Genomic DNA, 56,313 nt, shown 5'->3' on the forward strand with positions numbered 1-56,313 from the left:
GGATCCCCCGGTCGGTGCGCCGAAGCCACCAGGCGGATACGCCCACGGCCCCCACGACCACCGCGCCGAGGAGGTAGGGCCGGAGCGCGGACCAGAACACGATCAGCACCAGCACCCCGGCCGCCCCGCCCCGGGCCGTCCGCCGCAGCCGGGCCTCCCGTCGCCTCCGCGCGGCCGCCCCTCGTCCCCGCCGAGCCGCCATCCCCGCCGCCCCTTCCCGCACCGCACCCGTTCCGGCCCGCGAACGGGCCGGACCAGTCTGGGGCGCGCGCGGTCCGCGCGAGTAGAACGCGAAGTCGGCCACTGGCGCGAACCGGTCGCGCGGAGCGGGCCGGGACGCGTCCTCGCGGTGCCGATTCAGCCCTCGGGCGCGGGGTGCGGGCGCGCGTGCGCGGCGTCGCGCACCAGCCGCAGCAGCCGCCGGGCGGGCTCCTCGTCGCTGTCCCGGACCGTGGCGAGCGCGATTCCGGTGACCAGCCGGATCAGGTCCTCGGCGGTCAGATCGGGACGGGCGGTCCCCTCCCGTTGGGCGCGGACGAGCACCCGGCCCGCCGCCTCCAGGATCAGCCGGTGGCAGTCGAGGTCCGGCTCCCCGGCCCCGTCGACCAGCAGCGCGCCGCCGATGCCCTGGTTGGCGCGGGCGTGGGCCAGGAAGGCGTCCAGCCACCGGGCCAGGGCCTCGTCGGGTCCGTACAACGTCGAGAACGCCTCGGCCCGCTCGCAGAGGATGCGGATCCGGTCGGCGAGGACCGCCGTCAGCAGGGCGCGGCGGTTCGGGAAGTGCCGGTACAGCGTGCCGGGGCCCACTCCGGCACGGCGGGCGATCGCGTTGAGGGACGCGTCAGGACCCGCCTCGGTGAACTCCTCGTGCGCGGCGGCCACCAGACGTTCCCGGTTGAGACGCGCGTCGGTGCGCCGCGGTGGCCGTACGTCCTGACCGGGTCCGGTCGTCATCGTCCTGCCCTTCGACGGTCTCCGGTACTAGCCAAGCGGAGAAGGTCTCCGTATCGTAGCGAACCCAAACCGGAGAACCTCTCCGGTTAGTGGAATCCGGGGAGAACCATGACGGACAGCCCATCACCCGCACTCGGCCGGGTCGGAATCTGGACCTTCGCCCACGAGGGGCAGCCCGCCGCGCGCGTGAGGGAGTCCGCGGCGGAGATCGAGGAACTGGGGTACGGCGCCCTCTGGTACGGCGAGGCGTTCGGGCGGGACGCCGTGGGACAGGCGTGGCTGCTGCTCTCGGCGACCCGCCGGATGACCGTGGCGTCCGGCATCGCCAACATCGCGCTGCGCGAGCCGCGCACGACGGCGGCGGCGGAACGGACACTCGGCGAGGCCTTCCCCGGGCGCTTCGTGCTCGGCCTGGGCGGCCACCGTGTCGACGACACCGTGCACGTCGTCGACGGCTACCCGGTTCCGGGCCTCGGCCGGGCGGTGCCCACCATGCGGGCGTACCTCGCCTCGATGGACGCCTCACCCGCCCACGGCCCGCGCCCCGACCCCGCGCCGCGCCGCCTGCTCGCCGCCCTCGGCCCGAAGATGCTGGGCCTGGCCGCCGAACGCACCTGGGGCGCGCACACCTACTTCGTTCCCGTGGCACACACGGAACGGGCGCGCCGGCTCATGGGCCCCGCCGCGTTCCTCGCGGTCGAGCAGGCCGTCGTGCTCGACCGCGACGCCGGGCGGGCGCGCGAGGTGGCCACGGCCCATGTCGCCGGATATCTGCAGGCGCCGCACCAGGTCGCCAGTCTGCGCCGGCTCGGTTTCGGGGACGAGGACATCGTCGGCGGCCCGAGCCGCAGGCTGGTGGACGCGATCGTCGCGTACGGGGACCCGGAGGCGATCCGCCGACGGGTGGACCGGCACCTGGCAGCGGGCGCCGACCACGTCTGCGTGCAGGTGCTGACGGCGGATCCCTCCGCCCTGCCGCTCCAGGAGTGGCGCACCCTCGCACCCGCGCTCGTCCCGCGCCCCGGCACGCCGGACGGCACCCGGTGACCCCCGCCGGCCGCCGCTGACCGGCGCGGCTCCGGAGGGGGCGACGCCGCCTGTGCGAGCGTGGCTGTCCGAGATCCGGAACGGGGAGTTCCGGAGCAGGGACGGACAAGCGCTCCGGCCGCGGGCGAGGGCCGCGGTCCGGGGACGGTGAGGAGCGGGATGCCGGTCGGTGACGGGGTGGCCGGTTCGGGGCCGAGGGCCGGACGGGCCACCAGGATCGCGGCGCTGGGCACGGCCCTGGTGCTGTACGCCCTGGTCGTGATCCTCCAGGTGAGCACCCCGCCGTCCTCGCACATCGCCTCGGTGCTGGTCGCCATTCCCGCCGTCATCTCCTTCGGCTTCGGCCCCCGGATGATCATCGGCTCGGCGGTGGTCGCGGCCTGCACGCGCTGGCTGCTCCTGCCCGCGGAGCCCGAGCGGATCGGTTCGGTGGTCGGGACGACGGTGGTCATCTGTGTGATCGCCGCGCTCGGCTGCTTCGTCGTCCGCCGCCGGGAACGGGAGTCCGCCCGGCTTCGCCAGGTCGCCTCGGTGGCGGAGGCCGCGCAGCGGGCGGTGCTGCGTCCGCCGCCCCGGGCGCTGCGCGGATTCCGCACGGCCGCGACCTACCGCGCCGCGGCCGAGTACGCCCGCATCGGCGGTGATCTGTACGCGGTGGCGGACACCGATTTCGGAGTACGCGCCCTGATCGGCGATGTGCGCGGCAAGGGACTCGACGCGGTGTCGACCGCTGCCGCCGTGCTCGGCTCCTTCTACGAGGCCGCGTACGACCAGCCGACCCTGGGACTCCTGGCCGGCCGCCTGGACACCGGCCTGAACCGGTTCCTCCGCGACGAGGAGGCCTTCGTCACCGCCTTCCTCATCCAGATCGGCCCCGACGGCCACACCCACGCGCACTCATGCGGGCATCCCGCCTCACTCGTTCTGCACGCCGGCACCGTCCGCGAACTCCCCGCCGCACACGGCCTCCCCCTGGGCCTGCGCGGCATCGAGACCGCCCCCGCCCCGCCCGAGCCCGCTCCCCTCCCGGGCACCCGCCTCCACCCCGGCGACACCCTTCTCCTCTACACCGACGGCATCGCCGAGACCCGCGACGCCACCGGCGCGTTCTACCCCCTCACCCAGCGCCTGACGGCCCGTCTGCGCACCCACCCGCACCCCGTCGACCCGCACGACCTCCTCGACTGGCTGCTCCGCGACGCCCAGGAGTACGGCGACGACGCCGCACACGACGACGCCGCACTCCTGGCCCTCACGTGGGAAGGGGGGCCGGGCGGGGCGGGGGGACCGGCCCCGGAAGGACAACGCGGTCCCCGCCCCGCATAGGCTTCGGCCCAGGGGGTGGCCATGAACGGTCGGGACTGGGACGACGACAGCGACTACGAGGACGCGCTCCGCCGCAGTGAGCGGGCGGCGCGGTCCGGGTGGGTCGCCATCACGGGGACGCTGGGGGTTCTGGGGTGTGCGCTGGTCGTGCTCGGAGTGCTCTGCGTCGCGGCCGTGGTGGCGGGGCTGTACGTGGTGATGGCGGCGGACTCGTAGGGGGCGGCACGCGGGGGCGTGTCGGTCAGACCCAGTCGGGGACGCTTCCCTCGGTGTAGCGGGCGCCGAAGCCGCCGGTCGGGAGGACGGCGTGGATCGCGGCGAGGTCGGCCTCGGTGAGGGTGATGTCCGTGGCGGCGGCGTTCTCCTCCATGCGGGCCGCGCTGCGGGTGCCGGGGATCGGGACGATGTGCTCGCCCTGGGCCAGCAGCCAGGCGAGGGCCAGCTGGGGGACGGTGACGCCCTTGTCGGCGGCGAGGCGGGTGAGGCGGGTGACGGCCTCGGTGTTCTTCTCGAAGTTGCCGGGCTGCCAGCGGGGGTCGGTGTTGCGCATGTCGGTGGGGTCGTACGCGCCGGCGGGCTTCGCGGTGCCGGTGATGAAACCGCGGCCGAGGGGCGAGTAGGCGACGAGGCCGATGCCGAGTTCGTCCAGGGTGGGGAAGAGCTGCTCGACGTCGCGCTCGAAGAGGGAGTACTCGGTCTGGAGGACGGAGACCGGCTGGACGGCGTGGGCGCGGCGGATGGTCTGCGGGCCCGCCTCGCTGAGTCCGAAGTACTTCACCTTCCCGGCGTCGATCAGCTCCTTGACCGTGCCGGCGACGTCCTCGATCGGCACGGCGGGGTCGACGCGGTGCTGGTAGAGGACGTCGATGTGGTCGACGCCGAGGTAGCGCAGGCTGTTGTCGGCGACCCGCCGGATGTTGTCCGGGGTGCTGTCCAGGCCGAAGCCCTTCTCCTCGAAGGTGAAGCCGAACTTGGTGGCGAGGACGACCTCGTCGCGGAAGTCCTTGACGGCCTTGCCGACCAGGATCTCGTTGGAGCCGGTGCCCCAGCCGTACAGCTCGGCCGTGTCGAAGAAGGTGACGCCCAGATCGTGGGCGCGGCGGAGGGCGGCCACTCCGGCCGCCTCGTCGCCGGGGCCGTAGGCCATGGTCAGCCCCATGGCTCCGTAACCGATCGCGGAGACGGTCAGGCCCTGTGCGCCGAGTGTCCTGTGCTGCATGAGGAGCTCCCAAGGGTGTCAAACCGAACTGTTTGGTTTGACACCCTACGCGGCCCGGGGACCCGCACCAAACCGAACGGTTCGGTCGGGTAGCGTGGAACATATGTCTCCCCCGACCCGCGCGGACTCCGCCCGCGACCGCATCGTGACGGCCGCGAAAGCCGAGTTCTCCCTGCACGGGATCGCCGGAGCACGTATCGACCGGATCGCGAAGGCGGCCCGGACCAGCAAGGAACGCGTCTACGCCTACTTCCCCGGGAAGGCCGCTCTCTACCGGTTCGTCTCGGCGCAGGAGCTGGTGGCCGTCGCGGAGGCGACCCGGCTGGACCCCACCGATCTGCCCGGGTACGCCGGCCGCGTCCACGACTACTTCACCGCCCACCCCGAGCGGCACCGGCTGATGTCCTGGGGGCAATTGGAGCCGGCGGCCTCCGGCCCCCCCGCCGACGACCCGGTCCGCGACACCATGGCCCGCAAGACCGAGCGCGTGCGCGACGCCCAGGCGGCGGGTCTGCTGGACGCGGACTGGGACCCCGTCGACGTTCTCGTCCTGGTCAACCGGATCGCCACGGCCTGGGCCGACCGGCCCGACCTGCTGCCCCCGCCCGGCGAGGAACGCGACACGTTCCTCGCCGCACGCCGGGCCGCCGTCGTCAGGGCCGTCGGACGCCTCTTCCCCGCGGCCGCGAAGGACACGGCCTAGGCCGGGGCCCGTCTCAGCGGCTCGCCGCCAGGCCGAGGGCGATGTCGACGATCATGTCCTCCTGGCCGCCGACCAGGCGGCGTCGGCCGCACTCCATCAGAATGTCGCGCACATCGACCTCGTAGCGCTGCGCCGCGGCCTCCGCGTGGCGCAGGAAGCTGGAGTAGACCCCGGCATAGCCCAGCGTGAGGGTTTCGCGGTCGACGCGGACCGGGCGGTCCTGGAGCGGGCGGACGATGTCGTCGGCCGCGTCCTGGAGCTTGAACAGGTCGCAGCCGTGCTCGAAGTCCGCGAGGTTGGCGACGGCGATGAACGCCTCGATGGGGCAGTTGCCCGCACCGGCCCCGTGGCCGGCGAGCGAGGCGTCGACGCGTCGGACGCCGTTCTCGACCGCGACGACGGAGTTGGCGACGGAGAGCGAGAGGTTCTCGTGGGCGTGGATGCCGATCTCGGTCTCCGGGTCGAGCACGTCGCGGTAGGCGCGCACCCGGGCGGCGACGTCCTTCATCGTCAGCCGGCCGCCGGAGTCGGTGACGTAGACGCAGTGGGCGCCGTACGACTCCATCAGCGCGGCCTGCTTCGCGAGTTCCGCGGGCTCGGCCATGTGGGAGAGCATCAGGAAGCCGGAGACGTCCATGCCCAGCTCGCGGGCGGCGGCGATGTGCTGCGCGGAGATGTCGGCCTCGGTGCAGTGGGTGGCCACGCGCACGGAGCGGACCCCGAGGTCGTAGGCGTGCTTCAGCTCGTCGATGGTGCCGACGCCCGGCAGGAGCAGCGTGGTGAGGCGGGCGCGCTCCAGCACGGAGGCGGCGGCCTCGATCCACTCCCAGTCGGTGTGCGAACCGGGGCCGTAGTTGAGGGAGCCGCCGGCGAGTCCGTCGCCGTGCGCGACCTCGATCGCGTCGACGCCGGCCTCCTCCAGGGCCACGACGATGCGCTTGACGTCGTCGGGGGTGATGCGGTGCCGGACTGCGTGCATGCCGTCGCGGAGGGTGACGTCCTGGACAAAGATCGGGGTGCTCACTTCGTGGCCTCCTTCGCGGCGGCGATCTTCTCGGCCATCTGCACCGCGGCCGAGGTCATGATGTCGAGGTTCCCGGCGTACGCCGGGAGGTACATGCCCGCGCCCTCGACCCTGAGGAAGACCGACACCTGGTGCGTCGGCCGCGCGGTCGCGCCTTCGGCCAGCAGGGTCTCCACGGGCTGGTCGGCCGGGATCGCGGTGATCTGGACGTCCTGGACCATCCGGTAGCCCGGGACGTACCCCGAGACCTCGGCGACCATCGCGAGGACCGATTCGGTGATCCGCGCCTTGGCGCTCTCGCCCTCCTCGCCCTCGGGGAGGGTGACCAGGGCGAGGACCGTGTCGCGCATCATCAGCGGCGGTTCGGCCGGGTTGAGGATGATGATCGCCTTGCCCCGCTCGGCGCCCCCGACCCGCACGATCGCCTCGGAGGTCGTCTCGGTGAACTCGTCGATGTTGGCCCGGGTGCCGGGGCCGGCCGACTTGGAGGCGATGGAGGCGACGATCTCGGCGTACGCCACCGGCACCACCCGGCTGATCGCGGCGACGACCGGGATCGTCGCCTGGCCGCCGCAGGTCACCATGTTGACGTTCGGCGCGTCGAGGTGCTCCTCCAGGTTGACCGCCGGGATGACGTACGGGCCGATCGCGGCCGGCGTCAGGTCGATCATGCGGATGCCGAGCGGGCGCAGCTTCTCGTCGTTGGCGCGGTGCGCACCGGCCGAGGTGGCGTCGAAGACGATGCCGATCTCGTCGATCTGCGGCGACTTCAGCAGTCCGTCCACGCCTTCGTGGGTGGTCTCGAAGCCGAAACGGGCGGCGCGGGCCAGACCGTCGGAGGCCGGGTCGATGCCGACCATGACCCCCATGTCGAGGTGGTGCGCGTTGCGCATGATCTTGATCATGAGGTCGGTGCCGATGTTGCCCGACCCGATGATGGCGACCTTCGTCTTGCTCATCGTGGTTCCTTACGCGGAGAAGGTGACCGACACCGTGCCGAGGCCGGTGACGGTGGCGTGGACGGCGGCGCCCGGCGTCACGGGGCGCATCGGGCCGAGGGCGCCGGAGAGGACGATCTGGCCGGCCCGGAGCGGATCGCCCAGCTCGCGGGCCCGGCGGGCGAGCCAGACGACCGCGTTGACCGGGTCGCCGAGGCAGGCGGCGCCGCTGCCGGTGGAGACGGTCTCGCCGTCGACGGTCATGGTCATCGCGGCGGCGACGGGGTCGAAGTCCGTGAGCGGGACGCGGTGCGTGCCGAGGACGTAGCCGCCGGCCGAGGCGTTGTCGGCGACCGTGTCGCCGAAGCTGATGTCCCAGTCGGCCACCCGGCTGCCGCAGATCTCGATGGCGGCGACGGCGTGGTCGACGGCGGCGCGGACCTGGGCGTCGTCGAGCGGTCCCTCGGCGAGGTCGGCGCCGAGGACGAAGGCGATCTCTGCCTCGACGCGCGGCTGGAGGACCGCGCCGGCCGGTACGGCCGAGCCGTCGGCGTACTCCATGTCGTCGAAGAGGACGCCGAAGTCGGGCTGGCCGACGCCGAGCTGCCGCTGCACGGCCTCGGAGGTGAGACCGATCTTCCGGCCGACGACGGCGGCACCGGACTCGATCCGCTCGGCGGTGAGCAGCCGCTGCACGGCGTACGCGGCGGCGACGTCGTCGCGGCCGATCAGGTCGCGCACGGGGGCGGCGGGGGTGCCGGTGGCGGCGGCGTCACGGAGCCGGGCCGCGGCGGCGGCGATGCTGTCGGTCCCGACAGTGGGGTGGTTCTGGGGCATGTCGTCCAATCTGCGGTACGGGACGAGGGGAACTCCACGCCGACGTTCCACTCAGCGGTACGCTCTTTTCATGGAGGACAGCGACACCGTCCTGGGCAAGGCACTGGGCATCCTGCGGGCGTTCGGCCCGGCCGACTCCGTGCTGCCGCTCGCCGAGCTGGTGCGGCGCACGGGCCTGGCGAAGGGCACCGTCCACCGCGTCGCGGGTGATCTGGTCCACCACCGGCTGCTCGACAAGACCGACCACGGCTACCGGCTCTCCGGGGGCCTGTTCGAGCTGGGCCTGCGGGCCGCCACCGAACGGACCCTGCTGGAGGTGGCCATGCCCTTCCTCCAGGATCTCTACGAACGCACCCATGAGACGGTGCATCTGGGTGTGCGCGAGGGCCACGAGGTCGTGTACGTCGCGAAGATCGGCGGGCACCGCCAGGCCAAGGCGCCCTCCCGCACCGGCGGACGGATGCCGATGCACTGCACGGCCATCGGCAAGGTGCTGCTGGCGTACGCCGGGGAGGACGAGCGGACCGCCGTGCTGACGGCCCCGCTCGAACGCCGCACCCCGCACACGGTGATCGCGCCGGGCCTGCTGCGCCGGCAGCTCGTGAAGGCGGTGGAGACCGGGGTCGCCTACGAGCACGAGGAGTCGACGCCCGGTCTGCTCTGCGTCGCCGCGCCGGTCCTCGCGCCGGACGGGCAGACGGCGGTCGCCGCGATCAGCGTGACCGGCCCGGTCGGCCGTTTCCGCCCCGAGTCCCACGCCAACGCCGTACGGGCGGCGGCCACCGCCCTGGGCTCCACCCTCGCCCGCAGACGTCCCTGAAACGGGCACCGGCCGGGTGCGACGCGCAGCGCGTCGCACCCGGCCGGCGGACCGGGGCGGGGGTGCTCAGGCCGCCTGCTCCTCGGCGGGCGCCGAGGCGAGCGGGATCGGCGTGAACATCTCGGGCTCCTCGTCCGGGGTCAGCGCGGTCGGACCGTACACCCAGTCGGTGAAGGAGTAGTCGTCGACGGCCCGCGCCCGCATGATCGCGTTGCGCCGGAGCCGGGACTCCCCGTCCAGGTGCCACAGCTCGCCCCAGGCGCGCGCCGTCGTCTGCACCCGGCGGCAGTGCTCGACGCGGACCGCCTCGTACGCGGCCAGCGCGCCGTCCCAGTCCGGGGCGGTGCCCTCCGGGGCGGCCCCGGCCATCCGCGCGTAGTGCCGGGCGAGCACCCAGCCGTCCTCGATGGCCATGATCGCGCCCTGCGCCATGTACTGGAGCGGCGGATGCGCGGCGTCGCCGAGCAGGGCGATCCGGCCGTGCACCCAGGTCTCGATCGGCTCCCGGTCGAACATCCGCCACCAGCGGTCCCGCCACATCAGCGGAATGCCCTTGGTCACGGGCCCGCAGCTGCCCTCGAAGGCGCCGTCGAGCTCGTCGGGGGTGCCCCAGTCCTCCTCGCCGGCCAGGGCCTTGGGCGACTCGAACACGGCGACCTGGTTGAACATCTCGCCGCCGCGCAGCGCGTACTGCACGAAGTGACGGCGCGGGCCGACGTACACGGTGACGTCGTTCTCCGCGATGTCGTTGTCCCTGACCTGCTCGATCGGTACGGCCGCGCGGTAGGCGACGTACGAGGAGTTGACCACGTCGTCGCCGATGAGCCCGCGCCGGGCCACGGAGTGCAGCCCGTCGGCGGCGACGACCAGCGGGGCGGACTCGACGCGGCCGTCCTTCAGCAGGACGCGGGCGCCGTTCTCCGTGTTCTCGTAGCCGACGACGACCTGGTCGTTCAGCAGTTCCACACCGGCGCGGCGGCAGGCCCGCAGGAAGATGCCGTGCAGGTCGCTGCGGTGGATGACCATGTACGGGAAGCCGTAGCGGCGCTCCAGGTCGCGCAGGTCGAGCCGGGTCAGCTCCCGGGAGTCGACGGCGTCCCGCATGACCATGTTCTCCGGGACGACGCCCAGGTCCTTGGCCTCGTCCAGCAGGCCGTACTCGGCGAGGATGCGGGTGCAGTTGGGGGCGATCTGCAGGCCGGCGCCGACCTCGCCGTACTCCGGGGCCTGTTCGAGGACGCGGACCCGCAGCCCCTGGCGGGACAGGGCGAAGGCGGTGGAGAGGCCGCCGATGCCACCGCCGACCACGAGGACGTCGGGCTGTCCGGCAGGCGTGGGTTCAGGGTTCATGAGCTGTTCCTTGCGTGTACGGGGCGGGCCCCGGGTTCAGAGCCAGGCACCCAGCGCGGGGGCGGGGGTCCCGTCCTCGGCGCGGAGGCCGGTGTCGCGTCCGGTGAGGTAGGCCGCGATGTCGTGCAGCGCGCCGGTGACCGGGACGGGGTCGCCGTCACCGGGCAGGTCCCAGGCGGCACCGGCCGGGGTCCGCAGGGCCACGGCCGGGCCGGGGGCGGCGGCGCGCTTGGCGGTGACGTCGTCGCACAGGGCGGCGAGGAAGTCGGCCGGGAGTCCGTCGAACGAGACGCCGTTCGCCAGGTCGACGGCGTGGACGCACACCTCGCGGGAGCGCATCCAGGGCAGTTCGGTGGCGGGGACCGTGCGGCCCTGGGCGGTGACGACCTCGTGGAGCCACTGCTCCTCGGTGAGCCGGTCCATGCCCGCCTCCAGCGCGTCCGCGGAGCGGCGCAGCCAGGCGGTGAGCCGGCCGGCCGGGAGGGCGCGGCCGCGTTCGATGCCGGCGGCGCGGTCCTCGGGCGAGGCGTACATCGGGGTGGGTTCGCCGGTGGCGGCCCAGTGGACCAGGTTGGACAGGGCCTCGGCGTTGGCGGCGACGTGCGCGGCGACGTGGGCGCGGCTCCAGCCGGGCAGGGCGCTCGGCGCGGCGTATCCGGCGTCGTCGAGACCGGCGACGGCGTCGAAGGTCAGCTCGGCGCCGATCAGGGCCCAGCGGCGGGCGTCGTCGAAGGTGCGGGCGGTGCGTGTCACGACGCGACGACCTCGTTGGCGCAGGCGCCGAGGCCGGTGATCTCGGTGACCACGTGCTGGCCGGGGAGCAGGAAGACCTTGGGGTCACGGGCGTTGCCGACGCCGGCCGGGGTGCCGGTGGCGATGATGTCGCCCGGCCGCAGGGTGATGACGGTGGAGATGTACTGCACGAGGAAGACCGGGTCGAAGAGCAGCGTGCCGGTGTCGTCCTGCTGCATGACCTGGCCGTCGACGACCGTCCTGACCTCCAGGGCGGGGCGGACGCCGCCGACCTCGTCGGGGGTGACGACGTAGGGGCCGACCGGGGTGGTCGCCTCCCAGATCTTGCCCTGGGTCCACTCGATGGTGCGGAACTGCCAGTCGCGCACCGAGATGTCGTTCATGACGGTGAAGCCGGCGATGGCGTCGGCGGCCTGCTGCTCGTCGGCGCGGCGGACCTCCTTGCCGATCACGACGGCCAGCTCGACCTCCCAGTCGAAGGCGTCGGTCTCGGCCGGCTTGACGATGGGGTCGTTGGCACCGATCAGGGTCTCGGCGAACTTCGGGAAGAGCGTGGGGTAGGAGGGCAGTTCCCGGCCCATCTCCTTGATGTGGTTGGTGTAGTTGTGGCCGACGCAGACGACCTTGGAGGGGTTCGGGACGACCGGGGCGAAGTCCGCGCCCTCGACCGGGTAGGTGGGGCCGGTCGCGGCGGCGGCCCTGGTCTGCCAGTCGCTCTCGGCGAACAGCGCGCCCAGGTCGGTGCGGCCGAGGTCGACGTGGACGTCGCCGTCGAGGCGGACCGCCCGGGTGCCGTCGGGGGTGCGGAGGGTGGCGAGCTTCATGGTCAGGCGTCCTTCTGGGTGCGGTTGAGCCGGAGCGCCTCGAAGACGGGCGCGTCGGAGAAGCGGAAGAGGTCGAGGGCGCCGGAGTCCGAGTCGGTCCCGCCGGCCTCGGACCGGGCGGAGAACGGCTCCCACGACGGGACGACGAACAGGTCGCCGCGGCTGACCGTCCAGGACTTCTCTCCGACGGTCACGACTCCGGAGCCGTCGAAGACCTGGTAGACGGAGGAGCCGGTCTCGCGCACGGGCGCGGTCTCGGCGCCGCGGGCGACCCGGTGGAACTCCGCGCGGAGGGTGGGCAGCACGTCGGTGCCGTCGTGCGGGTTGGAGTAGCGCACGGCCGCGTGGCCGGGCTCGACGGTGCCGCCGTAGCCCTCCTTCTCCAGCAGCAGCTGGTCGTTCAGGGCGGCGTCGGTGTACTCCCACTTGTAGGAGAGCAGCGGGCTGCCCGGGGTGGCGGGGGCGGCCGACAGCGGGCGCAGTCCCGGGTGGCCCCACAGGCGCTCGGAGCGCGAGCGCTCCGGGGTGATCCGTTCGGCGTCACCGATCTCGTCGCGGCCGAACTCGAAGAACTGCGCCTCGGTGACGTACTGGAAGGGGATGTCCAGGCCGTCGATCCAGGCCATCGGCTCGGAGGTGGCGTTGTGGTGGGCGTGCCAGTTCCAGCCGGCCTGCGGGAGGAAGTCGCCGCGGTTCATCGGGACCGGGTCGCCGCCGACGACCGTCCAGACGCCGGAGCCCTCGACGACGAAGCGGAAGGCGTGCTGGGTGTGGCGGTGCTCGGGGGCGTCCTCCCCCGGCATCAGGTACTGGATGGCCGCCCACAGGGTGGGGGTGGCGAAGGGCCGGCCGCCGAGGGAGGGGTTGGCCAGCGCGATCGCACGGCGTTCGCCGCCGCGGCCGACCGGGACGATGTCGCCGGCCTGTGCGGCCAGCTCGCGCAGCCGCTGCCAGCGCCACAGGTGCGGGACGGCGCGGGAGCGCGGGTGGGCCGGCATGAGGTCGCCGATCTCGGTCCACAGCGGGACGAGCAGCTCGTTCTCGAAACCCCGGTACAGCTCTTCGAGGGCCGGGGTGACCTCGGGCTGCCCCTCCGCGGCGACGGCCTGCAGCCGCACCGGGGAGCCCGAGGCGATGTCATGGGCGAGGGAGGAGTGAGTCACAGCCACAGCGTGCGTCGTTTCTCTTTGAAGAACACGTGGATTCTGTAGAGCAGAACCGTGGGGGAAGAAGGGCCGTGGAACGGGCGGGGGGCCCGTACGGCACCGCCGGGACAGCGGTGTCGTACGGGCCCCCCGCCCGGTCGGCCGGTGGTTCAGTTGTGGGCGACGAAGTCGGTGACCAGCCGGTTGAACTCGTCGGCGTGCTCGATCATGGCCCAGTGGCCGCAGTGGTTGAGGACCACCAGACGGCTGTGGGGGATGCTCGCCAGCAGGAACAGCGAGTTCTCGTACGAGACGACGCGGTCGTCGCGGCCGTGGATGAGCAGGGTCGGCACCGTGATGCCGGACAGCAGCTCCGGCTTGACCCATATCGGCAGCGGGGCGCCCTGGGGCAGGCCGTCGACGTAGTTGCGCAGGTGCTCGGGGCGGGCGAGCGCGGCGTCGGAGCGGGCCCGGCACAGCTCGGGGGTCGCGAACCGGGCCTTGTCGAAGACCATGATCTCGACGAGCCGGCGCATGTTCTCCGGGCTGGCGTCGCGGTAGGCCTCGATGAGGACCTTGAGGCCTTCGGAGGGGCCGTCGCCGGCGCCGAAGAGCGTGGGCAGCCGCATGCCGACCGGCGGGCCCATGGTGACCAGGTGGGTGATGCGCTCGGGGTGCTCGGTGGCCAGGCGGAGCGAGGTCTGGCCGCCCATGGAGTTGCCGACGAAGGCGGCCTTGTCGATGCCGAGGGTGTCCATGAACTGGATCGCGGCGTCGACGTGGTCGAGCCGGTCGACCGTGGCGGCGTCCGACTCGCCCCAGCCGGGCATGTCGACGGCGTACACGTGGAAGTGCTCGGCCAGGGCCTCGATGTTGCCGGCGAAGTTGCTCCAGCCGGTGGCGCCGGGGCCGCTGCCGTGGAGCAGGACGAGGGGGTGGCCGGAGCCCGCCTCGTAGTAGCGGAGCGTCCAGTCGGCGGTCCGGACGGTGCGGGCGATGTCTCGCGGGTCGAGCGCCATCAGTGGTTCTCCTCCATCGGGTTCGGTGCGGCGGCGAGGAGTCCGGCGACGACGCCCGGTGCGCGGTGGCCCCAGCTGTGCAGCCGGTCGAGCGTCTTCACCTCCCAGGTCGCGTCGTCGATGATCAGTCCGCCCCAGCCGTACTCGATGCTGAAACCGGACGGCGTGAAGACGTAGAAGCTGAACATCTGGTCGTTCGGGTGCATGCCGAGCGTCATCTCGAAGGGCTGCTCGGCATCCATGCACCGGTCGTAGGCCAGTCCGACGTCGCGGATGTCGGTGACCTCGACCATGAAGTGGTGGGTCTTCTTCGGCGACGGGAGGTCCCCGAAGGCGACGGTGTGGTGGCGGCCGTTGCAGTGGAGGAAGATCAGGTCGGCGAAGACGCCCGGGGCGAGCTCCTCGACGATCATGTCGCTGATCCGGAAGCCGAGCAGGTCCATGTAGAAACCCAGGTAGGTCTCCCGGGAGACGCCGTGGGCCAGCAGGACCTGGTGGCCGGCGCCGCCGGCGCCGGTCACGAAGTCGCCGAGCAGCGAGGCGGACGCGAACGGGGTGGCGGCGTCGGCCAGGCCGTTGACCAGCTCGATCCGGTTGCCCATCGGATCGGTGGTGAGGAAGATCCGGTCCACCTTGCGGGCGGCGGCGAGTGCCGCGTCGCCCTCGGTGACCTCGACGCCGGCCGCGCGGACCTTCTCGACCAGGGCGTCGAGCGCGTCCGCGCCCTCCACCTCGTAGCCGGTGGCCACCAGATCGTCGGCCGGACCCTCGGTGACGACCCAGCGGTGGGCCTTCTCGTCGGTACGCAGCGTGAATCCGTCCGCCGTCCGCTCACCGAGCTGCATGCCGAGCAGGCCGACACCGAAGTGCTCCCAGTCGGCGAGGCCGCTCACCTCGTAGACGACGTATCCGAGTTCCTTGACACCGGACAATGTCTTGCTCCTTCTTCGGGTACGGGATCAGACGGTGGGCACGGCGAGGCCGTGGGTGTCGGCGGCGGCGACGAACCGGTCGGGCCGGACCGCGATGACCCGGGCGCCGTACCGGCGCATCCAGGGCAGGAGGACCTCGTCCAGGTCGACCAGCTCGTCCGGTCCCTCGGTGTGGGAGGTCTTCGGGCGCACCGCGCGGTAGTGGGCGCCGAGCGCGTCCCAGCCGGCCTTCTCCTCGGCGGACAGCACGTCGGCCGGGTCGACCTCGTCGCCGAGCAGCACGAAGTGGTGGCCGAGGTGGTGGTCCAGGCGGGCCATGCGGCCGGCGGTGTCGCCGGTGACCGGCTGCGGGACCATGCGGCCGATGACGCTGGCGTCACCGGTCTCGCCGCGGATCCAGCCGACGGCCAGGACGGGCGGGGCGGTGAGCGGCGGCTCGAAGGGGGTGACCGTGCCCTCGGGCACGGCGTTCATCTCGGCCTGCTCCTCCTCGGTGGCCTCCTGCTTGATGACCCGGCCGAGGCCGACCGCGAGGCCGGTGCAGAAGGCGGCGCTGGGGCGCCGCTCCGCCTCGTAGGTGTCGAGCCAGCTCTCGGGCAGCTCGCCCTTGAGCACACCGGCGATCTTCCAGCCGAGGTCGTGGGCGTCGCGCATGCCGGTCTGCATCCCCGCACCGGCCCACGGCGGCATCAGGTGCGCGGCGTCGCCGGCCAGGAACACGCGTCCCTGGCGGAAGGTGTCGGCCATCCGGACGTGGTGCTGGTAGAAGGCGTGCTGATGGATCTCGACGTCGTCCTCGGAGACGCCGAGGGCCTTGAGCAGCGGCCAGATCTCGGCGCTCGTCGGATAGTCCGCGGGGGTCTCGTCGGGCTTGAGCGGGATCTCCCAGCGGTGGTTGCCGGCCGACAGCGCGATGTCGACGACGGGGCGCTCCCTGTCGGACCAGAAGGTCAGGAAGTCGCGGTCGGGCCACCAGCGCTTGACGTGGCAGTCGACGACGACCCAGGTGACGTTGTCGGTGTCGCCCAGCAGCGTGCAGCCGATCCGGCCGCGGGTGGCGCTGCTGCCGCCGTCGGCGCCGATCGCGTAGCGGGTGCGCGTGGTGCGGGTCTCCCCGTCGTGGGTGGAGGTGAGCGTGACGCCGTCGGCGTCCTGCTCGATGCCGGTGACCTCGGAGCCGTAGTGGACGGTGACGAGGTCGTCGTACCCGTCCCGGACGGCCGCGCGGAGTTCGGCCTCCATCGTCGGCTGGTAGATGTTGTAGAAGCGCGGGGTGCGGCCGAGGGTCGACGGCGGGTGCTCGATCCGCTGGTAGATGTTGTAGAAGCGCGGGGTGCGGCCGAGGGTCGACGGCGGGTGCTCGATCCGCATGATCTCGGTGCGGTCGTACGTCATCCAGCGCAGGGCGCGCTGCGGATCGATCACCTTCTCGACCCGCTCGTCGATGCCGAGGTCCTGGAAGATCCGCATCGTCCAGTCGTTCACGGTCACGGCACGCGCCCGGGAAAAGATGTCCCGGTCCCGTTCGAAGGCGACGGCGGAGATGCCGTACCGGGCGAGGGCGAGAGCGGCGATCACACCGGTCGGCCCATAGCCGACAATCGCGACATCAGCGTCAAATCTTTTGGTCATGCGCTGACTCCGTTGTGCACGCAAAGACGGGAAGGTTTTGGACCGAGCGGTCGGTACATTCCGAAGGTAACAGCGCCCCCGCGCAGCCCGTCAAGGGGCTCTGGCCAGGGATTTTCCACACATACGGAACGGAGACCCCGCCGGGGAGCCCCTCGGGATCGCATAGAATCCGGCGAGTGGAGAAGATCGAGCAGCCCGCGCCGGAAGCACGTACCAACCGCCGCGGCCGCCGGTCACGGCAGGAGATCCTTGACGCGGCGGCCCGCGTGATGGCCGTGCGCGGCTACGCGGGAACACCCATGTCGGTGCTGGTCAAGGAGACCGGGCTGCCCAAGAGCGCCTTCTACCACCACTTCGAGTCCAAGGCCGGACTGCTCGCCGCCGTCATGGAACAGGGTGCCCAGGGCTTCTTCGACGCCATGCGCACGGCCCACCGCAACCCCCCGGAGGGCGGGACCCCCAGCGAGCGCCTCCACTGGTACCTGCGCCGGACCGGCAACGTCCTGGAGGACGGCGAGGACTTCCTGCGCCTCCTGCTCGTCCTGGTGATGAGCCGCGAGGCCGCCGAGGCACCCGAGGCGCTGCGCACCGTCGTCGCGGTCCGCGACGAGGGGCGCGCCTACATGGCGCACATGATCAGCTCGTCCTTCCGGAGCGCCGGCGAGGAGACCGCCGCCCGGATCGGTGAGGCCCTCGCCCCCTTCGGCATGGCCGGCTACGACGGCGCGTTCGTCGCCCTGCAGTCCGACAACGGCCGGCCCATGTCGGCGTGGATGGACGAACTCGCCGACTCCCTGGCGGCGTTGGGCTCGGCCCTCATCGCCGCCGGCTGACGGATCCCGGGTCCGCCCGCCTCACATCGGCCGCCACCAGATCGTGGTCCGAGTACGGGGTGAGGTGCACACGCTGCCCGGCCGGGGCGAAGCCGCGCAGGAAGATGTAGTCGAACTTGCTGCGCCAGTCGGTCGTCGGCGTGCACCCGCCCGCCCCCGAGGGTCCGCACTCCGCGTCGGCGTCCGCGAACAGCCGCCACATCGGGGCGAGTTCAGAAGCCTCCGGCACCGCGTTGAAGTCACCGAGCACGATCGTACGGTCGTAGCGCCCGACCACCTTCGCCAGGGCCTCGGCCTGCTTCGCGCGGACGGGCTCCTGACGCCGTTCGGCGAAGTGGGTGTTGAAGACGCGGACGGGCCGGCCGTCCACGAGCGTGGTGACGGCGAGGAACCCCCGGTCCTCCGAACCGCCGTCCGGGTACTCGGTGTTCACCGCATCGGTCATCGGGGCGGCCGAGAGGATCGCCTGTCCGAAACCCCCCGGCTTCCACGGCACTCCCCCGCAGCGGCTCCAACTCCGCAGCACCGACCCGTACGTCACGTGGTACGCCAGCCCGTACCGGTACCGCAACTGCTCGACGATCCGCTCGACGTCCCCCACGCACGCCTCCTGCAGGCCGATCACCTGGGGCGCGTACGTGGCGATCTCCTTCGCGCGCCCCGCGTTGGGGTCGCCGTCCTTGCAGGGATTGCAGATGTTCCACGTCATCACCCGGTTCGGCACCGCCTTCGCGGGCGCACCGGCCGGCAGCGGATCGGCGACGCGCTCCCCGTTCGTCGCCCCCGGTCCGGCGACCAGCACACAGACCACGATCAGCGCACCCACGAGCCACCGCGCGCCCGTTCCGGTCACCTTCGCCTCCTCGGAGTCGGGGACACACGCCCGCACGGGAGGTCCCGGGTCCGCCGCGGGGGCGGGGGAGCCGGTCCGCGGATGGGATCATGATGGGTCCGGTACGCGACCGGGGTCAATCGTGCCCGAGGGGCCGGAGGCGGGCCGGGCGGCGGACAGGCGGGCGCCGGGCGGCACCGGTCCGTCAGGTCCCGGCACCGCCCGGCGGGGTGCTCCTCTCCGTGCGGGGTCAGTCGGTTCCGGAGAAGAGCGGCTCCAGCGCCGGCCAGCGCGCGGCCGTCGCGAAGACCGGAATGGTGCCGAGGGGTGCCTCGCGGACGAGTTCCCGGCCGCCCGTGAACGTCTCGCCGGTCCAGACGTCGACCCAGTCCGTGCCCTCGGGCAGGTAGACCGTGCGGTGCGCGGCACCGGGTTCGGTGACCGGGGCGACGAGCAGCCCCGAGCCGAGCCGGAAGTGGTCCTGGTGCTCCCAGATCCTCGCGTCGTCGGCGTGGTCGAAGAACAGGCCGCGCATCAGGGGCTTGTTCTCGGCCAGACCGGTCCTCGTCTCCTCCGCCAGGTAGGGGACGAGGCGTTCCCTCAGCGCGGCGTAGCGGCGGAAGGTGTCGAGGACGGTCGGGTCGCCCGAGCGGTCCGCGATGTTCCACGGGGTGCGGTCGCGCAGCGGCAGACGGTGGTGGTTGTACTCGGAGTGGTACTGCATGATCGGCACGAAGGCCGAGAACTCCGTGGCCCGGATGTACAGTTCGGCGTCCGGTACGTCACCGGAGAAGCCCGCGAGGTCCCAGCCCCAGTAGACGATGCCGCAGGCGGAGGCCGTGATGCCGGCGTGGACGGAGTGGCGGTAGGCGTCCCAGGTGGAGTCCTCGTCGCCCGCCCAGAAGGCACCGGCGTTCTGCGATCCGGTGAACCCGGCCCGGCTGAAGGTGACCGGTGCCTTGCCGCACCGGCGCAGCAGATCGCCGTAGGCCCGGGGGTACGCGACCGGGAAGAGGTTGTTGGTGACGTCGCCGGAGGTGCCGTCGGCGTAGTGCAGGTCGGCTCCCCAGGCGTGTTCGCCGCCGTCGGTCTTGAAGCCGTCGATGCCGACCTCGTCCACCAGGTAGCGGCGCTTGGACAGCCACCAGTCACGGGCCTCGGGGTTCGTCAGGTCGGGCATCAGGGCGAGCGGGAACCACCAGCCGCGGTTGCGGTAGGGCCGCTTGCCGTCCTCCTCCAGGACCGCGTAACCGCGGTCGGCCATCGCCCTGGCGTCGGCGGCGGCCTGCCCGGACGGGTTCGGCCGCATCTTCATCAGCGGGATCTGCCAGAGGAGCACCTTGATGCCGCGCGCGTGCAGTTCGTCGACCATGGCCTTGGGGTCGGGCCAGGCACCGTCGGCGGGAAACGTGAAGTCGCCGAGGCGGTGCGCGGAACCGTCCTCGTTGACCTCGTACCGCGCGTCGCGGAACGCGGTGAACGTGGACTCGTCGCTCCAGGCCTCGATGACCAGGGCCCTTACGGGGATGTCCGTGTCCCGGTGGCGGTCCATCTCGGCCATGACCCGGGCCTGGGTGTTCCATTCGTTGCCGCTGGCCCACAGGCCGAACACCCACTCGGGGAGTTCCTCGGGGCGGCCCGCCTCGTCGAGGAAGGCGCCGAGGACGTCGGCGGGGGTGCCCCGGTAGCAGTGGGTGTCGAGAACGCCGTCGGTGCCGACCTCGGCCTCGATCCGGAGCAGGCCGGTGTCCGTGGCGCCGACGTCGTACCAGGTGCGGCGGGAGGTGCGGACGTGGAAGCCCCAGCCGTCGCCGCCGATGACGAGGGCGAAGGGCATCGGGAGATAGGTGCGGGTGGTGAAGCCCTGGCCCTTGTACTGCTCGAAGACCTGGGCGTCGAGGGCGAGGCCCCGCTGGTCGACGGCGTTGTGGCGCTCGCCGAAGCCGACGACGTGCTCGCCCTCGGCCAGCCGCAGGGCGAAGCGGACGCGCAGGGGGGTGCCGTCGGCGGCCCGGAGGGTGCGTGCGGTGCCGGGCACGAGGCGGCCGGCCGGGCCCGTCACCGTCAGGGCGTCGGCGCCGTCGTGCCAGGCGGCGGGGGCCACGGTGTGCCAGCGGGTGGACCGGGTACGGCCGTCGGCGTGCGTGGCGGTGAACCGGTAGCGGGCGCTCGTGCGCTCGGCCAGCGGCCGCGGCCGGACCACCCACCGCGTGCGCCCGTGGCGGGCGGCGCCCGACGCGGCGGCGGCCAGGTGGCTGTCGCCGTCGCCCCCGGAGTCGCCGGCCGGGGGCTGGTCCGTCTCCGCCTCGGCGGTCAGCGTCGTGACCGTTCCGCCGGTGTCCCAGGCGCACACCACGGAGGTGATGCCGGGTCCGGTGGAGGCGCGCACCTCGAAGGCCTCGCCGGCGAGCGGCGTGGCGGGCACGATCTGGTCGTCGGTCGGTTCGTAGGCGTGGCCCGAGCCGTGCGGGCGGTGGCGGATCACAGGGAGACTCCGAGTTCGTCGGCGAGGATGAGGTACATGGCGTGGGACCAGAGCAGCGGGGTGGCGTTGTGTCCCCAGCGCTCCTCCCACTCGGTGAGGCGGCGCGGTGCCTGGAGGCGTACGTCCGGGGCCTGCTCGGGCAGCAGGTGGTCCTTCGTGGCCTGCGCGGCGATCCAGTCGAGCGCGCGGCGGGCCTCGGCGGTGCGGCCGATGCGGGCGTAGTGCCAGCCGAGGAAGCCCGCGAGGACGGGCCACTGGCCGCCGCCGTAGAACGTGTCGCCGAGGTAGCGGTACACGCCGCCGCCGGGCTGCACGATGTCGAGTTCCGCGGCGTGCAGGGTCGCGGCGGCCACCGGGCCGTCCGGCTGCACGCTGCCGAACGGGGTGAGGCAGGCCAGCAGGCTGCCGTCGACCTGCTTGCTGCCCAGCCACTTCGCCAGGTGTCCGTCGTACATGCCGCGTTCGCGCACGAGCGCGTCGATGGCGTCGACGGTGCGCGCGCAGAGGCCGCGGTCGGCGAGGCCGGCCTCGGCTACCGCGTGCAGTCCGCCGCGGATCGCTCCGAGCGTGGCGCCGTGCACCCGGTCGTTGTACTCCTCCCACCAGTCGTAGCAGGGGGTGGACCAGGTGGCGGCGAGGTAGTCGACGGTCAGCCGGACGGCTTCGCGATAGGGCGCGGGGTCGCGGTCGTGCCGGGCGAGGTGGGTGGCCAGGGACCACAGCCACGTCCCGTAGCCGTCGAGCTGGAAGTCCCACCAGCCGACCTCGCCGGTGTCCTCGCCGTCGAGGGTGTAGCGGGTGGGCAGATAGGCGACCTCGTCGGGCCGTTCGCCCCGGCGCAGCGCGTCGAGCAGCGATGCGATGCGCCCGGCGCGGTCGGTGACGACGGAGGCGCACCAGCGGTGGAAGGCGTCCGCGCTCTCCGGTGCGCCCGACCGGGAAGCCGCCTCGGCGACGAAGGCACCGTCACGGAACCACGAGTAGCGGTAGACCTCGAAGGACGGGCAGGCCGGGTAGGCGCCGGACGGGGCCTGGTTCTCGGTGATCACCTCGATGCTGCGGCGCAGCAGGGCGGCGTGGCCGGGGGCGGCCTGGATGGGCACGTTCATGTCTCCTGCGGGGTGTTCACATGGCGAAGGCATCGGGATCGGTCAGTCGTGGGAGGCGTCCAGCAGCGGCTGGACCTCGGAGGCTGCCCGGTGGAGGGCCTTCTCCACGGTGGTGGAGCCGATCACGACGGCTTCGAGCTGGTGGGTGACGATGTCGGCGATCTTCGCCTGGTCGACGAGCTGCGGGCTGGGGGCCACGTCGTCGAGGGCGTCGAAGACGGCTTTCCGGTTGCCGGGGGGTGTCTGGGCGACGTAGCTCCTCTTCAGGTCGTCGCCGGTGGCCGGGGAGAGTTCCCAGGAGGTCCTGATGCGCAGTTCCGCCGCCTCCCGGGACGTGGTCAGGTAGCGCATCCACTCCCAGGAGGCGTCCGCCGCCCTCGACTGGCCGGACAGGGCGAGGGTGTTCTGGAAGACCGAGTTGGCCTTGCGGTCCGGGGTGGCGGCGGGTTCAAGCGCGACGTCCCAGCGCTTCGGGCCGGTCTCGGCGACCGCGGGGAAGAACCATGAACCGCTGTGCCACATCCCGAGTTTCCCCTCGGTGAACAGCTTGGTGTCGTAGTCCGTGGCCCCGCCCATCTGCGCCTGGGTCGGCATGGTGGTGCCGACCTTGCCGGTCAGCCATGCGGCCGCGGCGACGCCCTGCGGGCTGTCGAAGGCGACCTTTCTGCCGTCCTTCGACAGGACGCTGCCGCCGTTCTGGGCGAGCGCCTTGGTGAACTCCAGATAGGAGGGGTGCTGGAAGTCGCCGAAGACGCCGTCGCCGAGCGCCCTGATCCTTTCGGCCGCCTTCCGCTCGTCCTCCCACGTCCAGTCGGCGGTGGGGTAGGCGACGCCCGCCCGGTCGAACAGGTCCTTGTTGTAGAAGAGCAGCTCGGTGGAGAAGCTGGACGGCAGGCCGTACTGCGTACCGCGGTAGGCGAAGGCCGAGAGGGAGGACGCGGTGAAATGGTCCTTCACCCCGGTGTCCTCGATACGGTCGTCGAGGCCGGCGAGCGCGCCGGAGTCGGCGTAGGCGGCGAAGTTGTCCTGGTTGAGTTCGAAGACGTCGGGCGCGGTGCCGCCCGCGACCGAGGTCTGCAGCTGTGTGAAGTACTGGTCGAACGGGAAGGCCTGGACGCGGATGTCGATGTCCGGATGCGCCTTCTCGAAGGACGCCTCCAGCCGCGCCAGGTCCTTGAGGTGGTCGGGTGCCGCCGTGAACGTCGTGTAGTGCACGATCGTGCGTCCGTCGCCCGAGGTGGAACGGGTCGCCGACCCCTGGGTGCAGCCGGCGGCCAGCAGCGCCCCGGCCACGGCGAGGGCCGTCAGGGCGCGGCGCCTGGTGGGATGGTTCATCGGGGGCCTACTTCAGTCCGGTGGTGGCGATGGAGCGGACGATGTGCTTCTGCGCGAAGAGGTACAGGAGCAGCATCGGTACGACGCTGATGACCGAACCCGCCATGACGACGTTCCACTGGGTCGTGAACTGGCCCTGGAGGGAAGAGAGTCCGAGCGGCAGGGTGTACAACTCGGGCGAGCGGGTCACGACGAGCGGCCACAGGAAGTTGTTCCAGGAGGCCATGAAGCCGAAGACGGTGAACGTGGCCAGCGCGGGACGTACCAGCGGCAGCACGACGGTCCACAGGATCCGCAGGTATCCGGCGCCGTCGACGAGGGCCGCCTCCTCCAGTTCGCGCGGCACGGACAGCATGGCCTGGCGGATGAGGAACGTGCCGAAGGCGGAGGCCAGTCCGGGCAGCATGATCCCGGCGTAGGTGTCGATGAGGCCGATCTGCTTCATCTCGACGAACAGCGGTACGAGCAGCACCTGCTGGGGGATCATCATCGTCGCCAGGTACACCATGAACAGGGTGTCGCGGCCGCGGAAGGCGAAGCGCGCGAAGGCGTACGCGGCGAGGGTGCTGGTCACCAGCTGGACACCGGTGGAGACGACCGAGATCCACAGCGAGTTGCCGAGGATCCGCCAGAACGGCATCGCGTCGCCGAGCCTGCCGAAGTTCTCACCGGTGAGGCCGGACAGACGCGGCGCGGAGCCGAGCGAGCCGTCCGGCTGGAACGCGGTGAGCACCATCCACGCGAAGGGGAAGAGCATGCACAGCGCGCCGAGGACGAGCCCCGTGGTGACGAGGGCGCCGCGCAGCGGACGGCGGGGCCCGGGGAGGGGAGTCGTGGCGGTCACTGGGCATCCACCACCTTGCGCTGTACGCGCGACTGGAGAACGGAGACGATGAGGATGACCACGAAGAGCACCCAGCTGAGCGCGCTCGCGTAGCCGATCCTCCCGTAGCGGAAGGAGTTGTCGTAGACGGCAGAGACCACGGTCGTGGTGGCGCCGGCCGGGCCGCCGCCGGTCATCACGAAGACCTGGTCGAAGACCTGGAAGCCGTTGATGAGCGAGATCATGACGACGAAGAGGCTGGACGGTGCGAGCAGCGGGAACGTCACGTGCCGGAAGCGCTGCCAGGCGCCGACGCCGTCGACCTTCGCCGCCTCGTACACGCTCTCCGGGATCGCCTGGAGCCCGGCGAGCAGGATCACCATGACGAAGCCGAGGTCCTTCCACGCGGAGGCGAGGACGACGGACGGCATCGCCCAGGACGGGTCGGTCCACCAGCCGGGTCCGTCGATCCCGAACCAGCCGAGGGCCGTGTTGAGCGCGCCGGAGCTCGGGTTGAGGATCCACTTCCATACGAGGGCAACGACGACCCAGCTGGTGACCACGGGCAGGAAGTAGACCCCGCGCAGCAGATTGCGGCCGCGCATCGCGCGGTTGAGGCCGAGGGCGATGAGCAGTCCGCCGGCGTAGACGAGCGGCAGGTATCCGACCACGTAGGCGAGGGTGTTGCGGAACGCCTTCCAGGTGTCGGCGCTGGTGAGGACCTCGCGGTAGTTGTCCAGCCCCGTCCAGGTCATGGGCTTGAGCAGGTTCCAGTCGTGGAAGCTGATCCACAGCGATCCGAGCATGGGACCGAGGACGAACGCGAGGACGAGGACGAAGCTCGGCGCGAGGAGCAGGGCGAGCAGGGCCGCCTTGCGGGGGCCGGTGAGCGTGTTCACGAGGATCCGCTCCGCCCGGTGCTCCTGCCGATCCGCGCCCGGACGGCGTCGGCGGGGCCGATGCCGTGGTCGGTGGCGTTGAAGGGGGCGGACAGAACGACAGCGGCAGCGCCCTGCGCCCAGGCCCGGTCGCTCCAGCTGTCGATGATGACGTCGAGGTTCTGGATGGGCCGGAACAGGTGGCCGTGCAGGGCGGGTTCGAACCCGTCGCGCAGATACGGCCACCAGGCGACGCCCTCGCCCGTGACGACGACGGCGCCGGGATCGAGCACATTGGCGACGCCCGCGAGCGTACGGCCGAGCAGCCGGCCCGCGCCGCGCAGCACTTCGAGGGCGGCGCTCTCCCCCGCCTCCGCGAGGGCCGTCAGGGACTCCGGGCGGTCGCCCTCCCGCAGCAGGCCGTGCTCGACGGCGGTGCGTACGAGACCGGCGAATCCGGTGTAGGCCTCCAGGCAGCCCCGGTTGCCGCACTGGCACGGGCGCCCGTTGTCCATGACGGGCACATGGCCGATCTCGCCCGCCGCTCCCCGCGCGCCCCGGCGCACCGCGCCGCCGTCGACGACCGCGAGGCCGACGCCGTAGCCGAGGGTGAGGACGAGGAAGTCGTCCCGGCCGCGGCCGTGCCCGTACAGCAGCTGGGCGGCTCCGACCGTGTTCACGTCGTTGTCCACCAGGACGGGGACGGCCAGGGCCTGGGCGAGCACCTTGCCCAGCGGGACCCGGCGCCAGCCGAGTACGGGCGAGTCGACGCTGCCGTCCGTGTCGACCCGGCCGGGCACCCCGACCCCGACCCCCATCAGCGGCGCCGCGCCCCGTACCGAGGCGACCTCGGGGGCCAACAGCGCGACGAGGCGGTCCAGGGCGCCGGTGTCCAGGGCGTCGAACGGGTGCGTCACGGAGCCGGTGACCGAACCGTCCAGCGTGACGTGCACGACGGTCACATGGTCGGGCGCCACCTTGACGCCGATCGCCCGTCCCGCATCGGCCACGACGGCGAGCCGGATCGCCGGACGGCCCCCGGCCGAGGGCACGGACTCCGCCTCGACGATCAGCCCCTCGGCGAGCAGGCGCTTCGTGATCTGCGTGACGGTGGCCGGACTGAGGTCCAGCTGCCGGGCGATCTCGGTCCTGCTCAGCGGACCACTGCGCCCGAGCACGGCGAGAACCGCCGTACGGGACAGACCGCGGGGCGAGGCGTGGGCACCTGGTGACACGTGCCACACCTCCTTTCCTGGGCGTACATGGAGCGGCCCGATATGCGGCCACTAACTTTCGTCACTAAATTTAGTGACGAACATAAGTCCCCCGGGCGAGGGTGTCAACGCCCGTCATCGGTCGGCGAAGGGGCAGCAGAAGCCGCCGGAGCATGCGCCCGCTACGCGACGCCCCGGTGCCGCCCGCTCCGGAAGGGACCTCTGCGGCAACGGGCTCGGGTCGAGGGAATCGGGATCAGGCCGGACCGCCGGGCCGGGCCGCCCCCACCCCGGGGCCCACCACCGTGAGGAGGTCCACGACGAAGACCAGGGTCGAACCCGCCGGGATCAGGACCGACGGCGACTGCTGGCCGTAACCGAGCCGCGGGGGCACGACGATCTCCCGCCGGCCGCCGGCCCTCATGCCCCGCACTCCCCGGTCCAGGCCCTTGATGACCTTGCCGCCGCCCACGGCGAACTTGAGCGGAGTCCCCTGCTCCCAGGAGGAGTCGAACTCCCGCCCGGAGGCACACGTGACCCCGACGTAGTGGATCCGCACCACCCGGCCGGGCCGCGCCGCCGGCCCGTCCCCGACCACCAGGTCCCGGACCGTCAGCTCCGTGGCCTCGACCTCCTCGGGCACCTGGACCACGGGCTTCGTCGGTTCACTCATCACGCTCTCCTCGCTCACCACCGGCGGCCCGGGAGCGGTCCGCCGCATGGATGGTCCCGCAGTGACGGTGCCGTCGCGGCCACGGACCAGGTCGTGTCCGACGCGCGGCGCAACGATCCGGGGCTCGGCCACCGCCCTGATCTGTCCCGCGAGACGGTCCCGGTGCGCGGCGAAGGTGTGGTGCGGTGCCCTTCGCGGCCCGAGGGGTGGGGGAATCCGTGAGCGATCCGGCGCGGGTCCGCCCGTGGGCAGGGCTCGTCCGGGCGGGTCAGCGGTTCTTGTCGTCGGCCAAGACCCGGTCGGCCATGTGACGGTCGAGGCCCACCCGGACCAGGGCGTCCGCCAGCGCGTCCAGCCGCTCGGGCGGCACCGTCCTCGCCAGTGTCTCGGTGCGCGTGGGCAGATGGACCCGCTCCGCGCCCGACAGCACACGTTGGTCCATGGCCGGCCGGAGGAACGGCCAGACGGACTGGGCGTCGCGGCAGAACGCCCAGGCGCCGGCCGGGCCGATGCCGGGGAACTGCTGGAGGATGGTGCGGACCCGGGCGGGCTGCTCGTCCGCCTCCCGCGCCAGCTTGCGCAGGTCCCCGGCGTACCTGTCGCGGACGATGTCGGCGCACTCGCCCAGGCGGGTCGCGGTGCCGTCGGCGTAGTGGTGGTACCGGCCCTTGACGAGCGCCGATGTGCGCTGGTCCCACGTCAGCTCGGCCATGCCCTGTGGCGTGCGGCCGCCCGCCGCGAACAGGGAGGCGGCCCCGGTGACCGCGATCGACGCCTGGATCCGTGCCGAGATCAGATTGGCGAGCACGAGCAGCTGCCACAGCGGTGCGGGCTTGTCGGCCAGCCGGATTCCCGCCTGCTGGGCGTAGGTCCGGCCCGCGTCGGCCAGCAGCGCCGAGACGCGTGCACGGTCCCGGCTCGTCGGGGCGGCACGGCCGGCCGTCCCGCGCTTCTTTCCCGTGGTGTCCATCAGGGCCTCCGATGATGTCGCCGGGTTCCTGTCGGATGGGCCACACCGGGCATCGCGGCGAGGTGTCGCGCGCCGCCGTGGGGGCCGCACGGCACGCGTCCGGCTTCGGCAGGGCCCTCGACGCGTCCGGGCGGTCGCCGGCCGGGACGGGCCCCGCGCATCGGTGTCCGGCCACCGGACGTGGACCCGGTGTTCCGCGTCCTCATCGTCACTCGCGGCGCGTCATCGTGCATGTCCGTGGCTCCGGAGGGCGCCCGTGGCCGCCCCGGCGGACGGTTCTCCGCGCTGCCACGTGTGCGGGGCACGGCGGCCGGCCGCCTGCCGTGTCTCGGCCCGGCGCTGCACGGCGGGGCTCCCGCCGGCGGAGTCCCGGGCGGGGACCACGGCAGCGGGAGCCCTGGTGGTGAAAGGCCCCGGTCAGCCGATGGCGATCTCGTCGACCAGGAAGACGGTCGACAGGTAGGTGTCTTCGGTGCCGGCGAACTCCAGCTTCACCGTCTGACCCTTGAAGGCGGACAGGTCAACGGTTCTCTGGACGTAACCCGCGCTCGCGTTCGCGTTGGAGTAGGTGGCCAGCGCGGTGCCGTTGACCTTGACCTTGAGCGTGTCGTAGGCGACGAAGCCGGACTCCTGGGTGGAGACCTTCAGCCAGAACGTGAGCTTGGGACTCCCGGCGGAGGGCACCGCGATGTTCGACTGGGAAAGGGACTCGATGGCATTGGTGCCGTAGCCCATCATCCAGGCGTAGCCGGAACCGCTCCGGGCGGGCTGCAGCGTCGAGGTCGTGATGATGTCGTCGCTCTGGCTCCAGCCGCTGGTGCCCTGCTCGAAGCCCCCGTTGGTCAGCGCCGTGCCACCCGGAGGCGTCGGGGTCGGGGTCGGGGTGGGCGTGCCGGTCCCGGGGGCGGGCAGCGCGGTGCCGACGCTGACGGCCGCCCACGCCTTGGAGACGAGGTAGCGCTCCTGGGAGTCGGTGCCGTACAGGTCGGCGGCGGCCTGCAAGGTGGCGGTGCGGGCGCCCGCATAGGTGGTGGTGGACGTCATGTACGTGGACAGCGCGCGGTACCAGACCGCGGCGGCCTTCTCCTTGCCGATGCCCGTGAAGGTGTCGTTGTTGCAGGTGGTGCCGTTGTGCGCGCGTCCACCGATGGTCTTCGCCCCGGTACCCTCGGCGGCCAGGTAGAAGAAGTGGTTGCCGATGCCCGAGGAGTAGTGGACGTCGGCCGAGCCGGCGCCGGAGGTCCAGCAGGACAGGGAGCTGCCGTCGGCGGCGGGGTTGTCCATGCGGCGCATGTACCCGCCCGACATGTTGAGCTTCTCGCCGATGTAGTAGTCGCCCGGGTCGCCGGCGTTGTCGGCGGAGAACTCCACCATGGTGCCGAAGATGTCGCTGGTGGCCTCGTTGAGGCCGCCTGATTCGCCGGAGTAGGTGAGGTTGGCCGTGGCGGCGGTCACGCCGTGGCTCATCTCGTGGCCGGCCACGTCGAGCGCGGTGACGGGGGTGTTGCCGTTCTGTGAGGAGCCGTCACCGAAGAACATGCAGAAGCAGTCGTCGTCGTAGAAGGCGTTCAGCAGACCGGTGTCCACGTGCACGTAGGCGGGGGCCCCGCGGCCGTCGTTGCGGATGCCGGAGCGGTTGAAGGAGTTCTTGTAGTAGTCCCAGGTCTTCGCCAGGCCGTAGGAGGCGTCCACGGCGGCGCTCTCGCGGCTGGAGGTCGTGCCGTTGCCCCAGGAGTTGGTGGTCTTGGAGAAGGTGCGGGCGTACTGCTTCGGGTTCGACTGCGGGCTGTTGTACGAGTCGTAGACGACCGTGCCGCCGTGCGCGGGATCGGTGAGGGTGTACGCGCTGCCGGACTGAGTGGTCTCCAGGGAGACCTGGCCGACGGTGACGCCGTTGCCGGTGCCCGTGGTGCTCTGGTGCAGCTCGTACTGGGCCAGGGGCGCGCCGCTGGTGGCGTCGACGATCACCGCCTCCCGTGAGGAGGGCCCGCTCTCGCCCGCGCCCGTGACCGTGGACCGGTAGGCGAGGACCGGTACCTTGCCCACCGCGTACACCACGAGGGTGCTGGTGTCCGAGCCCTTGGACTTCGGGTTCTTCACGTGCTTGGCGTGCTTCACGGCAGCGGCGGAGGCGGCGGCCGGCGTCAGCTTCGGTGAGGTGCCGGCGACCCGGACCGGGCCCGGATGCGCCAGGTTCGAGCCGGTGATCCTGCCGTCCTGGGTGAGGTGCACGACCAGGTCGCCGCCGATCACGGACAGACCCTTGTAGGTGCGGTCGTAGCGAACGTGCCGGGTGCCGTCGGTGTCGAGCAGCACGTCCTTGGCCACCAGGCGCTCGGCGGAGCCCATGCCGAGTTCGCGGGCGGTAGCGGCCGCGTTCCGGTCGGCCGTGCGTATCGCCTCGCCGCGCGTGTCGGGCGACATCGCCCGGAATCCGGCCCCGGGCCGGACGGCGGAGCTGTCGGTGGCGGCGGTGGACCGGGTGGCCACCAGGTTGACCGAACCCAGGGCGAGGGCGGCCGCGACTCCGGCCGCCAGCGCGTTCTTGCGGTTCATCGTGATCCTTCCGCGGGGCCGTGTCGGGGATATGCCGCAGGACGTCATCTGGGGTGCGGGGGATGTTCGGCGGCTGTTGGCCCTGCTGTGGCCATGAGGCTAGGGACGGGGGTGGTGGCCGACATCAGGGAAACCCCTTGACCTGGACCGGAGGGTCCCGGCGGGCGCACCATGGCCCGGTGCGCGACTCTGCGATATGGATGAACACGCTCCAGGACCCGGCTGGTTCGGCGCTGCCGGAGGTGCCGGAGGCCATGGACGGAACCCGGCGGGTGGTGTTGTTCGGGCCGCCGGGAATCGGCAAGACGACAGCGGCCGCGATCGTGGGACGCCGACTCGGACCGCCTGTTCTGCGACTGGCCCCGCGTCCGCAGGACGCCGCGGTTCCGTACTCCGGTCTCCTCGAACTCGCCCTGGCCCTCCCGTCGCCGCCGGCCGGGGAACTGGCGGCGGAACTGGCCGAGTCCGCCGATGAGCCCGGCTCCTCGGATCCCGCCGGGACGGGCCTGCGGCTACGCCGGCTGGCCGCCGCCCTGTTGCGGAACGCCTCGCCCATGACGCTGGTGGTGGACAACGCCCAATGGCTGGACCCGGCCAGTGCGGCGGTCCTGGGCTGGGCTCTGCGTCTGACCCCCGAACTCCCCGCCGTCGTCGCCGATCGTGCCTGGCGGCCGGAGTCCGGAGTCCACTGGTGCGGGGAGGACGCACGCGCGGTGCGCGTCGCCGCCCTGACATTCAGTCAGGTCACGGCCCTGCTGGCGCCTCTGCCGCTGTCCACCGGCGAGGTCGCCCGGATCCATGCGTGCAGCGGCGGCAATCCCGCCGTGGTCCTGGCGCTCGCCGACGCCGCGCCTCCTCCCGCGGACCGAGCCGGTGGAAGCGAGCCGTTCCTGCCACCGACGGCCCGGCGGCTGATGGACGAGTGGCTGAACGAGATGCCCGCCCCGGTGCAGGAACTGCTGACGTTCGCCGCGCTGGACGACCGGCTCGACCTACGACTGGCCGTCGCGCTCGCCGGTCCATCGGCGGGGACGCTCCTGGCCCGGGCCGCGACGGCGGGACTGGTGGAAATCGGACGGCAGGACGGAAGGGTGCGCCTCACCGCCTCCGCGATCGGCGCGGAGCTCCTGACCCGGTTGCCGGCCGCTGCCCGCCGTCTCCTGCACACGCGCCTGGCCGAAGCCTGCGATGAACCGCTCCGCCGTGACCTGCACACCGCACGGGCGGCCGCGGGCACCGTCGACTCCCGTACGGCCCGGCACACCGCCCGCGCCGCCGGCCGCGCGAGGCTGCGCGGAGAACATGCGCTCGCCGCGGAACTCGCCCTGCTGGCCGCCGACCTCACCCCGCGTGAGGACACCGGCCTGGTCACCGAGCGAGCCCTGACCGCCATCCGGGACGCCGCGCACTTCGGCGACCTCACCCGCAGCCGGGCCGCGACCCGTCTCCTTCTGGAGCACGAGGACCGGCCCGCCCCACGTGTCCAGGCCCTGCTGGCCGTGCTCGACGCCAGCGGACAGCGCCTCAACGGCGCGGACGAACTGTTCGCCGGGGCGGTCCACGAGGCCGCCGGACAACCGGAGCTGATCGCCCAGATCCTGCTCCGCCAGGCCGTCCGCGCCAACCTCAACGAGGGCACTCCCGAACAGGCTGCCGCTCTGGCCGCCCAGGCCGCCGCTCTCGCCGGAGCCGCCGGCGACACCACCACCACCGCCCTCGCCCTGACCATGCAGGCCCGCGTCCAGCGCATTCTCGGCACGCCCGGAGCCGATTCCGTACTCGACCGCGCCCTGCGCACGCACCGCACCGCGCACGTCGCCGTCAATGCCACCCCCGAACACCTCGCCGCCCGTCACGCCCTCTTCGACGACCGGCTGTCCGACGCGCGGACGCTCCTGCTGCCCCTGCTCTTCCAGGCCCAGCGGGCCGGGGACGCCGAAGGGACCGTGGACGTCCTGCGCAGTCTCGCCGAGGTGGAGATCCGGGCCGGACGCTGCGCCCAGGCCCTCGACTACGCCGCCCGCGCCCAGGCGCTGACCGACAGTTCCGGCCTGCCCTCCGGGCCCGCCTGTTACACCTCCGCCCTCGTCGAGGGCACCGCCTCACGGACCGATCCCGCCCTTGCCCTCGCCCGGCGCGGTGTCGAGGCGTCCCGGCAGGAGGACAACCGGGTGTTCCTCTCCCGCAACACCTTCGCCCTCGGCCATCTCCTCCTGGTCACGGGCCGTGCGAAGCAAGCCCTGGAGGCACTGGAGGAGGTACGTGATCTGGAGGCGCTCCAGCAGGTCCACGACCCCTCCGTCCTGCGCTGGCACGCCGACATGGCCGAGGCCCTCATCACCCTGGGGCACCTCGAACAGGCTCACGAGCTGCTGAGCGCCACACGCCGGAGCGCGACCGACCTCGGCAGACACTCCGTCCTCCCGTCCCTCGATCGCGCCCAGGCCCTCCTGGACGCCGCGCACGGCCACTACGACATGGCCGCCCGCAGACTCACGGACGCAGCCGGCCTTCTGAGCCACCTCCCGATCGAACGCGGCCGCACCCTGCTGGCGCTCAGCCACACCGAACGACGCGGACGCCGGCGCGCCAACGCCCGCGCGGCCGCACAGAGCGCCGCCGCCCTCTTCACCGCCCACGCGGCACATCCCTGGGCCCAGGCCGCCGCGGACAGCCTCAACCGCCTGGAGCACACCACTCCGCACACCAGCGACCGCCCCGGCCTGACCCAGGCCGAACAGCGCTGCGCCCAGCTCGCTGCCACCGGCGCGAGCAACCGCGACATCGCCGCGGCCCTCACCGTCAGCGTCAAGACGGTCGAAGCCACCCTCACGCGCGTCTACCGGAAACTCGGCGTGCACTCACGCGTCCAGCTCGCGCGCACCGTGAGCCCCGCGGGCTGATCCGACAGGCCCCCTCGCACCGTTACTCCAGCGGTACGACCGTTTCGCCGGGGGAAGCGCGCGATCCTAGCCACGAAGGCCGGAACGAGGGAATCCCCCGCTGCCTCCGAGGGCCCTCGGTGGCGAGCATGAGCACATGACGATCAGCCGGAGGCCCGAAACCCCCTGTCCCGTTCGGCCGGACACCGTGACCGCGGTCGGAAACGGACGCTTCGGCGCCGTACTGGACCGCATCGCGAAGGAGACGGCCGCCCTCGCCGAACGGGGCCGCCCGGCCGGCTCCATCCCGCTGCTCGCCGACGCCGACCCCGGCCGCTTCGGCATGGCCGTCGCCGAACCGGACGGAACGGTCCACGGCGTCGGCGACTGGCGCACGCCCTTCTCGGCGCCGCTCCTCGACCAGCGGCGTGTGGCGGACCTCGCGCAGCCCTTCCGCCGTCTCGGCGCCGACCGGACCGGCACCGGCCGGGGCAGTGGCCTCGGCCTCTCCATCGTCGCGGCCATCACCCGGGCCCACCACGGCACCCCGGACCTGCGCGCCCGCCCCGACGGCGGCCTGCGCGTCACCGTCACCCTCCCCCGCACGGACGGCAGGACGACGACGGAAGCCCACGGCACCGAGACAGGGGTGAGGTGTTGAGAGTCCTGGTGGTCGAGGACGCCCGCCCCCTCGCCGAAGTCATCGCCGAGGGGCTGCGCGACCAGGGCATGGCCGTGGACGTGGCCCACGACGGGCTCGACGCCGCGGTCAAGCTGGACGCCAACGCGTACCACGTCGTCGTCCTCGACCGCGACCTGCCGGGCATCCACGGCGACACCCTCTGCCACATGATCACCGAGCGGAACAGCCGAGTCATGGTGCTGATGCTGACCGCCGCCGGCTCACCCGGTGACCGCGTCAGCGGCCTGACCCTGGGCGCCGACGACTACCTCGCCAAGCCCTTCCACTTTCCCGAACTCGTCCTGCGCATCCGCGCCCTGGCCCGCCGCCGTCCCGCCGCCCGGTCCCGCACCCTGAGCACGGCAGGCATCGAACTCGACCCGATGCGCCGGACCGCCACCCGCGACGGCCACCCACTCGACCTCTCCGTCAAGGAGTTCGCGGTACTCGAGGCCCTCCTCAACGCGAGCCCCGCCTTTCTCAGTGCCGAGAACCTCCTCGAACAGGTCTGGGACGAAAACGCCGACCCGTTCACCAACACCGTCACGGTGACCATCAGCCGCCTGCGCCGCAAACTCGGCGACCCCCCGGTCACCAAGGGTGGCCGTTACACTCTCCACCAGGCCGGACGCCGGTCACGACCGTGGGGCCAAAGCCTCAGAAGGTCAGGCTCCAGCGCTGGAGATGACCTGGGTCCAGGTCGAATATGCCCGGAGTGCCGTCGGTGACGCGCAGCTTCCAGATGCCGATCGCGGTGACCGCTGAGGCGTCGACCGTGTACGTCTCGTGCAGCTCGGACGTGAGTACCCAGGGCCCCCAGGGCTTGACGTGGATGACGGTTCCATCGGGGGCTATCAGGTCGATCACCATCGCGTTGCTGAACTCGTGGTCGAGATCGACCGTGACTTCGAGGTCACTCGGTGCCTTGCCCGGCCTTCCCCGGACAACCAGCGGGGACTCGACAACGCCCCACTTGCGGATCACATACGTGGTCGGGTTGACGAAGAAGTGTCCGCCGGATTCAAGAACTGTCCAGGTGAACGAGAACGTCCGGATGTCCCTGGCCGCGTCCCTGATGACGACGACCGAGTGGTAGTCACCGGCCCTGCCGGGCGTGCCGGTGATCAGACCGGTGGTGTGGTTGATCGACAGGCCCCGAGGCAGCGACTTGGCGGAGTAGGTCAGCGGGCCGGGACGGCTGCTGAATGCGGTGATCTGACGGCTGACCGGCTGGCCGACCGCCACCGGCTCGGTCGGCAGCGGTTCCGCAGCGATGTGGTTGACGTAGCGGACCCCGACGTTGACGGCCGCCCAGGAGTTGGCAACGGACTCGTAGGCCCGGCTCCTTCCGCCGTAGAGGTCGGCGGCGGCCTGGAGCGTCGCGGTCCGGGCGCCGGCGTAGTCGGTGGTGCTGGTCATGTAGACAGTGAGCGCGCGGTACACCACGGCCGCGGCGTCGGTCAGCCCGATGCCCGCCACCGGGAGCCCGTCGTACGTGGGGCTGTCGTAGTCCACGCCGCTGATGGTCTTACGTCCGCTGCCCTCGGCGAGCAGGTAGAAGAAGTGGTCGCCCACCCCGGCCACCATGTGCGGCTCCTGCCCCTTCGCCTGCGGCGTCCAGTAGTCCAGGGGTGCGTAGCCGACGGAACTGATGCCGGCCTTGGAGGGACGGTCCATGTAGCGGATGGGCTTGCCGTCGCCGTGCAGGTCGTCCGACTCGGCCATCGTGTAGTCGGGTACGTCGTCGGGGTTGTCGGCGTAGAACTCGACAGCGGCGGCCATCATGTCGCTGATCGCCTCGTTGAGGCCCGGCGACTCACCGTTGTTGCCCAACCCCGCCGTGGCGGAGGTGACTCCGTGCGTCATCTCGTGCGCGGCGATGTCGAGGGACGTCACTGGGTGCTGTCCGTCCGCGCCGTCGCCGTAGCTCATGCAGAAGCAGCCGTCCTGCCAGTTGGCGTTGGCGAGGGGAACCCCTCGCACGGATTCGTAGTGGACCCGGGAGGAACTGCCGCGGCCGTCGTCGGCTATGCCGTTGCGGCCGAAATTGTCATGGTAGAAGTCCCACGTGGTCTGCGCGCCGTAGGCCGCGTCCACCGCCGCGGTTCCGGGGTTCGTCGCCGTTCCGTCGCCCCACACGTCGTCGCTGTTGGTGAACAGGACCCCGTTGGCGTTGTCGCGCGAGTCGAGCGTCCGGTGGTTGCCGTGCGCGGGGTCGATCAGGGCGTACGTACCGTCGTCCTGGCGGGTGGAACCGATCGTGACCTGCCCGCTGTAGAGGCTGTTGCCCTCGGCGGACTCCACGTGTTCGGAGTTCTCCAGGGTGGCGCCGCTCGCGGCGTCGGTCACGACATGGCGTTCGCTGGGGGACCCGTCCTGCTGGAGGCCCGTGACGACCGTCTCCCAGGCCAGCCGGGGCTTGTCGTTCATCATCCAGACGACCTGCTGGGGGGCGGTGCGTGCCGCCCCCTCGCGGGTGCCCTTGGCCGCGGCCTTGCTCAGGGCAGACTTCTTCGCGGTGCCGGCCGACACCTTGGCCTTGGCCGTCGGCAGGGTCAGTTTCGCCTTGGAGGCGTAGGTGACGGTGTGGGACCCCTCGTGCTGATGGTCCACCAGGTCTCCGCCGAGCACTGGCAGTCCGGCGTAGGTCCGGTCGTAGCGGGTGTGGACGGTTCCGTCGGCGTCTTTGATGACGTCCTTGGGGATCAGCTTCTCCTGCGGGCCCAGCCCCAGCAAACGGGCGGTGTCCGGAGCCGTGTTGGCCGCCTGGTCGAGCAGCTTCCGGCGCTGCCCGGGCGACAACTGCACGGTGGCGGCACCTGGTCTTGCCGGGGCCTCGACCTGTGGGAGCGCTCGTACCGTGCGAGTGCTCCCGGATGCGTCGGAGGGGGAGGCGGCGCCGGCCGAGGCGGGCAGGGCGGACAGGGTGAGTGCTGCGGCCGTGACCACCACGGTCGAGATCCGGCGTCGCCGGGAACGGTGCGAACCCTGTGTGGATGCGGCCCTGTTACTGGTGGAGTTCAATCTGGGGGACCTTTCGTTCGGCTGTCGGCCGATGTCGAGCGGCGCACGGGCCGGTCTCCGCGGGACCGGCCCGTGCTGTTTCACGGGGACGGGGCACGGGCTTCACTTCGACGGGAAGCCCGTGTCGCCGGCGGGGGAGGTTCGCCGCGCGCTTGGAAGTGCGCATCGTTCGAACCCCCGCTGCTGAGCTGGGGCCGACCTGCGCTGATTCAAGGTCGACAGCGGACGGTGCACATCCGCTGAGAGATGAAACTAAGTGCCGTCACCATGTCTTCGGCAGGTCAGATGGGTGGCGACTACATGCCACTTGGCACAGATCCGCCAGACTGCGCTCGAACGCCGCCGGAGGCGCCGGTGTGACGACAGTCGGCCGGCCGGCCTGTGGCGGATGCGGTGCTCGACATGCGGCTCGTCACGCTCCCTCGCCCACGGCCCCGGGCTCAGTGGATGCCGAAGGTTCGTTCAGCCAGCCTCGTCGGGCGGCCTGGGCCGCGGCCTGGAATCGGGTAGTGGCGCCGAGTTCGGTCATCAGGTGGTGGATGCGGCGTTGGGTGGTGCGATGGCTCCAGCCCTGAGTACGGGCGATCGCCGCATCCGAGCAACCCGCGGCGAGCAGCCTCACGAGGGAGACGTGGTCGGGGTGGCCGGGCGTGCCGCGTGATGCGGTCGGCGATGCGGGGTCCTGAATGGGGGACGCACCGTCCCACTCCGCTTCGAAGAGTGCTTCCAGCGCGGTCAGCATCGGTGAGCGGCGGATGATGTACGCGGTGAGGTGTCCACCCGGGGCGAGACTGAAGGGATTGACCGCCTGTGTGTCGTCGGCTATCACGAGTTTGATCGGCAACTGCGCGCGAACGCGTGCCTGTTCGCCGAAGCGTATGCTCGGCAGGATGTCGTCCCGGAGGCGGTCCGGCCATGCGACCGCAGCCCGGTCGTAGACCACACGGTGTGTGACGCCCGAGCTCTGTCTGCGGTGTTGGTCGTCCAGGTTGCTACCGGGGCGGTCGACGTAGGGCGGCCGGTCGAAGGTGCGGACCTGATGGAGGGCGCCGTCGGTGAGCCGGCGGATGGCCGCGCTGATGTCGTCACGACCGCGGAGCAGTTCCACCGCGATGTCCGGGTCGGCGATCCGCAGAGCTTCGCGGTGTCTGTCGGCCAGTTGGTGAACCAGCGCGCGGGCCGCACCGAGCTGCTGCTCGCGTTCCTTGATCAGTTCGGTGACCGCGACGTCAGGGGCGGCCGCGGTGAAGCGTGGAGGCCGGCTCGCCGATCTGGTCGCGAGGCCGGTCTTCACCAGAATGGAAAGCCGGCGCCCGGCCTGGCTCGCACTCGTCCTGCAGGCGCTCGCCACCTCGGAGGCAGTGCTGTGGGGCAGGCCGATCAGCGTGGTGTAGACGCGTTGCGTCTCCTCGCCGAGTCCGAGGACGTCGAGTTCCATGTCAGCTCCGTTCATTCGGGCCGCCGACTGCCAGTCGGCGGCATCTGGTCACACGTGTCGACCGGCGGTGATGTGCCTTCATGCACCGTGCAGGTCCTGTCACCCACGGACGCGTCCGCGGCTCCACAGGACCTGGGTTCTGCCCGGCTCAAGGGCGGAGCCGGTCCTCCTGCCGGGCCGGCGGGAGCTGGTCGGCGTCATGCGTCGATGTCGAGAAGCACGGGTGCCGGTTCCTTGCGCGACCCGCAGCCGAGCTTGCGCAGAGTGCGGGAGATGTGGCTCTCGACCGTGCGGCGAAACAGGAACAGCTCGTTGGCGATCACCTGGTTGGTCTCGCCGAGGCTGCCGGAGCGGCCACCCGGTACTCCTTCGGCGACAGCCTCTGACCGGAGCGCCGTCCGCCCCGCCAGGGACAAGGGATCGGTACGCCGAACTGCCGCATGCTGCGGCTGACGCGCGCGTTGTCACGCGAGGCGGACATCTCACCGTACAGACGGAGGGCAGCCTCCAGTTCCGGACCGTCCCGCGCCGGATCGCGCTCGCAGCGAACCCGGCCGAGCCGTGCGGCGGCCGGGGCCTCGTCGTAGCGCAGACCCGCGTCCATGAGGATCCGACGTGCCTGCCCGAGCAGAGCCTCGGCATCGTCGGCGCACTCGTGGGCGGAGGCGAGCGCGCCCCGGACGGTCAGGAGGGGAGCTTGCGCGCGGCGAGTCCGTCCCGCAGGAACCAGGCCCTCAGCCCCGCCCGGCGCGCCCGCCGGCTCTCCAGCCGGTCGGCCATCGCCTCCGGCACCGCGGTCTGCAGCGCCCCTGTGGCGGCCGGCACTTCCAGGGCGTGTCGCGCCCGAGCCCGGTCTTCAGGCGCTCGTCGGCCGCCCCGAAAGCCTCGGCCTCGAGCACGGCCCCGTTCAAGTCGGCCGTCTCCCCCGTGGTGAACCGGAACATCTCCGGCGGAACCCTGCGCATGCTGGTGCATCCCCTCCTCCGCCACCCCTGCGGTACGTCGGCACCCACGTTGAGGGGCGGTCCGACATCACGTTCTCGGGTCGCTGTCGCCATTCTCATGGCAGTCGCGGCCGAGGATCACTCCGTCCCCTCGCAAGGGTGGACAAGGCACTGTTCACGGGGAGACCTGGTCCCCCGCGAGACTGAGGTCCACGGCGGTGCGGCCCCTCACCACGGCCCGGGGGGGGGCGGCCGGACATGACCCGTACAGTCAGGCCTCGTCAACGCCACCCAGGAACGACAACCTGACCTGACGGTTGGTGTTGCTCCTGTTCGTGTCGACCAGGCACACCGACTGCCACGTCCCCAGCTCCAGCCGCCCCCCGATCACCGGAAGCGTGGCGTGCGGCGGGACGAGGGCCGGGACGACGTGGTCGCGGCCGTGGCCGGGGGCGCCGTGGCGGTGCTGCCAGCGGTTGTCGGCCGGGAGGAGGGTGTGCAGGGCGGAGAGCAGGTCGGCGTCGCTGCCCGCGCCGGTCTCCAGGACGGCGATGCCCGCGGTGGCGTGCGGTACGAAGACGTTGAGGAGGCCGTCGCGGCCGGCCGCCGTGCGGGCCAGGAACTGTTCGCAGTCGGCCGTCAGGTCGGTGACCGTCTCCGTCGTGCCGGTGGTCAGGTGCAGGACGCTGGTGCTGAACGCGGAAGCCATGGGGCCATTGTGCTGCCGCGGGAAGATCCGGGCCTCCCGCACGGTTGGTAGAAACGTGAACGATACGGGTGTGCGCGCGGTGGATGTCGTGGTGATCGGTGCCGGCCAGGCGGGGCTGTCGGGCGCCTACCACCTGCGGCGCGTCGGCCTGGAGCCGGACCGCGACTTCGTGGTGCTGGACCATGCGCCGCGCCCCGGCGGCGCCTGGCAGTTCCGGTGGCCGTCGCTGACGTACGGCAAGGTGCACGGCATGCACGCGCTCCCCGGGATGGAACTGACGGGGGCCGACGGGGCCAGGCCGTCGTCCGAGGTGATCGGGGAGTACTTCGACCGTTACGAGCGTACGTTCGGGCTCCGCGTGCACCGGCCCGTCGAGGTGGCCGCCGTGCGCGAGGGGGCGGACGGGCGGCTGCTCGTCGAGACGTCCGAGGGGCCGTACGCCACGCGGGCGCTGATCAACGCTACCGGGACCTGGGACCGGCCGTTCTGGCCCCGCTATCCGGGGCAGGAGACCTTCCGCGGCCGGCAGTTGCACACGGCCCGGTACCCGGGTCCCGAGGCGTTCGCCGGGCAGCGGGTGGTGGTCGTGGGCGGCGGGGCCTCGGGAACGCAGCATCTGATGGAGATCGCCGAGGTGGCGGCGGACACCTTCTGGGTGACGCGCCGGCCGCCGGTCTTCCGGGAGGGGCCGTTCGGGGCCGAGGAGGGGCGGGCCGCGGTGGCCATGGTCGAGGAACGCGTACGGCGCGGGCTGCCCCCGCAGAGTGTCGTGAGCGTCACCGGGCTGCCGCTGAACGACGCCGTCCGGAGCGCCCGCGCGTCCGGCGTCCTGGACCGGCTCCCGATGTTCGACCGCATCACTCCGACGGGCGTGGCCTGGGACGACGGCCGGAGCATCGAGGCCGACGTCATCCTCTGGGCGACCGGATTCCGGCCGGCCGTCGACCATCTCGCGCCGCTGCGGCTGCGCGAGCCGGGCGGCGGCATCCGCGTCGAGGGCACGCGGGCCGTGCGCGACGAACGGGTGCACCTCGTCGGGTACGGGCCCTCCGCCAGCACCATCGGCGCCAACCGCGCCGGGCGGGCGGCCGTGCGCGACATCGGCCGGCTGCTCGGGCGGACCGGAGCCCCCGTCGGCCCGGCGGCGCGGGAGGCGAGGACCGCGGTGCCGGCCGCCTGACGCGCCGGGGTGGGAGCGGCCGGGGTCAGCCCCCGCCCGACTGCCGCCGGTTGCGGTTGAACTCCGCCACATTGCGCTGGTGTTCGGCGTAGTCCGCGGTGAACCGGGTGTCGCCGGGGGCGACCGTCACGAAGTACAGCCAGGGGCCGGGGGTCGGATCGATCGCCGCCACCATCGCCTGTTCTCCCGGGTTGCCGATGGGTGTGGGCGGGAGGCCCTTGCGCGTATAGCTGTTGTACGGGCTGTCGATCCGCGTGTCCCCGGTGGTGGTGTCCAGGGTGCTGCGGTTCAGGGCGTAGTTGAGCGTGGAGTCCATCTGGAGCGGCATGCCCCGGTCGAGCCGGTTGTGGACCACACGGGAGACCTTGCCCATGTCGGAGACGGTGTCGGCCTCGGCCTGGACGAGCGAGGCGATGGTCACCGTCTGGTAGACGGAGACGTCGTTGCGCTGCGCGCCGGCGGTGATGTGGTCCGCGCCGAAGCGCTTCAGCGCGGTGTCGGCCATGTAGCGCAGCAGGCTCTCGGGGGTCGTGTCGGAGGTGACCGGATACGTCGCCGGGAAGAGGTACCCCTCGGGGTTGCCCTTGGCCTCGGCCGGCAGGGGGAGGCCCGCCGCCGGCACGGCCTTCTCCGTGGTGCCGGCGGGTTCGCGCAGGGCCTCGTCGACGGCAACGTACACCTGGGAGGCCCGTCGGCCCTCGGGGATCACCAGCGTGCGGGCCTGTTCGGGCGTCGGTTCCTCCCGGGTCAGCAGGGGGACGAGAACGGCGGCGCCCACGGCCAGGACCAGGACGGCGCCGAGGAACAGCACCAGGCGGCCCCGTCTGGTCGGGCGGATCCTGCGTCGGGAGGGGCGGCCGTCCGGGGACTCGTTCACCATGCGGGCACGCTATCCGGCGCCGGTCCGCGCGGCGGGGAGGCCGCCGTCGCGTCACCCGTCGGCGGCGCACCATGTGAACACACGAACAGGGGATCGGATGTTCGCTGGAACGCGTGATCGTATCGCCATTCGTTGTTCAACCGCCGTGCGCCGGTTGATGATTACAGAGCGCAAGCGACGGGCTGCAGACCGCGATCGCGCTGTCCCAGAGATAGACCATGCACAAGGAGAAGCACCCGATGAACCTGATCACCAACCTGCTGGCCGGTGTCGTCCACTTCGTGGGTTGGCTCATCTGACCCTTGCCCCACCCCGGCGCCGTCGCTCCCCGTCCCACGGGAGCGGCGGCGCCGTCGCGTGGGCCGTGCGCGGGTGCTCAGCCGCGCGTCTCAGGGCCCGTGAACGGGGGCTGCGCCGCGAACTCCGGTGCCACCGTGACGGCCTGGGCCATGGTGTCGAGAGTGCGCCGGACCCGGCTCAGCGGATGGTCGGGGAACTCCGCGTCCCACCGCGCGTGGTCGGCCTCGTGGAACGGCAGACCGCCCTGGGCGTCCGGGGCGTAGGGATGGGGCCGGAAGTAGTCCTGGTGCCCGATCCGGGCCATCACCACCGCCTCGCGCATGCCCGTCATGCCCTCTTCCCTCGTCTGGATCTTCACCACCGTGCTGCACCCGGCGCGCGGGACGGTGAAGCTGCCGATGAAGGCCTGGCCGCTCGGCCGGTCCGGGAGCGGGAGTTTGAGTATCTGGCGCAGCGCGGGGAGACCCCCGAGCGTCTTCACGGACGCCTCGATGAGGCCGCCGCCCGCCCGCGCGATGTGGTGGGTGAGCGCGCCGCGCAGGGCGGGGCCGTCGTCGAGCGCGGCCGGCAGATCGGGCGGCAGGCCGAAGAAGTGCAGGGACAGCACGTCGTTGTACTCGTTCGCCCAGGCGTCGTCGGCGACGGGCCGGTATCCGGGGAGTTCGACCCCGAGGAGAGCTCTCATGCGCGGGGATCATGCCGTATCGCGGGCCGGTGCGGTGCGCCGGGGCTCCCGGGTCGGCCACGCCGCGGGGGTCTCAGCCCGCCACGGGCGTCAGACGGGTGTCCCTGCGGACCAGGGCCGCGTACCGCCCGTCCAACCGGAGCAGTTCCTCGTGGGTGCCGCGCTCGGCGGTGCGTCCGCCGTCCAGTACGACGATCTCGTCGGCGTCGCGCACGGTGGAGAGCCGGTGGGCGATGGTGAGGGTGGTGCGGCCGGCGGAGAGCGCGTCGATCGCCTCCTGCACCGCGCCCTCGGTACGGGTGTCCAGGGCGCTGGTGGCCTCGTCGAGGATCAGCACCGGCGGATCACGCAGGATCGTGCGGGCGATGGCAAGGCGTTGCTTCTCGCCGCCGGAGAAGCGGTAGCCGCGTTCGCCGACGAGGGTGTCGTAGCCGTCGGGCAGGGAGGCGATGTGGTCGTGGATCTGGGCGGCGCGGGCGGCCGCCTCGATCTCGGCGTCGATGGCCCCGGGCTTGGCGAAGCGCAGGTTCTCGGCGACGGAGGCGTGGAAGAGGTAGGTCTCCTGGGAGACCACTCCGACGGCGCGGGAGAGCGTGTCGAAGTCCAGATCGCGGACGTCGACGCCGTCGAGTGTGACGCGGCCGCCGGTGACGTCGTAGAGACGTGGCACGAGATAGCTGAGGGTGGACTTGCCGGAGCCGGTGGGGCCGACGACGGCGAGGCTTCCCCCGGCGGGCACGGTCAGGTCGATGGAGCTGAGGGTCTGCGCGCCGGTCCCGTCGTAGGCGAAGTCGACGTTCTCGAAGCGGATCTCGCCGCGGACCGTGTCCAGATGGACCGGCGCGTCGGCCTCGGTGATGTCGGGCTTCAGGTCGAGGTATTCGAAGATCCGCTGGAACAGGGCGAGGGAGGTCTGCATCTGCACGCCGGTGGACAGCAGGCTCACGGCGGGACGGAACAGGCCCTGCTGGAGGGAGACGAAGGCGACGAGGGTGCCGATGGAGACGTCCGGGCCGCCGGACTGCAGGGCGATGCCCGCCGCCCAGTAGATGACGGCCGGCATGGCGGCCATCACGATGCCGATCGTCGACATCCGCCAGCGTCCGGCCATGCTGGAGCGCACTTCGAGGTCGACCAGTCGCTCGGACTCCTCGGCGAAGCCCCGGGCCAGCGAGTCCGTCCGGCCCATGGTGCGGCCCAGCAGGATGCCGCTGACGGAGAGCGACTCGGTGACGGTGGCGGCCATCGCGGCCATCTGCTTCTGGCGCTGGGTGGTGATCTTCTTGCGCTCCCGGCCCACTCGGCGGCTGATCCAGACGAAGACCGGCAGCAGGAGCAGGGAGACGATCGTCAGACGCCAGTCGAGCGCCAGCATGGCGACGACCGTGGCGACGACGGCGGTGAGGTTGGAGACCAGCGACGTCGCCGTGGAGGTGACGGTGGCCTGCATGCCGCCGATGTCGTTGGCTATGCGGGACTGGACCTCGCCCGTGCGGGTCTTCGTGAAGAAGGCGAGCGGCATCTGCTGGAGCCGGGTGTAGACGGCGGTGCGCAGATCGTGCATGACCCGTTGGCCGACGGTGGTCGAGATCAGCGTCTGGAGCACGCCGAAGACGCTGTTCATCACCGCCGTGAGGATCATGCCGAGGGCGAGCAGCGTGAGCAGCCCGGTGCGTCCCTGCGGGATGGCGGTGTCGAGGATCTCGCGCAGCAGGAACGGCGAGGCGACCGAGACCAGCGAGGAGGCGCCGACCAGGAGGCCGACCAGCGCGAGCCGGGCGCGGTAGGGACGGAAGAGGCGGAGGATGCGGCGCAGCTCGGCGGGCGGCTGGTCGCTGTCCTTGGGCGGGGGTGTCCACGTGGGTTCGTCGGGCTTCATGGGCTCCTTCACGGGGCGTGCGACAACAGTGGGTGCGAGGACGGTGGGTGCGGCCGGGGCGCGGACGCCGACGGCCGGGCGAATAGGAGCATAGCTCATTGTTACCTATACTCACAATGAACAAAGTCCTGATATTGTTCCCGGCATGGACTCCCCCGACCCCGACGGCGTGCTCGCCGAACAGCTGCTGCGGCTGACCCGCAGGCTCCAGCGCATCCAGGGCCGCCAGCTGGAGCCGATCGGCATCACCCCCGCGCAGGCCCGCCTGCTGCGGACCCTCGCGCACTACGACGGCACCCCCCGGATGGCGGATCTCGCCCAGCGCCTCGATGTCGTCCCGCGCGCCGTGACCACCCTGGTCGACGGGCTGGAGGCGAGCGGCCGGGTGCGCCGCACCCCCGATCCGGACAGCCGCCGGGCCGTCCGGATCCAGCTCACCGACGAGGGCGTCGCCACCCTCCGCTCGCTGCGCAACGCGCGCCGGGCCGCCGCAGAGGAGATCCTGGCTCCATTGACCGCCGATCAGCGCGAGGTGCTCGGCGGTCTGCTGACCGCTCTGGTGAACGGGATGCCGGAGCGTCGCTGCTGACCGGGCGCGCGGCACCGCGCCGCGCCGAGCCGCCGAGGGGATCTGGACATGCCGCTGCTGGAGCCGAAGCCCGAAGCCCTGCGCCCGGACACGGCACGGGCCCCGTCCCACGACCGGGTGCCCGACGACCGGGCCGTGGGCACACCGGAGCCGCTGCGCGGCGACCTGATGGCGCTGCTGGGTCCGGACAAGGTGCTGTGGAAGCTCTCCGACCTCGTGCGCTACGCCTCCGACGCCTCGCCGTACCGGTTCGTGCCCCAGGTCGTCCTGGTGCCCGAGTCCGTCGAGGACGTCTCCGCGATCATGGCGTACGCCCGCGACCGGGGCCGCAACGTGGTCTTCCGCGCGGCGGGCACCAGCCTCAACGGGCAGTCCCAGGGCGAGGACATCCTGGTCGACGTCCGGCACCACTGGGCGGGCATCGAGGTCCTGGACGACGGCGCCCGCGCCCGGATCCGTCCGGGGACGACGGTCATGCGGGCCAACGCCACCCTCGCCCGCCACGGCCGGCTGCTGGGCCCCGACCCGGCGAGCGCCATCGCGTGCACCATCGGCGGCGTGGTGGCGAACAACGCCTCCGGCATGACGGCGGGCACCACGCGCAATTCGTACCGGACGGTCGCCTCGCTCACCTTCGTGCTGCCCGGCGGCACGGTGGTGGACACCGCCTCCCCCACGGCCGACGCGGACCTGGCGGCGGCCGAGCCCCGGCTCTGCGAGGAGCTGCTGGCCCTGAAGGCGGAGATCGAGGCCGACGCCGGGCTGACCGCCCGGATCCGCGCCAAGTACGAGATCAAGAACACCAACGGCTACCGGCTGGACGCCTTCCTCGACGGGGCGACCCCGGTGCAGATCCTGCGCGGGCTCATGGTCGGCTCGGAGGGCACCTTCGGCTTCATCTCCGAGGTCGTCTTCGACACGCTGCCGCTGGATCGCCAGGTCTCGACCGCGCTGCTGTTCTTCCCGAGCCTGCCCGCGGCCGCCGCGGCGGTCCCGCTGTTCAACGAGGCGGGCGCCATCGCCGTGGAGCTGATGGACGGCAACACCCTGCGCGCCTCGGTGAGCGTCAAGGGGGTGCCGGCCGACTGGGCGGAGCTGCCGAAGGAGACGACGGCCCTGCTGGTGGAGTTCCGCTCCCCGGACGCGGCGGGCCGGGAGGCCTGCGAGGCGGCGGCCGCCGAGGTCGTGCGCGGGCTGGAGCTGGTCCGGCCGGTCGCCTCGGTGACCAATGAGTTCACCCGGGACGCGGGCACGATCGCGGGGTACTGGAAGGCCCGCAAGGCCTTCGTCACGGCGGTCGGCGGGTCCCGCCCGTCCGGGACGACGCTCATCACGGAGGACTTCGCCGTCCCGCCGTCCCGGCTGGCCGAGGCCTGCGAGGCCCTGCTGGAGCTCCAGGCCGAGCACGGCTTCGACGCGGCGGTGGCGGGCCACGCGGCCCACGGCAATCTCCACTTCCTGCTGGCCTTCGACGCCGCCAAGGAGTCCGACGTCGACCGGTACGCCGCGTTCATGGCCGACTTCTGCCGCCTCACCGTGGAGCGCTTCGACGGCTCGCTCAAGGCGGAGCACGCCACCGGACGCAACATCGCGCCGTTCCTGGAGCTGGAGTGGGGCCCCCGGGCCACCGAGCTGATGTGGCGCACCAAGCAGGTCATCGACCCGGACGGGGTGCTGGCGCCCCGTATCGTCCTGGACCGCGATCCGCGCGCGCATCTGCGCGGCCTGAAGACGATCCCCCGGGTCGAGGCGGTCGCCGACCCCTGCATCGAGTGCGGCTTCTGCGAACCGACGTGCCCCAGCCACGATCTGACGACCTCTCCGCGTCAGCGGATCGTGCTGCGCCGGGAGATGATGCGGCAGCCGGACGGCTCCCCCGCCGAAGAGAACCTCCTGGAGGCCTACGGATACGACGCGGTCGACACGTGCGCGGGCGACTCCACGTGCAAGCTCGCCTGCCCGGTCGGCATCGACACGGGCGCCATGATGAAGGCCTTCCGGCACCGGCGGCACTCGCCGCGCGAGGAGCGGATCGCCGCGCTGACCGCGAAGCGGTTCCGCATGGTCGAGGCGGCGGCCCGGCTGGCGGTCGCCGCGGCCTCCCGGATCGACGACCGGCTGCTCGAAGGGGTGACCGGACTGGCCCGCAGGGCCGTGCGCCCCGATCTCGTACCGGAGTGGCTGCCGGAGATCCCCGGTGCGGCCGCCCGGAAGCTCCCGCGCACCTCCCGGGTCGGAGCCCGCGCGGTGTACTACCCGGCCTGTGTGAACCGTATCTTCGGCAGCCCCGAGGGATATTCCGGACCGTCCCTGCAACAGGCCGTGGTCCTGGTGTCGGCGCGAGCGGGGAAGCCCGTCTGGATCCCGGACGATGTCGCGGGCACCTGCTGCGCGACCATCTGGCACTCCAAGGGCTACGCCGCGGGCAACGCCGTGATGGCGAACCGGATCGTCGAGGCGGCCTGGGGCTGGACCGCGGGCGGCACGCTGCCGCTGGTCGTCGACGCCTCCTCGTGCACGCTCGGGATCGCGGACGAGGTGGTCCCCTATCTGACCGAGGAGAACCGGGAGTTGCACCGGGGTCTGACGGTGATGGACTCCCTGGTCTGGGCGGCCGAGGAACTGCTGCCGGAGCTGACGGTGGTGCGCAGGACCGGTTCGGCGGTACTGCATCCGACGTGCTCGATGGAGCACCTCGACGATGTCGCCCAGCTGCGGGCGGTCGCGGAGGCCTGCGCCGACGAGGTGATGATGCCGGACGACGCGGCCTGCTGCGGGTTCGCGGGCGACCGGGGCATGCTGCACAAGGAGCTGACGGAGTCGGCGACGAAGAAGGAGGCCGCCGAGGTCACCACCCGGGAGTACGACGCGTATCTGTCGGCCAACCGCATGTGCGAGATCGGCATGGACCGGGCGACGGGCCGCTCGTACCACTCCGTTCTGATGGAGCTGGAACGGGCGACCCGCCCCCGGTAGCCGGCGGGGTCAGGCGCGGCGCAGCACCGCACCGCCCGCGTACCGTGCCGAGGCGCCCAGCTCCTCCTCGATCCTGATGAGCTGGTTGTACTTGGCGGTGCGGTCGGAGCGGGAGAGGGATCCGGTCTTGATCTGGCCGCAGCCCGTCGCGACGGCCAGGTCCGCGATGGTGGTGTCCTCGGTCTCGCCGGAGCGGTGCGACATGACGGCGGTCCAGCCCGCGCGCCGGGCGGTGTCGACGGTGTCGAGCGCCTCGGTGAGCGTGCCGATCTGGTTGACCTTGACGAGGACGGAGTTGCCGACGCCCGTGCGGATGCCCTCGCGCAGCAGGCCCTCGTTGGTGCAGAAGACGTCGTCACCGGTGAGCTGGCAGCGGTCGCCGATCCGGGCGGTCAGCTCCCGCCAGCCGTCCAGGTCGTCCTCGGCCATCGGGTCCTCGATGGAGACGACCGGGTAGGCGTCGACCAGGCGGGCCAGGTAGTCGGCGTTCTCGGAGGGGGTGCGGGTCACGCCCTCCCCCCGGTAGACGTACGCGCCGTCCCGGAAGAACTCCGAGGAGGCCGGGTCCATCACCAGGCCGATATCGGTGCCGGGCCGGTATCCGGCACGTTCCACGGCGGCCACCACGAAGTCGAGCGCCTCCTCGGCGGTGCGCAGCGCGGGGGCGAAGCCGCCCTCGTCGCCGACGCCCGTGGAGTGTCCGGCGGCCAGCAGCTCGCGGCGGAGGGTGTGGAAGATCTCGGAGCCCATGCGGACGGCTTCCGCGAAGGTCTCCGCGCCCACCGGGGCGATCATGAACTCCTGGAAGTCGAGCGGATTGTCGGCGTGGGCGCCGCCGTTGACGATGTTCATCATCGGCAGCGGGAGCAGCCGGGCGCCGGATCCGCCGAGGTAGCGGTAGAGCGGCAGACCGTGGGCGGCCGCGGCGGCCTTGGCGGCGGCGAGGGAGACGCCGAGCAGGGCGTTGGCGCCGAGGCGGGACTTGTCCGCCGTTCCGTCGAGCGCGACGAGCGCGGCGTCCAGGCCGGCCTGGTCGTCGGCGTCGTGCCCGATGACGGCTGCCGCGATCTCGCCCCTGACGTGGGCGACGGCGGCGTCGACGCCCTTGCCGTGCCAGCGCCCGGCGTCGCCGTCGCGCAGTTCCACGGCCTCCCGGGCGCCGGTCGAGGCGCCGGAGGGGACGGCGGCGCGCCCCAGGGAGCCGTCGGTGAGACGGACCTCGGCCTCGACGGTGGGGTTGCCCCGGCTGTCGAGGACGGTGCGGGCGGTGACGGAACGGATGACGGTGGGCTCGGCTGCTGTGGACACCATGGGAGTTCCTTCGCGTGGGCACATGTCGCGACCTGGCTGCGACAGCGCTGGCGCGTGTCGCGACAACCGAAACTCTACAGCAATGCTGTTCAGTTCTGCTGTTCAGTTGAGCTGTTCAGTTCTGCTGCATAGTTTCGCGGCGGTGTCCGGTGCGGGACGCGAAGCGTCCAGGAGGCGACGACGGGGTGCGGTCGCGCCGCTGATCAGCGGTTAAAGTGGCGCATGCCCATCCCGGAACCCGCCACCGTCGCCGCCGAACTGCGCACCGCGATGGGGAAGCTCACGCGGCGCGTGAAGCACGAGGATCGGATCCCGCACGGACAGGTCTCGGTGCTCGGCACCCTGGACCGCGACGGGGCCATGACCACCAGCGACCTCGCCGCCGACCAGCGCGTACGGCCCCAGTCGATGGCCCGCGCCGTCGGCCTGCTCATGGACCAGGGCCTGGTGATCCGCCGCGCCCACCCCACCGACGGCCGCAAGACCCTGGTCGAACTGTCCCCCGAGGGACGGGCGGCGCTGGAGGCCGAGCGCGGCCGCCGGGCGGGCTGGCTCGCGCAGGTCATCGAGACCGAACTCACCGGTGAGGAACGCGACGTGCTCGCGCGCAGCGCGGCGCTGATGGAGCGGCTGGCCGCGCGTCAGTAGCGGGCGTGCGGGCGGCGCGCCCCGCGGCCGTCAGGCCTTGAGGCCGGCGCGGTCGCCCATCACCACGACCGGGTGCTGCTTCGGGTCCAGGGTGCGCAGCAGCTTCTCCATGCCCTGCTTCGGCAGACTCACACAGGCCGAGGTGCCGCTGCCGTGGTCCATGTGGAGCCAGATGCTGCCGCCCTGGGACTGGCCCTCGGGGCGCGTCGGGTCGTTGGGGGCGGTGCCCTTGACGCGGTTGTAGTCGATGGCGATGACGTAGTCGAAGTCGTGCCAGTACGGCTTGGACCAGTACCGGGGCGCCCGGATCGAGGCGGATTCGGTGTACGGGAGGAGGGCGCCCGGGTCGGGGAGCGCGCCGCCCGCGTCGGTGAGGGTGAAGACGCCGATCGGGGAGCGCTTGTCGTCCTCGTGGTGGTCGGGGGTCCAGCCCTTGCGGCCGTTGTGGGACTTCCAGGACGCGACCTTGTCCCAGGTGCTGCCGGTGCGGGTGTAGAGGACGACCGTGGAGTCCGGGGAGTTCCGGCCGGCTCCGTAGACGGCGACGACCTGGCGGGACTCCGCGGGGATCTGCGCCCGGTACCGGTCGCCCACGTCCGGGATACGCGTCAGGCCGGTGGTCGGTGCCGCGTCCGCGCCGTCCTTGGGGGACCCGGACGAGCGCGCACCGCTCTTCCGTCCGTCGTGCCCGTCGCCGCACGACGTCAGCGCGGTGAGGAGGGCGCCGCAGGCGACCGCCGCGACCACGACTCGTACCGCACCGGCTCCCCGCGTCCGTCGTATAAGCATCCGTCCATGCTCGCATCCCCCGGCGGGCGGAGGGTGTCACCGGCCGGTGACCGGGGCGAATGCGTGCCCAATCTTTACTCCGTGTCCGCGTCCGCGGACGGGTCCGTCATTCGTCGGGGGCGCACGGTCCCCGGACGGACCGGCGCGTAAAAGGGTTTGCCTCGCCGCGTGCGGGGGCGCGAGGCTGGGACGGTTTGGTCCCCCCACGCGCCTTCCCGTATGCCCGCGGGCCCTTCGGTCCGCTCCTCTTCCGATCTCTTGGGACGTCATGCACATTCGCGATCTTCCGTTCTCGGATCCCGGCGATCCCGATGTCCGGTCGGGCCCCCGTTTTCTGCTCTGGCTCGGCCGCAACCAGATCCGCGGACAGCTCAAGTCCCTGGCGTGGGGCCTGCTCCAGCAGTGCTCGGTCGCCTCGCTGCCGCTCGCCGTCGGCTTCGCCGTGCAGGCGGTCGTGGACCGGTCCGGCGGACGGCTGGCGCTGGCCGGAGGTCTGCTCGCGGTCCTCGGCGTCCTCATCGCGGTGGGCGACACCATGCTGCACCGCACGGCCGTCACCAACTGGATCACCGCCGCCGCCCGGGTGCAGCAGCTGCTGGCCCGCAAGACGGCGAAGCTGGGCGCGGCGCTGACCCGCCGGGTCGCGGCGGGCGAGGTCGTCGCGGTCTCCACCGGCGACGTGGAGAAGATCGGCTGGTTCGTCGAGGCGCTGTCGCGCTTCGCGGCGGCGGCCGCCACGCTGGTCATCATCTGTGTCGCGCTGGTGCTCTATCTGCCTTCCCTGGGCCTGCTGGTGGCGCTCGCCGTTCCGGTGCTGGCCCTGGCCGTGCTGCCGCTCCTGCCCCGGGCCACCCGCCGGGCCGACGTCCAGCGCGAGAAGGCGGGCCGGGCCACCGAGCTGGCCTCGGACACCGTCGCCGGGCTGCGCGTGCTGCGCGGCATCGGCGGCGAGGACCTGTTCCTCGGCCGCTACCGCGAGGCCTCCCAGGAGGTCCGCAAGGCCGCCGTGCACAGCGCGCGCATGTGGTCGCTGATCTCGGCGGTCCAGGTGCTCCTGCCGGGGCTGCTGCTGATCTCGCTGGTCGTGTACGGGGCGCGGCTCGCGCAGGACGGGACGATCGGCGTCGGCAAGCTGGTGACGGTCTACAGCGCGGTGACGCTGATGCTGCTGCCGCTGCGGCACTTCGAGGAGATCGCCATGGCGTACTCCTTCTCCCGGCCCTCCGCCGCGCGCGCGGTCCGTGTCCTCTCGCTGAGCCGGACCACCGGGCCGACCGGGGCGGACACGGTGCCGACCGGTGATCTGTACGATCCGGTGACCGGACTGCTGGCCCCGGAGGGGCTGTTCACCGCGGTGGTGTGCGGCGACCCGGACGAGGCCGGCCGGCTCGCGGAACGGCTCGGCGGCCATGCCGCGCCGGCCGCGGAGCGGGCCGACGAGGAGGCGGGGGCCGAGGCGCCCGCACCGCCGTCGGTGCTGCTCGGCGGCGTCGCCCTGGACGAACTGGACCTGGACGCGGCGCGGACCGCGGTGCTGGTCCAGGACAAGGACCCGGTGCTGCTGTCCGGCACGCTGCGCGAACTGCTCGACGTACCGGCCTCCGGCCGGGTGGCCGCCGAGGACGCGCTGGCCGCCGCGCGGTGCGGTGACGTCCTGGACGCGCTCGCGCAGGCGTCGGCGCACGGCGACGGGGACCCCATGGACACCCGGATCACCGAACGCGGCCGCTCCCTCTCCGGCGGTCAGCGCCAACGGCTGGCGCTGGCCCGCTCGCTGGTGACGGACCCGGAGGCCCTGGTGCTGGACGAGCCGACGTCGGCCGTCGACTCGCACACCGAGGCGCGCGTCGCCGAGGGCATCAAGGCGCTGCGCGAGAACCGTACGACGGTGGCGTTCGCCTCCTCACCGCTGCTGCTGGACCTGGCGGACCGGGTGGCGCTGGTCCACGACGGTTCCGTGGTGGCCGTCGGCACCCACCGCGACCTGCTGCGGGACGAACCGCGTTACCGCGCGGTCGTCACCCGGGAGACCGACGCCGAGATCGCGGCGGCCGCCCCGGAACCGGACAACGACATCGACACGATCGACACGATCGAGGAAATCGAGGAACGGGCATGATCGGCGTCGCACCCCCGGCGTACGACCCCGCCGCCCCCGAGTCGGCGACGACCCTCCCGGTCGGCACCCCCACCACCGTACGCACCTACGTCCGCGAGCTGATGCGCCGCCACCGGGGGCCGTTCCTCGTGGTCACGGCGCTCAACTGCGTGGCGGTGATCGCGTCGATCGTGGGTCCGTACCTGCTGGGCGACGTGGTCGAGAAACTGTCCGACGGGGCCACCGATCTCCATCTGGAGCGCACCGCCGCGGTGTTCGCCGTGGCCCTGGTCGTCCAGACCGTGGTGACCCGGATGATGCGGCTGCGCAGCGCGATGCTCGGCGAGGAGATGCTGGCCGATCTGCGCGAGGACTTCCTCGTACGGTCGGTCCGGCTGCCCCCGGGGGTGCTGGAGCGGGCCGGGACGGGCGATCTGCTCTCCCGGATCACCACGGACATCGACCGTCTCGCCAACGCGATGCGGGAGGCCGTGCCCCAGCTGGCGATCGGTGTGGTGTGGGCGGGCCTGCTGCTCGGAGCGCTCGCCGTCACCGCTCCCCCGCTGGCGCTGTCGGTGCTGGTGGCGCTGCCGCTCATGCTGACCGGCTGCCGCTGGTACTTCCGCCGGGCCCCGGCCGCGTACCGCTCGGAGGCGGCGGGTTACGCGGCCGTGGCCGCCGTGCTCGCGGAGACGGTCGACGCCGGGCGGACCGTGGAGGCGCACCGTCTGGGCGCGCGCCGGGTGGCCCTGTCGGACCGGCGGGTCAAGGAGTGGACGGCCTGGGAGCGGTACACCCTGTTCCTGCGGTCGGTGCTGTTCCCCGTCATCAACACCACGTTCGTGACGATCCTCGGCTCGGTCCTGATGCTCGGCGGCTGGTTCGTCATCGAGGGCTGGCTCACCGTGGGCCAGTTGACGACGGGTGCGCTGCTCGCGCAGATGATGGTCGACCCGATCAACCTGATCCTGCGCTGGTACGACGAGTTGCAGGTGGCGCAGGTGTCGCTGGCCCGGCTGGTGGGCGTCCGCGACATCGAGCCGGACGCGGGCGACGCCTCGGTGGACCCGGAGGGCCGCGAGGTGCGGGCCGAGGAGGTCCGGTTCGGGTACCGCGCCGGGCTGGACGTGCTGCACGACGTGTCGCTGGACGTCGCTCCCGGGACGCGGCTGGCGCTGGTCGGACCGTCGGGCGCGGGCAAGTCGACGCTGGGGCGGCTGCTGGCCGGGATCTACGCCCCGCGCGCGGGCGAGGTCACGCTCGGCGGCGCGCGGCTGTCGCGGATGCCGGCGGAGCGGGTCCGGACGCATGTGGCGCTGGTCAACCAGGAGCACCACGTGTTCGTCGGCTCGCTGCGGGACAATCTGCTCCTGGCGCGCACCGACGCGCAGGACGCGGAGCTGTGGGCCTCGCTGGCCGCGGTCGACGCGGACGGCTGGGCGCGGGCGCTCGACGACGGGCTCGCCACCGAGGTCGGTTCCGGCGGTCTGGCGCTCACCCCCGCCCAGGCGCAACAGGTCGCCCTCGCCCGGCTGGTGCTGGCCGATCCGCACACCCTGGTGCTCGACGAGGCGACCTCGCTCCTCGATCCGCGTGCCGCCCGGCACCTGGAGCGTTCACTGGCCCGGGTGCTGGACGGCCGTACGGTCGTGGCGATCGCCCACCGGCTGCACACCGCGCACGACGCGGATGTCATCGCGGTCGTCGAGGAGGGCCGGATCAGCGAACTGGGCAGCCACGACGAGCTGGTGGCCGCGGACGGCGCGTACGCGGCGCTGTGGCGGTCCTGGCACGGCTGACAGGGGCGGCGTACTCGCCCCGACCGGACGCTCGTTAGGGTCCTGTCCATGACGGACGCGTACGCGGAACCTGGTACCCCCGACACACGCGGCCCCCTGCGGTACCTGTGGTGGCTGGTCACGAGCCAGCGCCGCAGGGTGGCCGCGGGGGCCCTGCTCGGCAGTGCGTGGATGGTCTGTCTGACGCTGCCGCCCTATCTGCTCTCGCGGGCGATCGACGACGGGCTGCGGCCGGGGCGGTGGCCGGAGCTGACCGGCTGGGCCGCGGCACTGCTGGGTGTGGGGGTGCTGAACGCCTGGCTGGCGATCATGCGCCACCGCACGATGACCCGGGTGCGGATGGACGCCGCGTTCCGTTCGGTGGCGGTCGTGGTGCGGCAGGCGACCCGGCTCGGCGCGGCCCTGCCGCGGCGGGTCAGCGCCGGTGAGGTCGTCACGATCGGATTCGGCGACGTCGGGGTGATCGCGGGCACGCTGACCGTCACGGGTCCCGGGGTGGGCGCGGTGCTCGCCTATGCGGTGGTGGCCGTGCTGCTGCTGGCCGTCTCGCCGCTGCTCGCGGCCGTGGTCCTGCTCGGAGTGCCGCTCCTCGCCGTACTGGTCGGTCCGCTGCTGTGGCGCCTCCAGGGGGCCGAGGCCGTCTACCGGAGCGGGCAGGGAGCCCTGGCCGCCCGGTTCGAGGACATGGCGGGCGGTCTGCGCGTCCTGAACGGCATCGGCGGCAAGGAGGTGTACGCGGACCGTTACCGCACCGCCTCGCGTGCCCTGCGCGACGAGGGCTACCGCGTCGGGACGGTGACCAGCTGGATCCAGGCGCTCGGGGTGGGCCTGCCGACGCTGTTCCTCGGTGTGGTGACCTGGCTGGCGGCCCGGATGGCGGTCCAGGGGGACATCAGCGTCGGCGAGCTGGTCGCGGTGTACGGCTACGCGGCCGTGCTGGTCGTGCCGGTGGAGTTCTTCATCGAGGGCGGGTACGGGATCAGCCGGGGGCTGGTCGCCTCGCGCCGGGTCGTCCGGTTCCTGTCCCTGGAGCCTGAGGGCCGGTACGGGGAGACCGTGGCGCGGGGACCCGGGGCACCGGCCGCGCTGCTCGATCCGGAGTCCGGCGTCGAGGTGGTGCCCGGACGGCTGACCGCCCTGGCCGGGGCCCGGCCCGCGCAGTCCGCGGCGGTGGTGGACCGGCTGGGCCGCTTCACCGAATCGGCCGCCACCTGGGGCGGGATACGCCTGGAGGACATCGACCTGACCGGGATCCGCCGTCGGATCCTG

49 protein-coding genes and 1 pseudogene (2 of these 50 running past the window's edge) are annotated in these 56,313 nt (G+C 72.3%); 17 read left to right on the plus strand and 33 right to left on the minus strand.

From position 1 onward, the window contains the following. Window positions 1–202, minus strand: partial view of a restriction endonuclease gene (locus tag ACZ4FH_RS24445; RefSeq protein ID WP_467307361.1) — the start only. 503 nt of this gene lie to the left of the window's left edge; 202 of the gene's 705 nt are visible here — the first part of the coding sequence; its start codon is at window positions 200–202; its stop codon lies beyond the left edge, outside the window. 155 nt (window positions 203–357) lie between these two features. Beyond that, the gene (locus tag ACZ4FH_RS24450; protein ID WP_467307363.1) at window positions 358–954 is read right to left on the minus strand and encodes a TetR/AcrR family transcriptional regulator; all 597 of its coding nucleotides are present in this window, start codon (window positions 952–954) and stop codon (window positions 358–360) included. A gap of 108 nt (window positions 955–1,062) precedes the next feature. Between ACZ4FH_RS24450 and ACZ4FH_RS24455 the strand changes: the two genes are divergently transcribed. The 3 genes from ACZ4FH_RS24455 to ACZ4FH_RS24465 all read left to right on the plus strand — a co-directional run bounded on the left by ACZ4FH_RS24455 (window position 1,063) and on the right by ACZ4FH_RS24465 (window position 3,543). Beyond that, window positions 1,063–2,001: a TIGR03620 family F420-dependent LLM class oxidoreductase gene (locus ACZ4FH_RS24455; protein WP_467307364.1), complete on the plus strand. Its 939-nt coding sequence runs from the start codon at window positions 1,063–1,065 to the stop codon at window positions 1,999–2,001. A 159-nt stretch (window positions 2,002–2,160) separates the two neighbouring features. Then, on the plus strand, window positions 2,161–3,327 hold the full coding sequence (locus tag ACZ4FH_RS24460) for a PP2C family protein-serine/threonine phosphatase (protein ID WP_467307365.1): 1,167 nt from the start codon (window positions 2,161–2,163) through the stop codon (window positions 3,325–3,327). Between the two features lie 21 nt (window positions 3,328–3,348). Further along, window positions 3,349–3,543, plus strand: coding sequence for a hypothetical protein (locus ACZ4FH_RS24465; protein ID WP_467307366.1), 195 nt, complete (start codon window positions 3,349–3,351; stop codon window positions 3,541–3,543). A gap of 25 nt (window positions 3,544–3,568) precedes the next feature. On the opposite strand, the gene ACZ4FH_RS24470 is transcribed toward ACZ4FH_RS24465, so the two are convergent. Next, window positions 3,569–4,546 (minus strand): aldo/keto reductase, encoded by a 978-nt coding sequence (locus ACZ4FH_RS24470; RefSeq protein ID WP_467307367.1) that lies wholly within the window; start codon window positions 4,544–4,546, stop codon window positions 3,569–3,571. 103 nt (window positions 4,547–4,649) lie between these two features. Here ACZ4FH_RS24470 and ACZ4FH_RS24475 point away from each other — a divergent pair, with 103 nt between their 5' ends. Then, complete coding sequence (locus tag ACZ4FH_RS24475; protein WP_467307369.1) at window positions 4,650–5,249, plus strand: TetR/AcrR family transcriptional regulator; 600 nt, start codon at window positions 4,650–4,652, stop codon at window positions 5,247–5,249. A 13-nt stretch (window positions 5,250–5,262) separates the two neighbouring features. Here the strand turns inward: ACZ4FH_RS24475 and dmpG are convergent, their stop codons facing one another. Genes dmpG through ACZ4FH_RS24490 form a run of 3 tightly spaced genes read right to left on the minus strand, consistent with a single transcriptional unit; the run spans window position 5,263 to window position 8,048 of the window. Then, entirely contained in the window at window positions 5,263–6,273 is a 1,011-nt protein-coding gene (gene dmpG / locus ACZ4FH_RS24480) for a 4-hydroxy-2-oxovalerate aldolase (protein WP_467307371.1), read from the minus strand. Further along, window positions 6,270–7,232 (minus strand): acetaldehyde dehydrogenase (acetylating), encoded by a 963-nt coding sequence (locus ACZ4FH_RS24485; protein WP_467307372.1) that lies wholly within the window; start codon window positions 7,230–7,232, stop codon window positions 6,270–6,272. Before ACZ4FH_RS24485 ends, dmpG begins: the two co-directional genes overlap by 4 nt. A gap of 9 nt (window positions 7,233–7,241) precedes the next feature. Further along, a complete protein-coding gene (locus ACZ4FH_RS24490) occupies window positions 7,242–8,048 on the minus strand; it encodes a 2-keto-4-pentenoate hydratase (RefSeq protein WP_467307374.1) in 807 nt (268 codons plus the stop codon). A 70-nt stretch (window positions 8,049–8,118) separates the two neighbouring features. Between ACZ4FH_RS24490 and ACZ4FH_RS24495 the strand changes: the two genes are divergently transcribed. Then, window positions 8,119–8,868 carry an IclR family transcriptional regulator gene (locus ACZ4FH_RS24495; RefSeq protein WP_467307375.1) on the plus strand — a complete coding sequence of 250 codons (750 nt, stop codon included), beginning with the start codon at window positions 8,119–8,121 and terminating at the stop codon, window positions 8,866–8,868. A 66-nt stretch (window positions 8,869–8,934) separates the two neighbouring features. Here the strand turns inward: ACZ4FH_RS24495 and ACZ4FH_RS24500 are convergent, their stop codons facing one another. The 7 genes from ACZ4FH_RS24500 to ACZ4FH_RS24530 all read right to left on the minus strand — a co-directional run bounded on the left by ACZ4FH_RS24500 (window position 8,935) and on the right by ACZ4FH_RS24530 (window position 16,523). Next, window positions 8,935–10,218: an FAD-dependent oxidoreductase gene (locus tag ACZ4FH_RS24500; protein ID WP_467307377.1), complete on the minus strand. Its 1,284-nt coding sequence runs from the start codon at window positions 10,216–10,218 to the stop codon at window positions 8,935–8,937. A 36-nt stretch (window positions 10,219–10,254) separates the two neighbouring features. Continuing rightward, window positions 10,255–10,971: a maleylpyruvate isomerase family mycothiol-dependent enzyme gene (locus ACZ4FH_RS24505; RefSeq protein ID WP_467307378.1), complete on the minus strand. Its 717-nt coding sequence runs from the start codon at window positions 10,969–10,971 to the stop codon at window positions 10,255–10,257. Next, window positions 10,968–11,795, minus strand: a complete 828-nt coding sequence (locus ACZ4FH_RS24510; RefSeq protein ID WP_467307380.1) for a fumarylacetoacetate hydrolase family protein — start codon at window positions 11,793–11,795, stop codon at window positions 10,968–10,970. Before ACZ4FH_RS24510 ends, ACZ4FH_RS24505 begins: the two co-directional genes overlap by 4 nt. A 2-nt stretch (window positions 11,796–11,797) precedes the next feature. Beyond that, complete coding sequence (locus ACZ4FH_RS24515; RefSeq protein WP_385109157.1) at window positions 11,798–12,958, minus strand: cupin domain-containing protein; 1,161 nt, start codon at window positions 12,956–12,958, stop codon at window positions 11,798–11,800. A gap of 152 nt (window positions 12,959–13,110) precedes the next feature. Next, window positions 13,111–13,959, minus strand: a complete 849-nt coding sequence (locus ACZ4FH_RS24520; protein ID WP_467307381.1) for an alpha/beta fold hydrolase — start codon at window positions 13,957–13,959, stop codon at window positions 13,111–13,113. Further along, entirely contained in the window at window positions 13,959–14,891 is a 933-nt protein-coding gene (locus ACZ4FH_RS24525) for a VOC family protein (RefSeq protein WP_467307382.1), read from the minus strand. The genes ACZ4FH_RS24520 and ACZ4FH_RS24525 overlap by 1 nt, the downstream gene beginning before the upstream one ends. A gap of 27 nt (window positions 14,892–14,918) precedes the next feature. Further along, on the minus strand, window positions 14,919–16,523 hold the full coding sequence (locus ACZ4FH_RS24530) for an FAD-dependent monooxygenase (RefSeq protein WP_467307383.1): 1,605 nt from the start codon (window positions 16,521–16,523) through the stop codon (window positions 14,919–14,921). A gap of 176 nt (window positions 16,524–16,699) precedes the next feature. Between ACZ4FH_RS24530 and ACZ4FH_RS24535 the strand changes: the two genes are divergently transcribed. Continuing rightward, complete coding sequence (locus ACZ4FH_RS24535) at window positions 16,700–17,356, plus strand: TetR/AcrR family transcriptional regulator (RefSeq protein WP_467307384.1); 657 nt, start codon at window positions 16,700–16,702, stop codon at window positions 17,354–17,356. Here ACZ4FH_RS24535 and ACZ4FH_RS24540 read toward each other — a convergent pair. From ACZ4FH_RS24540 to ACZ4FH_RS24585, 10 genes are all read right to left on the minus strand, one after another. Further along, entirely contained in the window at window positions 17,340–18,209 is an 870-nt protein-coding gene (locus tag ACZ4FH_RS24540; RefSeq protein ID WP_467307386.1) for an endonuclease/exonuclease/phosphatase family protein, read from the minus strand. The two genes, ACZ4FH_RS24535 and ACZ4FH_RS24540, sit on opposite strands and share 17 nt — an antisense overlap. 229 nt (window positions 18,210–18,438) lie before the next feature. After that, window positions 18,439–20,673 carry a glycoside hydrolase family 31 protein gene (locus tag ACZ4FH_RS24545; RefSeq protein ID WP_467307388.1) on the minus strand — a complete coding sequence of 745 codons (2,235 nt, stop codon included), beginning with the start codon at window positions 20,671–20,673 and terminating at the stop codon, window positions 18,439–18,441. Continuing rightward, a complete protein-coding gene (locus ACZ4FH_RS24550; protein ID WP_467307390.1) occupies window positions 20,670–21,782 on the minus strand; it encodes a glycoside hydrolase family 15 protein in 1,113 nt (370 codons plus the stop codon). Before ACZ4FH_RS24550 ends, ACZ4FH_RS24545 begins: the two co-directional genes overlap by 4 nt. 42 nt (window positions 21,783–21,824) lie before the next feature. Further along, window positions 21,825–23,117, minus strand: a complete 1,293-nt coding sequence (locus ACZ4FH_RS24555) for an ABC transporter substrate-binding protein (protein WP_467307392.1) — start codon at window positions 23,115–23,117, stop codon at window positions 21,825–21,827. A 7-nt stretch (window positions 23,118–23,124) separates the two neighbouring features. Continuing rightward, window positions 23,125–23,961, minus strand: a complete 837-nt coding sequence (locus tag ACZ4FH_RS24560; RefSeq protein ID WP_467307393.1) for a carbohydrate ABC transporter permease — start codon at window positions 23,959–23,961, stop codon at window positions 23,125–23,127. Then, window positions 23,958–24,839, minus strand: a complete 882-nt coding sequence (locus ACZ4FH_RS24565) for a carbohydrate ABC transporter permease (protein WP_467307395.1) — start codon at window positions 24,837–24,839, stop codon at window positions 23,958–23,960. Before ACZ4FH_RS24565 ends, ACZ4FH_RS24560 begins: the two co-directional genes overlap by 4 nt. Continuing rightward, window positions 24,836–26,053 (minus strand): ROK family transcriptional regulator, encoded by a 1,218-nt coding sequence (locus ACZ4FH_RS24570; protein ID WP_467307396.1) that lies wholly within the window; start codon window positions 26,051–26,053, stop codon window positions 24,836–24,838. The genes ACZ4FH_RS24565 and ACZ4FH_RS24570 overlap by 4 nt, the downstream gene beginning before the upstream one ends. A 235-nt stretch (window positions 26,054–26,288) precedes the next feature. Continuing rightward, window positions 26,289–26,705: an FKBP-type peptidyl-prolyl cis-trans isomerase gene (locus ACZ4FH_RS24575; protein ID WP_467307398.1), complete on the minus strand. Its 417-nt coding sequence runs from the start codon at window positions 26,703–26,705 to the stop codon at window positions 26,289–26,291. Between the two features lie 268 nt (window positions 26,706–26,973). After that, window positions 26,974–27,675, minus strand: a complete 702-nt coding sequence (locus ACZ4FH_RS24580; RefSeq protein ID WP_467307399.1) for an HhH-GDP family DNA glycosylase — start codon at window positions 27,673–27,675, stop codon at window positions 26,974–26,976. 417 nt (window positions 27,676–28,092) lie between these two features. Beyond that, window positions 28,093–30,231, minus strand: coding sequence for a M4 family metallopeptidase (locus ACZ4FH_RS24585; RefSeq protein ID WP_467307400.1), 2,139 nt, complete (start codon window positions 30,229–30,231; stop codon window positions 28,093–28,095). Window positions 30,232–30,410: 179 nt separating this feature from the next. Here ACZ4FH_RS24585 and ACZ4FH_RS24590 point away from each other — a divergent pair, with 179 nt between their 5' ends. The 4 genes and pseudogenes from ACZ4FH_RS24590 (at window position 30,411) to ACZ4FH_RS24605 (ending at window position 34,523) form a co-directional block, all read left to right on the plus strand. Continuing rightward, window positions 30,411–33,134 carry a helix-turn-helix transcriptional regulator gene (locus tag ACZ4FH_RS24590; RefSeq protein WP_467307402.1) on the plus strand — a complete coding sequence of 908 codons (2,724 nt, stop codon included), beginning with the start codon at window positions 30,411–30,413 and terminating at the stop codon, window positions 33,132–33,134. Between the two features lie 136 nt (window positions 33,135–33,270). Then, window positions 33,271–33,519 (plus strand): annotated as a pseudogene (locus ACZ4FH_RS24595) (glutaminase); the annotation flags it as partial. Between the two features lie 24 nt (window positions 33,520–33,543). Further along, on the plus strand, window positions 33,544–33,774 hold the full coding sequence (locus tag ACZ4FH_RS24600; protein WP_467307575.1) for a sensor histidine kinase: 231 nt from the start codon (window positions 33,544–33,546) through the stop codon (window positions 33,772–33,774). Beyond that, the gene (locus ACZ4FH_RS24605) at window positions 33,771–34,523 is read left to right on the plus strand and encodes a response regulator transcription factor (RefSeq protein WP_467307404.1); all 753 of its coding nucleotides are present in this window, start codon (window positions 33,771–33,773) and stop codon (window positions 34,521–34,523) included. Before ACZ4FH_RS24600 ends, ACZ4FH_RS24605 begins: the two co-directional genes overlap by 4 nt. On the opposite strand, the gene ACZ4FH_RS24610 is transcribed toward ACZ4FH_RS24605, so the two are convergent. The 5 genes from ACZ4FH_RS24610 to ACZ4FH_RS24630 all read right to left on the minus strand — a co-directional run bounded on the left by ACZ4FH_RS24610 (window position 34,453) and on the right by ACZ4FH_RS24630 (window position 39,910). Then, window positions 34,453–36,603 carry a M4 family metallopeptidase gene (locus ACZ4FH_RS24610; RefSeq protein WP_467307405.1) on the minus strand — a complete coding sequence of 717 codons (2,151 nt, stop codon included), beginning with the start codon at window positions 36,601–36,603 and terminating at the stop codon, window positions 34,453–34,455. The two genes, ACZ4FH_RS24605 and ACZ4FH_RS24610, sit on opposite strands and share 71 nt — an antisense overlap. A 628-nt stretch (window positions 36,604–37,231) precedes the next feature. Beyond that, entirely contained in the window at window positions 37,232–38,257 is a 1,026-nt protein-coding gene (locus tag ACZ4FH_RS24615) for a helix-turn-helix domain-containing protein (protein ID WP_467307406.1), read from the minus strand. A gap of 197 nt (window positions 38,258–38,454) precedes the next feature. After that, complete coding sequence (locus ACZ4FH_RS24620) at window positions 38,455–38,673, minus strand: LuxR C-terminal-related transcriptional regulator (RefSeq protein ID WP_467307408.1); 219 nt, start codon at window positions 38,671–38,673, stop codon at window positions 38,455–38,457. Between the two features lie 268 nt (window positions 38,674–38,941). Continuing rightward, window positions 38,942–39,082, minus strand: coding sequence for a hypothetical protein (locus ACZ4FH_RS24625; RefSeq protein ID WP_467307410.1), 141 nt, complete (start codon window positions 39,080–39,082; stop codon window positions 38,942–38,944). Window positions 39,083–39,472: 390 nt separating this feature from the next. Then, the gene (locus ACZ4FH_RS24630) at window positions 39,473–39,910 is read right to left on the minus strand and encodes a secondary thiamine-phosphate synthase enzyme YjbQ (protein WP_467307412.1); all 438 of its coding nucleotides are present in this window, start codon (window positions 39,908–39,910) and stop codon (window positions 39,473–39,475) included. Between the two features lie 70 nt (window positions 39,911–39,980). Here ACZ4FH_RS24630 and ACZ4FH_RS24635 point away from each other — a divergent pair, with 70 nt between their 5' ends. Next, entirely contained in the window at window positions 39,981–41,090 is a 1,110-nt protein-coding gene (locus ACZ4FH_RS24635; RefSeq protein ID WP_467307413.1) for an NAD(P)-binding domain-containing protein, read from the plus strand. Window positions 41,091–41,115: 25 nt separating this feature from the next. On the opposite strand, the gene mltG is transcribed toward ACZ4FH_RS24635, so the two are convergent. From mltG to ACZ4FH_RS24650, 3 genes are all read right to left on the minus strand, one after another. Then, window positions 41,116–41,970: an endolytic transglycosylase MltG gene (gene mltG, locus ACZ4FH_RS24640; RefSeq protein ID WP_467307414.1), complete on the minus strand. Its 855-nt coding sequence runs from the start codon at window positions 41,968–41,970 to the stop codon at window positions 41,116–41,118. Window positions 41,971–42,346: 376 nt separating this feature from the next. Next, window positions 42,347–42,955 carry a hypothetical protein gene (locus tag ACZ4FH_RS24645; protein WP_467307416.1) on the minus strand — a complete coding sequence of 203 codons (609 nt, stop codon included), beginning with the start codon at window positions 42,953–42,955 and terminating at the stop codon, window positions 42,347–42,349. 73 nt (window positions 42,956–43,028) lie between these two features. Continuing rightward, entirely contained in the window at window positions 43,029–44,834 is a 1,806-nt protein-coding gene (locus tag ACZ4FH_RS24650; protein ID WP_467307417.1) for an ABC transporter ATP-binding protein, read from the minus strand. 145 nt (window positions 44,835–44,979) lie between these two features. Between ACZ4FH_RS24650 and ACZ4FH_RS24655 the strand changes: the two genes are divergently transcribed. Continuing rightward, window positions 44,980–45,423 (plus strand): MarR family winged helix-turn-helix transcriptional regulator, encoded by a 444-nt coding sequence (locus ACZ4FH_RS24655; RefSeq protein ID WP_385114083.1) that lies wholly within the window; start codon window positions 44,980–44,982, stop codon window positions 45,421–45,423. A 48-nt stretch (window positions 45,424–45,471) separates the two neighbouring features. Further along, window positions 45,472–48,399, plus strand: coding sequence for an FAD-binding and (Fe-S)-binding domain-containing protein (locus ACZ4FH_RS24660; protein WP_467307418.1), 2,928 nt, complete (start codon window positions 45,472–45,474; stop codon window positions 48,397–48,399). A gap of 9 nt (window positions 48,400–48,408) precedes the next feature. Here the strand turns inward: ACZ4FH_RS24660 and eno are convergent, their stop codons facing one another. After that, window positions 48,409–49,710, minus strand: a complete 1,302-nt coding sequence (gene eno / locus ACZ4FH_RS24665) for a phosphopyruvate hydratase (protein ID WP_467307419.1) — start codon at window positions 49,708–49,710, stop codon at window positions 48,409–48,411. A 222-nt stretch (window positions 49,711–49,932) separates the two neighbouring features. On the opposite strand from eno, the gene ACZ4FH_RS24670 reads away from it, so the two are divergent. Next, a complete protein-coding gene (locus ACZ4FH_RS24670) occupies window positions 49,933–50,358 on the plus strand; it encodes a MarR family winged helix-turn-helix transcriptional regulator (protein WP_467307420.1) in 426 nt (141 codons plus the stop codon). Window positions 50,359–50,388: 30 nt separating this feature from the next. On the opposite strand, the gene ACZ4FH_RS24675 is transcribed toward ACZ4FH_RS24670, so the two are convergent. Continuing rightward, window positions 50,389–51,147 (minus strand): hypothetical protein, encoded by a 759-nt coding sequence (locus tag ACZ4FH_RS24675; RefSeq protein ID WP_467307422.1) that lies wholly within the window; start codon window positions 51,145–51,147, stop codon window positions 50,389–50,391. A gap of 268 nt (window positions 51,148–51,415) precedes the next feature. On the opposite strand from ACZ4FH_RS24675, the gene ACZ4FH_RS24680 reads away from it, so the two are divergent. The 3 genes in view from ACZ4FH_RS24680 to ACZ4FH_RS24690 are tightly spaced (at most 48 nt apart) and all read left to right on the plus strand, a layout consistent with a single transcriptional unit that may run on beyond the window. Next, window positions 51,416–53,266, plus strand: coding sequence for an ABC transporter transmembrane domain-containing protein (locus tag ACZ4FH_RS24680; RefSeq protein ID WP_467307423.1), 1,851 nt, complete (start codon window positions 51,416–51,418; stop codon window positions 53,264–53,266). Beyond that, window positions 53,263–55,044, plus strand: coding sequence for an ABC transporter ATP-binding protein (locus tag ACZ4FH_RS24685; RefSeq protein WP_467307425.1), 1,782 nt, complete (start codon window positions 53,263–53,265; stop codon window positions 55,042–55,044). The genes ACZ4FH_RS24680 and ACZ4FH_RS24685 overlap by 4 nt, the downstream gene beginning before the upstream one ends. Window positions 55,045–55,092: 48 nt before the next feature. Then, window positions 55,093–56,313, plus strand: the 5' portion of a protein-coding gene (locus ACZ4FH_RS24690) for an ABC transporter transmembrane domain-containing protein (RefSeq protein WP_467307426.1). The gene runs 540 nt beyond the window's last position; only the first 1,221 of its 1,761 coding nucleotides appear in the window; its start codon is at window positions 55,093–55,095; its stop codon lies off the right edge, out of view.

The sequence above is a fragment of the Streptomyces sp. NPDC024555 genome (assembly GCF_055559335.1).

Excerpts from the sequence above, each read along its gene's own strand:
- ACZ4FH_RS24450 (WP_467307363.1), bottom strand. The coding sequence starts at position 954 with ATGACGACCGGACCCGGTCAGGACGTACGGCCACCGCGGCGCACCGAC.
- ACZ4FH_RS24455 (WP_467307364.1), top strand. The coding sequence starts at position 1,063 with ATGACGGACAGCCCATCACCCGCACTCGGCCGGGTCGGAATCTGGACC.
- ACZ4FH_RS24460 (WP_467307365.1), top strand. The coding sequence starts at position 2,161 with ATGCCGGTCGGTGACGGGGTGGCCGGTTCGGGGCCGAGGGCCGGACGG.
- ACZ4FH_RS24465 (WP_467307366.1), top strand. The coding sequence starts at position 3,349 with ATGAACGGTCGGGACTGGGACGACGACAGCGACTACGAGGACGCGCTC.
- ACZ4FH_RS24470 (WP_467307367.1), bottom strand. The coding sequence starts at position 4,546 with ATGCAGCACAGGACACTCGGCGCACAGGGCCTGACCGTCTCCGCGATC.
- ACZ4FH_RS24475 (WP_467307369.1), top strand. The coding sequence starts at position 4,650 with ATGTCTCCCCCGACCCGCGCGGACTCCGCCCGCGACCGCATCGTGACG.
- ACZ4FH_RS24485 (WP_467307372.1), bottom strand. The coding sequence starts at position 7,232 with ATGAGCAAGACGAAGGTCGCCATCATCGGGTCGGGCAACATCGGCACC.
- ACZ4FH_RS24490 (WP_467307374.1), bottom strand. The coding sequence starts at position 8,048 with ATGCCCCAGAACCACCCCACTGTCGGGACCGACAGCATCGCCGCCGCC.
- ACZ4FH_RS24495 (WP_467307375.1), top strand. The coding sequence starts at position 8,119 with ATGGAGGACAGCGACACCGTCCTGGGCAAGGCACTGGGCATCCTGCGG.
- ACZ4FH_RS24500 (WP_467307377.1), bottom strand. The coding sequence starts at position 10,218 with ATGAACCCTGAACCCACGCCTGCCGGACAGCCCGACGTCCTCGTGGTC.
- ACZ4FH_RS24510 (WP_467307380.1), bottom strand. The coding sequence starts at position 11,795 with ATGAAGCTCGCCACCCTCCGCACCCCCGACGGCACCCGGGCGGTCCGC.
- ACZ4FH_RS24520 (WP_467307381.1), bottom strand. The coding sequence starts at position 13,959 with ATGGCGCTCGACCCGCGAGACATCGCCCGCACCGTCCGGACCGCCGAC.
- ACZ4FH_RS24530 (WP_467307383.1), bottom strand. The coding sequence starts at position 16,523 with ATGACCAAAAGATTTGACGCTGATGTCGCGATTGTCGGCTATGGGCCG.
- ACZ4FH_RS24550 (WP_467307390.1), bottom strand. The coding sequence starts at position 21,782 with ATGAACGTGCCCATCCAGGCCGCCCCCGGCCACGCCGCCCTGCTGCGC.
- ACZ4FH_RS24555 (WP_467307392.1), bottom strand. The coding sequence starts at position 23,117 with ATGAACCATCCCACCAGGCGCCGCGCCCTGACGGCCCTCGCCGTGGCC.
- ACZ4FH_RS24575 (WP_467307398.1), bottom strand. The coding sequence starts at position 26,705 with ATGAGTGAACCGACGAAGCCCGTGGTCCAGGTGCCCGAGGAGGTCGAG.
- ACZ4FH_RS24580 (WP_467307399.1), bottom strand. The coding sequence starts at position 27,675 with ATGGACACCACGGGAAAGAAGCGCGGGACGGCCGGCCGTGCCGCCCCG.
- ACZ4FH_RS24585 (WP_467307400.1), bottom strand. The coding sequence starts at position 30,231 with ATGAACCGCAAGAACGCGCTGGCGGCCGGAGTCGCGGCCGCCCTCGCC.
- ACZ4FH_RS24615 (WP_467307406.1), bottom strand. The coding sequence starts at position 38,257 with ATGGAACTCGACGTCCTCGGACTCGGCGAGGAGACGCAACGCGTCTAC.
- ACZ4FH_RS24630 (WP_467307412.1), bottom strand. The coding sequence starts at position 39,910 with ATGGCTTCCGCGTTCAGCACCAGCGTCCTGCACCTGACCACCGGCACG.
- mltG (WP_467307414.1), bottom strand. The coding sequence starts at position 41,970 with ATGGTGAACGAGTCCCCGGACGGCCGCCCCTCCCGACGCAGGATCCGC.
- ACZ4FH_RS24645 (WP_467307416.1), bottom strand. The coding sequence starts at position 42,955 with ATGAGAGCTCTCCTCGGGGTCGAACTCCCCGGATACCGGCCCGTCGCC.
- ACZ4FH_RS24650 (WP_467307417.1), bottom strand. The coding sequence starts at position 44,834 with ATGAAGCCCGACGAACCCACGTGGACACCCCCGCCCAAGGACAGCGAC.
- ACZ4FH_RS24655 (WP_385114083.1), top strand. The coding sequence starts at position 44,980 with ATGGACTCCCCCGACCCCGACGGCGTGCTCGCCGAACAGCTGCTGCGG.
- ACZ4FH_RS24660 (WP_467307418.1), top strand. The coding sequence starts at position 45,472 with ATGCCGCTGCTGGAGCCGAAGCCCGAAGCCCTGCGCCCGGACACGGCA.
- eno (WP_467307419.1), bottom strand. The coding sequence starts at position 49,710 with ATGGTGTCCACAGCAGCCGAGCCCACCGTCATCCGTTCCGTCACCGCC.
- ACZ4FH_RS24670 (WP_467307420.1), top strand. The coding sequence starts at position 49,933 with ATGCCCATCCCGGAACCCGCCACCGTCGCCGCCGAACTGCGCACCGCG.
- ACZ4FH_RS24675 (WP_467307422.1), bottom strand. The coding sequence starts at position 51,147 with ATGCTTATACGACGGACGCGGGGAGCCGGTGCGGTACGAGTCGTGGTC.
- ACZ4FH_RS24680 (WP_467307423.1), top strand. The coding sequence starts at position 51,416 with ATGCACATTCGCGATCTTCCGTTCTCGGATCCCGGCGATCCCGATGTC.
- ACZ4FH_RS24685 (WP_467307425.1), top strand. The coding sequence starts at position 53,263 with ATGATCGGCGTCGCACCCCCGGCGTACGACCCCGCCGCCCCCGAGTCG.